General features: G+C 64.8%; 55 protein-coding genes (1 of these 55 only partly in view). 34 read left to right on the top strand and 21 right to left on the bottom strand.

The window, feature by feature from the left end:
* The 3 genes from CA2_RS07545 to CA2_RS07535 all read left to right on the top strand — a co-directional run.
* Positions 1–373 carry the 3' portion of an OsmC family protein gene (locus CA2_RS07545; protein WP_042414768.1) on the top strand. It extends 77 nt beyond the left edge of the window, so the window shows 373 of its 450 coding nt (coding positions 78–450); its start codon lies beyond the left edge, outside the window; it ends in the stop codon at positions 371–373.
* A gap of 499 nt (positions 374–872) precedes the next feature.
* Positions 873–1,934, top strand: coding sequence for a porin (locus CA2_RS07540; RefSeq protein ID WP_042414766.1), 1,062 nt, complete (start codon positions 873–875; stop codon positions 1,932–1,934).
* Between the two features lie 193 nt (positions 1,935–2,127).
* Complete coding sequence (locus tag CA2_RS07535; protein ID WP_042414763.1) at positions 2,128–3,447, top strand: porin; 1,320 nt, start codon at positions 2,128–2,130, stop codon at positions 3,445–3,447.
* 208 nt (positions 3,448–3,655) lie between these two features.
* On the opposite strand, the gene CA2_RS07530 is transcribed toward CA2_RS07535, so the two are convergent.
* Positions 3,656–4,504: a MurR/RpiR family transcriptional regulator gene (locus tag CA2_RS07530; protein WP_042414752.1), complete on the bottom strand. Its 849-nt coding sequence runs from the start codon at positions 4,502–4,504 to the stop codon at positions 3,656–3,658.
* A 178-nt stretch (positions 4,505–4,682) separates the two neighbouring features.
* On the opposite strand from CA2_RS07530, the gene tal reads away from it, so the two are divergent.
* The 3 genes from tal (at position 4,683) to pgi (ending at position 8,550) form a co-directional block, all read left to right on the top strand.
* Entirely contained in the window at positions 4,683–5,630 is a 948-nt protein-coding gene (gene tal / locus CA2_RS07525) for a transaldolase (protein WP_042414749.1), read from the top strand.
* A 178-nt stretch (positions 5,631–5,808) separates the two neighbouring features.
* Positions 5,809–6,927: a beta-ketoacyl-ACP synthase III gene (locus CA2_RS07520; RefSeq protein ID WP_042414747.1), complete on the top strand. Its 1,119-nt coding sequence runs from the start codon at positions 5,809–5,811 to the stop codon at positions 6,925–6,927.
* 6 nt (positions 6,928–6,933) lie between these two features.
* On the top strand, positions 6,934–8,550 hold the full coding sequence (pgi, locus tag CA2_RS07515; RefSeq protein ID WP_042414744.1) for a glucose-6-phosphate isomerase: 1,617 nt from the start codon (positions 6,934–6,936) through the stop codon (positions 8,548–8,550).
* Between the two features lie 268 nt (positions 8,551–8,818).
* Here pgi and groL read toward each other — a convergent pair whose 3' ends face one another.
* From groL to CA2_RS07495, 4 genes are all read right to left on the bottom strand, one after another.
* Entirely contained in the window at positions 8,819–10,462 is a 1,644-nt protein-coding gene (groL, locus tag CA2_RS07510; protein ID WP_042414742.1) for a chaperonin GroEL, read from the bottom strand.
* Between the two features lie 102 nt (positions 10,463–10,564).
* Positions 10,565–10,855, bottom strand: coding sequence for a co-chaperone GroES (groES, locus tag CA2_RS07505; protein WP_042414740.1), 291 nt, complete (start codon positions 10,853–10,855; stop codon positions 10,565–10,567).
* Positions 10,856–11,163: 308 nt separating this feature from the next.
* On the bottom strand, positions 11,164–11,613 hold the full coding sequence (locus tag CA2_RS07500) for an RrF2 family transcriptional regulator (protein ID WP_042414737.1): 450 nt from the start codon (positions 11,611–11,613) through the stop codon (positions 11,164–11,166).
* A gap of 1 nt (position 11,614) precedes the next feature.
* The gene (locus CA2_RS07495; RefSeq protein WP_042414734.1) at positions 11,615–12,850 is read right to left on the bottom strand and encodes an NnrS family protein; all 1,236 of its coding nucleotides are present in this window, start codon (positions 12,848–12,850) and stop codon (positions 11,615–11,617) included.
* A 350-nt stretch (positions 12,851–13,200) separates the two neighbouring features.
* On the opposite strand from CA2_RS07495, the gene napE reads away from it, so the two are divergent.
* The 14 genes from napE to ccmI are packed head-to-tail and all read left to right on the top strand — an operon-like array spanning position 13,201 to position 23,873.
* Positions 13,201–13,359 (top strand): periplasmic nitrate reductase, NapE protein, encoded by a 159-nt coding sequence (gene napE / locus CA2_RS07490; RefSeq protein WP_042414731.1) that lies wholly within the window; start codon positions 13,201–13,203, stop codon positions 13,357–13,359.
* A 13-nt stretch (positions 13,360–13,372) separates the two neighbouring features.
* Positions 13,373–13,648, top strand: coding sequence for a chaperone NapD (locus CA2_RS07485; protein ID WP_042414728.1), 276 nt, complete (start codon positions 13,373–13,375; stop codon positions 13,646–13,648).
* Positions 13,641–16,136 (top strand): periplasmic nitrate reductase subunit alpha, encoded by a 2,496-nt coding sequence (napA, locus tag CA2_RS07480; protein WP_042414725.1) that lies wholly within the window; start codon positions 13,641–13,643, stop codon positions 16,134–16,136. Before CA2_RS07485 ends, napA begins: the two co-directional genes overlap by 8 nt.
* A 21-nt stretch (positions 16,137–16,157) precedes the next feature.
* Positions 16,158–16,652 carry a nitrate reductase cytochrome c-type subunit gene (locus tag CA2_RS07475; protein ID WP_042414722.1) on the top strand — a complete coding sequence of 165 codons (495 nt, stop codon included), beginning with the start codon at positions 16,158–16,160 and terminating at the stop codon, positions 16,650–16,652.
* 14 nt (positions 16,653–16,666) lie between these two features.
* Entirely contained in the window at positions 16,667–17,305 is a 639-nt protein-coding gene (locus tag CA2_RS07470) for a cytochrome c3 family protein (protein ID WP_042414938.1), read from the top strand.
* A 4-nt stretch (positions 17,306–17,309) separates the two neighbouring features.
* Complete coding sequence (gene ccmA / locus CA2_RS07465) at positions 17,310–17,990, top strand: heme ABC exporter ATP-binding protein CcmA (protein WP_042414719.1); 681 nt, start codon at positions 17,310–17,312, stop codon at positions 17,988–17,990.
* Positions 17,984–18,640 carry a heme exporter protein CcmB gene (gene ccmB / locus CA2_RS07460; RefSeq protein WP_042414716.1) on the top strand — a complete coding sequence of 219 codons (657 nt, stop codon included), beginning with the start codon at positions 17,984–17,986 and terminating at the stop codon, positions 18,638–18,640. Before ccmA ends, ccmB begins: the two co-directional genes overlap by 7 nt.
* Position 18,641: 1 nt before the next feature.
* Complete coding sequence (gene ccmC, locus CA2_RS07455) at positions 18,642–19,406, top strand: heme ABC transporter permease CcmC (RefSeq protein ID WP_169741456.1); 765 nt, start codon at positions 18,642–18,644, stop codon at positions 19,404–19,406.
* Positions 19,406–19,549 (top strand): heme exporter protein CcmD, encoded by a 144-nt coding sequence (ccmD, locus tag CA2_RS17510; RefSeq protein ID WP_070356664.1) that lies wholly within the window; start codon positions 19,406–19,408, stop codon positions 19,547–19,549. Before ccmC ends, ccmD begins: the two co-directional genes overlap by 1 nt.
* Complete coding sequence (gene ccmE / locus CA2_RS07450; protein ID WP_042414714.1) at positions 19,546–19,989, top strand: cytochrome c maturation protein CcmE; 444 nt, start codon at positions 19,546–19,548, stop codon at positions 19,987–19,989. The genes ccmD and ccmE overlap by 4 nt, the downstream gene beginning before the upstream one ends.
* On the top strand, positions 19,986–21,980 hold the full coding sequence (locus CA2_RS07445; protein ID WP_042414711.1) for a heme lyase CcmF/NrfE family subunit: 1,995 nt from the start codon (positions 19,986–19,988) through the stop codon (positions 21,978–21,980). Before ccmE ends, CA2_RS07445 begins: the two co-directional genes overlap by 4 nt.
* Positions 21,980–22,501 (top strand): DsbE family thiol:disulfide interchange protein, encoded by a 522-nt coding sequence (locus tag CA2_RS07440; protein ID WP_042414933.1) that lies wholly within the window; start codon positions 21,980–21,982, stop codon positions 22,499–22,501. Before CA2_RS07445 ends, CA2_RS07440 begins: the two co-directional genes overlap by 1 nt.
* Positions 22,498–22,965 (top strand): cytochrome c-type biogenesis protein, encoded by a 468-nt coding sequence (locus CA2_RS07435; RefSeq protein WP_042414709.1) that lies wholly within the window; start codon positions 22,498–22,500, stop codon positions 22,963–22,965. Before CA2_RS07440 ends, CA2_RS07435 begins: the two co-directional genes overlap by 4 nt.
* Positions 22,962–23,873 carry a c-type cytochrome biogenesis protein CcmI gene (ccmI, locus tag CA2_RS18735; protein WP_042414931.1) on the top strand — a complete coding sequence of 304 codons (912 nt, stop codon included), beginning with the start codon at positions 22,962–22,964 and terminating at the stop codon, positions 23,871–23,873. The genes CA2_RS07435 and ccmI overlap by 4 nt, the downstream gene beginning before the upstream one ends.
* Before the next feature lie 50 nt (positions 23,874–23,923).
* On the opposite strand, the gene CA2_RS07425 is transcribed toward ccmI, so the two are convergent.
* The 5 genes from CA2_RS07425 to metK form a co-directional block, all read right to left on the bottom strand.
* The gene (locus CA2_RS07425) at positions 23,924–24,418 is read right to left on the bottom strand and encodes a GNAT family N-acetyltransferase (protein WP_042414928.1); all 495 of its coding nucleotides are present in this window, start codon (positions 24,416–24,418) and stop codon (positions 23,924–23,926) included.
* A 20-nt stretch (positions 24,419–24,438) separates the two neighbouring features.
* A complete protein-coding gene (locus CA2_RS07420) occupies positions 24,439–25,512 on the bottom strand; it encodes an NUDIX domain-containing protein (RefSeq protein ID WP_245620905.1) in 1,074 nt (357 codons plus the stop codon).
* A 95-nt stretch (positions 25,513–25,607) separates the two neighbouring features.
* Complete coding sequence (pncB, locus tag CA2_RS07415) at positions 25,608–26,813, bottom strand: nicotinate phosphoribosyltransferase (RefSeq protein ID WP_042414703.1); 1,206 nt, start codon at positions 26,811–26,813, stop codon at positions 25,608–25,610.
* Between the two features lie 21 nt (positions 26,814–26,834).
* Positions 26,835–27,674, bottom strand: a complete 840-nt coding sequence (locus CA2_RS07410) for a cysteine hydrolase family protein (RefSeq protein WP_042414923.1) — start codon at positions 27,672–27,674, stop codon at positions 26,835–26,837.
* 292 nt (positions 27,675–27,966) lie between these two features.
* Positions 27,967–29,151, bottom strand: coding sequence for a methionine adenosyltransferase (metK, locus tag CA2_RS07405; RefSeq protein WP_042414700.1), 1,185 nt, complete (start codon positions 29,149–29,151; stop codon positions 27,967–27,969).
* 127 nt (positions 29,152–29,278) lie between these two features.
* Between metK and CA2_RS07400 the strand changes: the two genes are divergently transcribed.
* Positions 29,279–30,145, top strand: coding sequence for a lysophospholipid acyltransferase family protein (locus CA2_RS07400; RefSeq protein WP_042414697.1), 867 nt, complete (start codon positions 29,279–29,281; stop codon positions 30,143–30,145).
* Entirely contained in the window at positions 30,142–31,017 is an 876-nt protein-coding gene (locus CA2_RS07395; protein WP_042414695.1) for a lysophospholipid acyltransferase family protein, read from the top strand. Before CA2_RS07400 ends, CA2_RS07395 begins: the two co-directional genes overlap by 4 nt.
* On the opposite strand, the gene CA2_RS07390 is transcribed toward CA2_RS07395, so the two are convergent.
* Positions 31,011–31,964 carry an alpha/beta fold hydrolase gene (locus CA2_RS07390; protein WP_042414692.1) on the bottom strand — a complete coding sequence of 318 codons (954 nt, stop codon included), beginning with the start codon at positions 31,962–31,964 and terminating at the stop codon, positions 31,011–31,013. The genes CA2_RS07395 and CA2_RS07390 overlap by 7 nt on opposite strands.
* Positions 31,965–32,023: 59 nt before the next feature.
* Positions 32,024–32,782, bottom strand: a complete 759-nt coding sequence (gene yihA / locus CA2_RS07385) for a ribosome biogenesis GTP-binding protein YihA/YsxC (RefSeq protein ID WP_042414689.1) — start codon at positions 32,780–32,782, stop codon at positions 32,024–32,026.
* Positions 32,783–32,852: 70 nt separating this feature from the next.
* Here yihA and CA2_RS07380 point away from each other — a divergent pair, with 70 nt between their 5' ends.
* The 3 genes from CA2_RS07380 (at position 32,853) to ccsB (ending at position 37,094) form a co-directional block, all read left to right on the top strand.
* A complete protein-coding gene (locus tag CA2_RS07380) occupies positions 32,853–33,476 on the top strand; it encodes a c-type cytochrome (RefSeq protein ID WP_042414687.1) in 624 nt (207 codons plus the stop codon).
* Positions 33,477–33,594: 118 nt separating this feature from the next.
* Positions 33,595–35,760: a cytochrome c biogenesis protein ResB gene (locus CA2_RS07375; RefSeq protein ID WP_042414685.1), complete on the top strand. Its 2,166-nt coding sequence runs from the start codon at positions 33,595–33,597 to the stop codon at positions 35,758–35,760.
* Positions 35,757–37,094 carry a c-type cytochrome biogenesis protein CcsB gene (ccsB, locus tag CA2_RS07370; protein ID WP_042414683.1) on the top strand — a complete coding sequence of 446 codons (1,338 nt, stop codon included), beginning with the start codon at positions 35,757–35,759 and terminating at the stop codon, positions 37,092–37,094. Before CA2_RS07375 ends, ccsB begins: the two co-directional genes overlap by 4 nt.
* Positions 37,095–37,151: 57 nt before the next feature.
* Here the strand turns inward: ccsB and CA2_RS07365 are convergent, their stop codons facing one another.
* Positions 37,152–37,349 carry a YqaE/Pmp3 family membrane protein gene (locus CA2_RS07365; protein WP_042414682.1) on the bottom strand — a complete coding sequence of 66 codons (198 nt, stop codon included), beginning with the start codon at positions 37,347–37,349 and terminating at the stop codon, positions 37,152–37,154.
* Positions 37,350–37,404: 55 nt separating this feature from the next.
* Positions 37,405–38,460: an alpha/beta hydrolase gene (locus tag CA2_RS17165; protein ID WP_052369864.1), complete on the bottom strand. Its 1,056-nt coding sequence runs from the start codon at positions 38,458–38,460 to the stop codon at positions 37,405–37,407.
* Positions 38,461–38,605: 145 nt separating this feature from the next.
* On the opposite strand from CA2_RS17165, the gene CA2_RS07355 reads away from it, so the two are divergent.
* Positions 38,606–39,106 (top strand): YbhB/YbcL family Raf kinase inhibitor-like protein, encoded by a 501-nt coding sequence (locus tag CA2_RS07355; RefSeq protein ID WP_042414680.1) that lies wholly within the window; start codon positions 38,606–38,608, stop codon positions 39,104–39,106.
* Positions 39,107–39,271: 165 nt separating this feature from the next.
* Here the strand turns inward: CA2_RS07355 and CA2_RS07350 are convergent, their stop codons facing one another.
* From CA2_RS07350 to CA2_RS07335, 4 genes are all read right to left on the bottom strand, one after another.
* A complete protein-coding gene (locus CA2_RS07350; RefSeq protein ID WP_042414678.1) occupies positions 39,272–40,033 on the bottom strand; it encodes an amino acid ABC transporter ATP-binding protein in 762 nt (253 codons plus the stop codon).
* A gap of 141 nt (positions 40,034–40,174) precedes the next feature.
* Positions 40,175–40,825: an amino acid ABC transporter permease gene (locus CA2_RS07345; protein ID WP_042414675.1), complete on the bottom strand. Its 651-nt coding sequence runs from the start codon at positions 40,823–40,825 to the stop codon at positions 40,175–40,177.
* Positions 40,826–40,840: 15 nt separating this feature from the next.
* Positions 40,841–41,506 (bottom strand): amino acid ABC transporter permease, encoded by a 666-nt coding sequence (locus CA2_RS07340; RefSeq protein WP_042414672.1) that lies wholly within the window; start codon positions 41,504–41,506, stop codon positions 40,841–40,843.
* 204 nt (positions 41,507–41,710) lie between these two features.
* The gene (locus CA2_RS07335) at positions 41,711–42,511 is read right to left on the bottom strand and encodes a transporter substrate-binding domain-containing protein (protein ID WP_042414669.1); all 801 of its coding nucleotides are present in this window, start codon (positions 42,509–42,511) and stop codon (positions 41,711–41,713) included.
* Positions 42,512–42,816: 305 nt separating this feature from the next.
* On the opposite strand from CA2_RS07335, the gene CA2_RS07330 reads away from it, so the two are divergent.
* The 4 genes from CA2_RS07330 (at position 42,817) to CA2_RS07315 (ending at position 47,439) form a co-directional block, all read left to right on the top strand.
* Positions 42,817–43,689, top strand: coding sequence for a MurR/RpiR family transcriptional regulator (locus CA2_RS07330; protein ID WP_042414666.1), 873 nt, complete (start codon positions 42,817–42,819; stop codon positions 43,687–43,689).
* A gap of 53 nt (positions 43,690–43,742) precedes the next feature.
* The gene (locus tag CA2_RS07325; protein WP_052369863.1) at positions 43,743–45,011 is read left to right on the top strand and encodes a diaminopropionate ammonia-lyase; all 1,269 of its coding nucleotides are present in this window, start codon (positions 43,743–43,745) and stop codon (positions 45,009–45,011) included.
* The gene (locus CA2_RS07320) at positions 45,008–46,246 is read left to right on the top strand and encodes a Zn-dependent hydrolase (protein ID WP_042414662.1); all 1,239 of its coding nucleotides are present in this window, start codon (positions 45,008–45,010) and stop codon (positions 46,244–46,246) included. The genes CA2_RS07325 and CA2_RS07320 overlap by 4 nt, the downstream gene beginning before the upstream one ends.
* 233 nt (positions 46,247–46,479) lie before the next feature.
* Complete coding sequence (locus CA2_RS07315; RefSeq protein ID WP_042414659.1) at positions 46,480–47,439, top strand: N-carbamoyl-D-amino-acid hydrolase; 960 nt, start codon at positions 46,480–46,482, stop codon at positions 47,437–47,439.
* 98 nt (positions 47,440–47,537) lie between these two features.
* Here CA2_RS07315 and CA2_RS07310 read toward each other — a convergent pair whose 3' ends face one another.
* Positions 47,538–48,179, bottom strand: coding sequence for a histidine phosphatase family protein (locus CA2_RS07310; protein WP_042414655.1), 642 nt, complete (start codon positions 48,177–48,179; stop codon positions 47,538–47,540).
* 322 nt (positions 48,180–48,501) lie between these two features.
* Here CA2_RS07310 and CA2_RS07305 point away from each other — a divergent pair, with 322 nt between their 5' ends.
* Genes CA2_RS07305 through CA2_RS07290 form a run of 4 tightly spaced genes read left to right on the top strand, consistent with a single transcriptional unit; the run spans position 48,502 to position 53,773 of the window.
* On the top strand, positions 48,502–50,103 hold the full coding sequence (locus CA2_RS07305) for an ABC transporter substrate-binding protein (protein WP_042414917.1): 1,602 nt from the start codon (positions 48,502–48,504) through the stop codon (positions 50,101–50,103).
* Positions 50,104–50,107: 4 nt separating this feature from the next.
* Positions 50,108–51,073, top strand: a complete 966-nt coding sequence (locus CA2_RS07300) for an ABC transporter permease (RefSeq protein WP_042414653.1) — start codon at positions 50,108–50,110, stop codon at positions 51,071–51,073.
* Between the two features lie 10 nt (positions 51,074–51,083).
* Positions 51,084–52,022: an ABC transporter permease gene (locus CA2_RS07295; RefSeq protein ID WP_042414652.1), complete on the top strand. Its 939-nt coding sequence runs from the start codon at positions 51,084–51,086 to the stop codon at positions 52,020–52,022.
* Positions 52,023–52,024: 2 nt separating this feature from the next.
* On the top strand, positions 52,025–53,773 hold the full coding sequence (locus tag CA2_RS07290; protein WP_042414650.1) for an ABC transporter ATP-binding protein: 1,749 nt from the start codon (positions 52,025–52,027) through the stop codon (positions 53,771–53,773).
* Positions 53,774–53,801: 28 nt separating this feature from the next.
* On the opposite strand, the gene CA2_RS17955 is transcribed toward CA2_RS07290, so the two are convergent.
* Both CA2_RS17955 and CA2_RS07285 read right to left on the bottom strand, forming a co-directional pair.
* On the bottom strand, positions 53,802–54,206 hold the full coding sequence (locus CA2_RS17955) for a hypothetical protein (RefSeq protein ID WP_156105982.1): 405 nt from the start codon (positions 54,204–54,206) through the stop codon (positions 53,802–53,804).
* Positions 54,203–55,089: IS30 family transposase (locus CA2_RS07285; protein ID WP_042414641.1), on the bottom strand; the 887-nt coding region annotated here is incomplete at its 5' end. The genes CA2_RS17955 and CA2_RS07285, both read right to left, overlap by 4 nt.

Genomic DNA, 55,089 nt, shown 5'->3' with positions numbered 1-55,089 from the left:
CCACGTGCTGGCCATGGATGGTGCGCCCGATGAGCGCACTCCGGCCAATGGCGGGCAGAACCTGGCGCCGCGCCCGATGGAGGCCTTGCTGGCCGGTACCGGCGGTTGCACGGCCTACGACGTGGTGCTGATCCTCAAGCGCGGCCGGCACGACGTGCGCGGCTGTTCCGTCAAGCTGCAGGCCGAGCGGGCCGAGGTGGAGCCCAAGGTGTTCACCAAAATCAATATGCACTTCACCGTGACCGGCAAGGCCTTGCCCGCTGCCGCCGTGGAGCGCGCGATCGCCATGAGCCACGAGAAATACTGCTCGGCCAGCATCATGCTGGGCAAAACCGCGGAGATCACCACCAGCTTTGAGGTGCTGGAAGCCTGAAGGCGTTGCACGCGCTGAATGACGATAAAAAGCGCCAAGTTGGCGCTTTTTTTGTTGCATCGTCGGTGTATTCGGTTGGTGTCAGTGACGGATTGATTCCGGTGGGGTGGTGCAGTTCGGGCGAGACGGGTCCCCGCGCTGCATCGAAAAAGTGCATGTGGTCATGCTTCGATGCGGCATCGATGTGAGCGCAAGCTTTCTGGTGGTGATTGGCTGTCTTGCGTACTCAGAGAAGTGTCGCGAGCGTTTGAGCCAAGTGACATTGCGAGGTCGCCCGCACCCTCGCTCATTTTGTTGCTGATGAGCAACAAAACCACGCAAAAATGGCACCCAAGAGGGGATTTGCTTTGCGCAAGGGGTTCCAGTCTGGTGCAATAAGCCCAACTTCCCCACCAGGAGGTTGGCGCGCCCCGCAGTGTCTGATGCGTATCAAAAGACGCAACAAAGAACAGACACCAAGCTGCGAACGTGCCCTCTACAAACCTTGGAGTAAATCGATATGAAGAAATCTCTGATCGCCCTGGCCGCAGTTGCTGCTTCCGGCGCCGCTTTCGCTCAATCTTCCGTGACCGTGTTCGGTATTGTTGACGCTGCTGTGACCGTTTATGACGGTAAGGACACTGTGTCCGGTCTGGGTAACAGCGGTAACTCTTCCTCGCGTCTGGGTTTCCGCGGCGTGGAAGATCTGGGCAACGGTCTGAAGGCTCAGTTCTGGCTGGAAGGCGCGATCGCTAACGACGACGGCACTGGTGCTGGCGGCGGCGCTACAGGCCCCGGCTTCGAATTCAAGCGTCGTTCGACCATCAGCCTGTTGAGCAACTACGGCGAACTGCGTCTGGGTCGTTCGACCACTGCAGCTTACGATGCAGTGAGCCGCTATGACAACTTCGGTACCGTGGGTGTTGGTGCTAGTCGCGTCTGGAGCACTGGTGGCTACGATGTGCGTCGTAGCAACATGCTGGGTTACTACTCTAATGACTTCAGCGGCTTCAAGTTTGCCCTGAACTATGCCTTCGGTGAGCAAACTGCAGGTGCACGTGATGGCTCCTACCTGGGTGGTTCGGCAACATATGACAACGGTCCTTTGAGCGTTGGTTTCGGTGCAGAAAAGTTCCGTCGCAGCAGCGTTGCTGGCGTTACTCCAGTCGCTGACGACATCACTGCCTACGGCCTGGGCGCTTCGTACAACTTTGGTGTGGTCAAGCTGGCTGGTGCTTACCTGAATCAAGAAAACAAGGTGCTTGGTGGTGCCAAGGTGGATCGTGACCACTTCCTGTTGGCATTGTCGGCACCTGTGGGCGCTGCTGGTGAAGCCAAGCTGTCTTACAACCGCTACAACCAAGATGTGGCCGGTGGGACCGATCTGAAGGCTGACCAGTTCGCTCTGGGCTATGTGCACAACCTGTCCAAGCGCACTGCTGTGTACGGCACTTACGCTTTCCTGAAGAACAAAAACAACGGCAGCGGCTTCACTCTGGGTGGCGCTGGCCTGACACTGCCTGCTGTGGACGCTGGCGGCAAGATCCAAGCCTTCCAAGTTGGCGTGCGCCACGCTTTCTAATATGAAGCTGAGCTAGCCTCAGTTTTGTTTAGATAAAAAAGCCAGCCTTCGGGCTGGCTTTTTGTATTTGTGTGCGCCAAATCACGGGGAAAACGAGCGTGGTTTTCGTGCGAAAAGAAGAAATCGAACGATTGTGCTTTTCTAGAATGGACTTGCATCCTGAATCGAATATTCACTTCAAGGAGACAAGCAGATGCAAAAGAAAATCGTCGCGGTGGCTGCTACTGTGTTGTGTGCAAGTGCCATGCCTGTCATGGCCCAGGCAACGGGTGCCAGCAAAGTGGAACTGTGGGGGATTGTGGATGCTGCCGTGCGCCACACCACCAACGAGGGGGCGGATAAAGGAAGTCTGACCAAGATGGTGGGCGGCGGTATGTCACAAAGCCGCTGGGGATTGAATGTTGAGGAAGACCTTGGTGGGGGAAGTAAGGCACTGGCCCACCTGGAGCATCGCTTTAACGCAGACACTGGTGCCAAAGATGTCACGGCGCCATTTTTTCAGTTGGCCTATGTGGGTTTGCAAGGTCCTTATGGTCGCTTGACGATGGGGCGACAGTGGAACGTGCTATTTGATGTGGTGACTTCCACTTATGCGTCCTTTCCTTACTCTCCCTATATGGATGCCTACAAGCCTGAGTTGGGGATGGCTGCAGGTGCTCGTACCAGCAATGCACTGAAGTACACCCTCGCAACTCCCTCGCGCAATTGGGTCGGGACCGTGCAGTATTCATTTGCGGAAGGCAATGACAACACGGATGCTGTGCGAAATGTGGGGCTTGGAATGCTGGGCTTGCCTGCAGCAACTCCGCTGACTGGAGGGAATAAAGCAGTTATTGATAATGCTGTCGCTGCAGCCTCCGGCAGCACCACGCCGAATGCTTTGACGACGGCGGCAGGCGGAATCGCTGCAGGAGCGCTGAAGACCATGGGTGGCTTTCTGCGTTATTCCGAAAATGGAATTTCCGTGGGCGGCGGCTTCTTGCGGACGGAGTTGCCTGGTGGCTCGGACCTGGACGCCTTGACTTTTGGCGGTTCTTACCGCTCAGGACCCCTGTATGTCAATTTGGGTTATGGCCAGAACAAGGTGAAGTGGAAGTCTGCTGGTACGCCGACTACGGTCGGGGCCTATGTCGGAGCTTTAGCGAATCGTCTGGTGGACCAGGCCATCATCAACAGCATGTGGCAAGGCCAGACCAATGGCGGCTTCCAGGTTGGGGATGCTGACAAGCGGCAGATGATCAAGGTCGGGTTTGGCTATCAAGTCACACCGCAGATCAATGCAGGCATGCACTATTTCCATGCCAAGCAGTCGGGCTCGACCTCGGGGGGGTATGACGGCAAAGCGCATTTCATGGTGGCAGCGGTGGATTACGCTTTTAGCAAGCGTACCGATGCGTATGTAGCGATTGACCATACCAAGCTTTCGAATGGAGAAAGCAAACTCTTTATCGATGCTGACAGCAAGGCCCGCAGCCGCACAGGCTTTACCGTGGGTCTGCGCCATCGCTTCTGATGGTCTGAGGCTTGCGCCCGAAACCGGCAGCCATGCCGGTTTTTTTGTGCCTGCCAAGGTCTGAGGGTAGCGTCGACGGATTGGTCATCGGCTATGAAAAACAAAGCTGCAGGCGATGGTGCAGCCTTGAATTCAAAGCGCTTTGTTTTTGAAAGTAAGGAATTGCAGGTGCAGCATGCTCATCTTTTTGGGGTAAGCCGCGACCACTTCAGATGTCATAGCGCTTTTGTTGCAACTGGTTTTGCAAGTTTTGCAGGTTGTGCGCCAGGCCGTCGCCCATTTTCAAGGCCACGGCCGTGGCCAGAATGTCGATGATCAGCAGGTGCAGCAGGCGCGAGGCCATGGGGCTGTAGAGATCGGAGCCCTCCAAGTTGTCGGCCGCCAGCAGGATGTGGCTGGAGTCCGACAGCGGGGTGTGGCTGGAAGTGATGGCGATGACCGTGGCGCCCTGGTGGCGGGCAATGTGGGCCACGTCCACCAGCTCCCGCGTGCGTCCGGAGTTGGAGATGACGATCAGGCAGTCGCCGGAGCGCAGCATGGTGGCGCCCATGGTCTGGATGTGGGTGTCGCTGGTGGCTTGGCTGCTGATGCCGAGGCGAAAGAACTTGTGCTGTGCATCCTGGGCCACCACGCCGGAGTTGCCCACGCCGTAAATCTCCAGGCGCTGCTTGCGCTGCCAGGTGCTGGTGATGGCGTTCACCGCCTGCTCGATGGCGGCGGGATTGGCGGCGTTGCGGTACTGCAGGAAGGCGGCGACGGAGTTGTCGATCACCTTGACCAGGACATCGGAGGTCTTGTCATCCACATTCACGCTGCGGTGCACAAAGGGCACGCCTTCGGCGACATTGCCGGCCAGCTTGAGCTTGAAATCCGCCAGTCCGTCATAGCCCATGCTGCGGCAAAAGCGCACCACCGTGGGTTTGCTGACATGGGCCCGCTCCGCCAGTTCGCGCACCGGCAGACGTGCAAAGCGGTGGGGGTCTTCCAGCACCAATTTCCCGACCCGCTGCTCCGCAGGTGCGAGCGAAGGCAAAGAGGCAGAAATCCGGTCCAGCATGCAAACAGTCCTTGTGTGGTGGCGCGCAGTGCACCAAAAGCTGCGATTTTCCGCCACTTGCAACAAACCATCGTGCCTTGGGTCATTGTGACAGGCGGATGTCTGTGAGGCCGGCACTACACTTGGGGTTTGGCGATGCGTTCCCCCGTACGAACACCAGGAAAACAGCAGAGACAAGATGAACCAGCTCGAACAACTGAAGCAGTACACCACCGTGGTGGCGGATACCGGCAACTTTCAACAATTGGCGCAGTTCCGCCCCCGGGACGCCACCACCAATCCGTCGCTGATATTGAAGGCGGTCCAGCAGCCCACGTACCAGCCGCTGCTGGCTGAGACCGTGCAGCGCTTTTCCCAGGCCGACCTGGCGGAGGTGATTGACCGCCTGCTGGTGCGTTTTGGCTGTGAAATCCTGTCGGTGGTGCCCGGCCGTGTCTCCACCGAGGTGGACGCGCGCTTGTCCTTCGACACGGCGGACACGGTGGTGCGTGCGGAACGGCTGATCGAGCTGTACCAGGCGGCCGGGGTGCACATTGACCGGGTGCTGATCAAGATCGCCGCCACCTGGGAAGGGATCGAGGCGGCGCGCCAGCTGGAGCTGCGCGGCATCCACACCAACCTGACCTTGCTGTTTTCCAAGGTCCAGGCCATTGCCTGCGGGCAGGCCAAGGTGCAATTGATTTCGCCCTTTGTGGGGCGCATCTATGATTGGTACAAGAAGCAGGCCGGTGCGCAGTGGGATGAGGCGGCGATGGCCGGCGCGAACGATCCCGGGGTGCGCTCCGTGCGGGCCATCTATGACTATTACAAGCACTTTGGGATTGCCACCGAAGTCATGGGCGCCAGCTTTCGCAATACCGGGCAGATTGTGGCGCTGGCCGGCTGTGACCTGCTGACGATTGCCCCCGAGCTGCTGGAGCAACTGAGCCAGAGCACGGCGCCGGTCGCGCGCGCACTGGATGCCCAGCAGGCAGGGCATGCCGAGCTGCAACCCGTGCACTACGACGAAGCCGGTTTTCGCTACGCACTCAACGAAGACGCCATGGCCACGGAAAAGCTGGCCGAAGGCATTCGTGCCTTTGCCGTCGACACCTCCAAACTGGAACAACTGATCCGCGCGCACTGAGCGCGTCGAACACGACCCCGCCCAGTGGAGATGGGCGGTGGAGATGGGGCGCAAAGCCGTAGGCAGTACTTCCGTACGACCAGGCGCCGCGACGACGTCTCCAGGGTGGTGTTGGCAGCTCAACGTATCACATTCACACACCGGGCCTCGCCAGGTCCGGTCACCGGAAACCTCATTCATGCATTCAGCCGTTATCAGTGGCACGGGTTTGTTTCAGCCCCCCTACACCATCACCAATGCGGAGCTGGTCGAGGCCTTCAATCGCTACGTGGACCTGGACAATACCCGCCACGCCGCAGACATCGAGTCCGGCGCACGTGCACCGCTGCAGCACTCCAGCGTCGAGTTCATCGAGAAGGCCTCCGGCATTCAACGCCGCTACGTGATGGAGAAATCCGGTGTGCTCGACCCCCAGCGCATGCACCCGCGCTTTGCGGAGCGTGCCGACGATCAACTCTCGCTGATGGCCGAGATCGCGGTGGATGCGGCCCGCCAGGCCTTGCAGCAGGCCGGAAAAACCGGTGCCGATGTCGACATGGTGCTGTGCGCGGCGTCGAACATGCAGCGCGCCTATCCTGCGATGGCGATCGAGATCCAGCATGCCCTGGGCGCGGGGGGCTATGGCTTCGACATGAACGTGGCCTGCTCGTCCGCCACCTTTGCCCTGGAGCAGGCGGTCAATGCCGTGCGCAGCGGCAGCGCGCGCTGCGTGCTGGTGGTCAATCCCGAGATCACCTCGGCCCACCTGGAGTGGAAGGACCGCGACTGCCACTTCATCTTTGGCGACGTGTGCACGGCCATCGTCATCGAGCGTGCCGACACGGCCACCGCGGCTGATGTCTGGGAGGTGCAGGGCACGCGCCTGGCGACCCAGTTCTCCAACAACATCCGCAACAATTTCGGTTTCATGAACCGCAGCGAAGACAGCGATCCGCAGGCACGCGACAAGACGTTCCGCCAGGAAGGGCGCAAAGTCTTCAAGGAAGTGGTGCCGACTGCGGCAGCGCACATCGAGGCCCATTTGGCGCAACTGGGCCATGACCCTGCGGGCGTGCGCCGTTTCTGGCTGCACCAGGCCAATCTGGGCATGAACCAGCTGGTGCTGAAAAAGCTGGTGGGCGAAGCCAGTGAAGACCGCGCGCCCCTGATCCTGAACGAATTTGCCAACACGGCGTCGGCCGGCTCCATCATCGCCTTCCACCAGCACCGCCAGGACCTGGTGGCGGGCGACCTGGGGGTGATCTGTTCATTTGGTGCCGGCTATTCGGTGGGCAGCGTGGTGGTGCGCAAGCGTTGATGAGCTATGTCGGTGATGTGTAATCAGACGCCACAGTGGGCGCAACTTCAACAGCATGCATACCGTGAGGGCCGCAACCTGGACCTGCGCCAGGCCTTTGCGCACCACCCGGAGCGCTTGAGCCAGCTGAGCCTGCAGGCGCCGTATGTGTTTGCCGACTTGTCCAAGAATCTGTGGCAGCCCCAGACGGAGCAATTGTTGGCCGATCTGGCGCACAGCTGTGGCGTGACCGAGCAGCGCGATGCCATGCTGTCGGGGGCATCCATCAATGCGAGCGAGCAGCGCGCGGTCATGCACTGGCTGCTGCGCACGCCGCAGGATAGGGGGCTGCTGCAAGATCACCCTGTGGTGCAGCAGTGGGGCGGTGGCATGGTGCAGGCCCTGGCGCAGGTGCACCAGACCCTGGAGGCCATGCTGGACCTGGCCGAGCAGGTGCGGGCCGATGCGCGCATCACCGACGTTGTCAACATCGGGATCGGTGGCTCGCACCTGGGCCCGGAAGTGGTGGTGCAAGCGCTGGAGGACTGGGTCGATGCGGGCACCCAGTTCCACTTTGTCTCGAACGTCGACGGCCATGAACTGGGCCATGTGCTGCGCCGTGTCCGGCCCGAGAGCACGCTGTTCCTGATTGCGTCCAAATCCTTCACCACGGCCGAGACCATGCTGAACGCGCATTCCGCGCGGGCATGGTTTCTGGCGCATGGCGGCAGCGCCGATGCGGATGCCGCCTGCAGCATCGACCGCCACTTTGTGGCGCTGACGATGAATGTCCAGGCCGCGGCCGAGTTCGGCATCAGCCGCACGCTGGGCTTCTGGGACTGGGTGGGCGGGCGCTTTTCGCTGTGGTCGGCGATTGGGCTGCCGATTGCGATGGCCATCGGCGCCGCGCAGTTCCGCCAGCTACTGCAGGGCGCACACGCCATGGATGCCCATTTCTTCAGCACGGCCCCGGCGGTCAATCTGCCGATGCGCCTGGGCTTGCTGGATGTGTGGAACCGTGATTTCCTGGGCTTCGGCAGCCGCTGCATCGCCCCCTACAGCCATGGCTTGCGCCGCTTGACGGCCTACCTGCAGCAGCTGGAGATGGAAAGCAACGGCAAGCGCATCACGCGCGATGGCCAGGTGCTGGAGGTGCCCACGGCCCCCGTGGTCTGGGGCGAGCCCGGCACCAACGGCCAGCACGCCTTCTTCCAGATGCTGCACCAGGGCCAGGACACGATCCCGGTCGAATTCATCGCCTTGCGCGATGGTGGCAAGTACCTGGGGGCCCACCACCAAAGCCTGGTGATCAACGCAATTGCCCAGGCCCAGGCCCTGATGTTGGGGCGCCAGGGCGAAGGGGCGGAGCGTGATTGCCCGGGCAACCGCCCCAGCACCTTCTTGCTGCTGCAGGCGCTGGACCCCGCGTCGCTGGGGGCCTTGATTGCGCTGTACGAGCACCGCGTGTTTGTGGCGGGTGCGGTCTGGGGCATCAACAGCTTTGACCAGTGGGGGGTGGAGCTGGGCAAAAAGCTGGCGCAGGAGCTGCGCGCCCGCCAGCAAAGCCACGACTGGGCCGGGGTGGATCCCTCCACCTTGGCGCTGATGCAGCGGCTGGCTGAATCGCCCACGCATGGCAATTAATGAAGCGCAGCACACACCGGCCTCGGTGCGACGTTGTTGCGCCTGGGCGGCCCTGGTGGACGGCCTGCGGTGCCACGCCTTGTGTTGCCAGCCTTGCTGTGGGTGATCTGGCTGTGCTGGCGTGCTAAAAGCAGAGCACCCAGCGCTTGCTGAATAATCGCTAGAAGGTCATTTGGCTCAAAATTTCAAGGCATAAAAAAAGGCCGCGCAAGCGGCCTTTTTTGGATGCAACCCCAGCGGTATGAGGCTGGGGTCGGCTGCCGGGCAATTACATGCCCATGCCGCCCATGCCACCCATGCCGCCCATGTCGGGCATGGCGGGTGCGCCTTCAGCCTTGGGGGCTTCGGCAATCATGCACTCGGTGGTCAGCAGCAGGGAAGCCACGGACGCTGCGTTCTGCAGGGCAGTGCGGGTCACCTTGGTGGGGTCCAGGATGCCCATTTCCAGCATGTCGCCGTAGGTGTCGTTGGCAGCGTTGAAGCCGAAGTTGCCTTGGCCCTTCAACACTTCGTTCACCACCACCGAAGGCTCGCCACCGGCGTTGGCCACGATTTCGCGCAGAGGCGCTTCCACAGCAGCCAGCACCAGCTTGATACCGGCGTCTTGCTCCACGTTACCGGTCGCCAGGGCGCCCACGGCTTGCTTGGCGCGCAGCAGGGCCACGCCACCACCGGCCACGATGCCTTCTTCCACGGCAGCGCGGGTGGCGTGCAGGGCGTCTTCCACGCGGGCCTTCTTTTCCTTCATTTCGACTTCGGTGGCAGCGCCCACCTTGATCACGGCCACACCGCCGGCCAGCTTGGCCACGCGTTCTTGCAGCTTTTCGCGGTCGTAGTCGGACGTGGCTTCTTCGATCTGGATGCGGATTTGCTTCACGCGGGCTTCGATTTCGTCAGCTTGGCCAGCACCGTCGATGATGGTGGTGTTTTCCTTGCCGATTTCCACGCGGGCAGCTTGGCCCAGGTCTTCCAGGGTCACCTTGTCCAGGGTCAGGCCCACTTCTTCAGCGATGACCTTACCGCCGGTCAGGATGGCGATGTCTTCCAGCATGGCCTTGCGGCGGTCGCCGAAGCCAGGGGCCTTCACAGCCACAACCTTCAGCACGCCACGGATGGTGTTCACCACCAGGGTCGCCAGGGCTTCGCCTTCGACGTCTTCGGCAATGATCAGCAGGGGACGGCCGGCCTTGGCGACTTGCTCCAGCGTGGGCAGCAGGTCACGGATGTTGCTGATCTTCTTGTCGAACAGCAGCACGAAGGGGTTGTCCAGAATCGCGGCTTGCTTTTCGGGGTTGTTGATGAAGTAGGGCGACAGGTAGCCGCGGTCGAACTGCATGCCTTCCACGACATCCAGTTCGTTGGCCAGGCTCTTGCCTTCTTCCACGGTGATCACGCCTTCCTTGCCGACCTTGTCCATGGCCTGGGCAATGATCTCGCCCACGTCGGAGTCAGAGTTGGCGGAAATGGTGCCGACTTGGGCGATTTCCTTGGAGGTGGTGGTGGCCTTGGATTGCTTCTTCAGCTCTTCCACCAGGGCGGCGACAGCCTTGTCGATACCGCGCTTCAGGTCCATGGGGTTCAGACCAGCGGCCACGTACTTGGAGCCTTCACGCACGATGGCCTGGGCCAGCACGGTGGCGGTGGTGGTGCCGTCACCGGCGATGTCGTTGGTCTTGGAAGCCACTTCCTTCACGAGCTGGGCGCCCATGTTCTGCAGCTTGTCCTTCAGTTCCACTTCCTTGGCCACGGACACACCGTCCTTGGTCACGGTGGGGGCGCCGAAGGAGCGCTCCAGCACCACGTTGCGGCCCTTGGGGCCCAGTGTCACCTTGACCGCGTTGGCCAGGATGTTCACGCCTTCCACCATGCGAGCACGTGCTTCGCCACCAAATACTACGTCTTTAGCTGCCATTTTTGGCTCCTACAAATCTGGTTCAAATTGGCTGTTAGCCCTTGTGTATCAAGCGCTAGCAGCTATGAAATTTCAAAGTTCTGAAGAGGATCGCGCTGCGATTTACTTTTCAACGACCGCAAACAGGTCGTCTTCCTTCATCACCAGCAGTTCGTTGCCGTCGATCTTGACGGCCTGGCCGGAGTACTTGCCGAACAGCACGCGATCGCCCACCTTCACGTTCAGAGCGATTTGCTCGCCCTTGTCGTTGCGCTTGCCGGGGCCGACGGCCAGCACTTCGCCTTGGTCAGGCTTTTCGGCGGCGTTGTCAGGGATAAAGATGCCCGAAGCGGTCTTGGTTTCGTTTTCCAGGCGCTTGACGATCACGCGGTCGTGCAGAGGACGCAGGTTCATAACATCTCCTAGGTATCAATCAACAAGGTTGAAGAGGTCCGCCACGCTGTCGCAACTGGGCAGAGTGGCTTGATAAAGCTGTGGAACGGTGCTGTTAGCACTCAACCCCATCGAGTGCTAATAATAAGGGAAAAATTTTGGCTTTCAAGGGGTGGGTGTTCCTCGCTGACGCCACGCAATCTCTGTGTAGTGGGACGTTGGACCCGATGGTGAGATTGGTTGCCCAAAAAATTCTTTGCAAAACAAAGGCTTGAGAATTTTTTGCGGTGCACCCCTAGCCGTGGGCCGGGTTTTCGGAGCGCGGTGCGTCAACGGCTGATGGCGATGGGCTGGGTCCACTGCGCCAGGACCGGCAAGCCGGGGCGGGCGATCACATCGGCCAGCGTATAGCAATCCAGGTGCTGCCAAAACGCCTTCAGTGCCCCATTCAGGATGCAGGTCAGCGCACAGCCGCCGGTCAGCCGGCAGTGGTTGTTAGGGCCCAGGCATTCGACGAGGTTGAAGTCGGGTTCAATGCTGCGCACCACCGCCCCCAGCGGGATTTCCTGGGGGGATTTGCTCAGGTGCAACCCGCCGTTTTTCCCGCGCACGGTGGTGATCCACCCTTGCTGCGCCAGCAATTGGGACACTTTCATCAAGTGGGCCTGCGAGATATCGAAGGCTTTGGCAATTTCGCTGATGGTGCACAGGCGCTCGCTGTGGGCGCCGGTGTAGATCAGGACCCGCAGCGCATAGTCGGTGAGTGTGGTCAGGCGCATCTTAGTGAGGCCGGCGTTGGAGGGGGACGGGTTTTCCGGGGCGCTGGTCGGCGCGTGGGCGCACCAGCATGGGAAGGAAGCGCCATAAGTAAACAGCAAAGGCCAAGACCCAGCAGGTGGCGCTGGCATGCAGCCAGGGCACGGGGTGGGTGCTGGCGCCCAGGGCCACCAGGCGCAAGACAACGGCGCAGAACACCAGTCCATAGCTGCACACCATGCTGCGGTCGGCGACCAATGCTCGCCCGGTGTGGCCCAGGGCCGTGCGCGTGATCATGCCGACGATGAGGGCGCCAAATCCGGCCATGCCGAGCAGGTGGACCGGCCAGGACATGCGTGCCGTCCAGCCCAGGGCGTAGGCGGCTGCGGCCCACAGGCCCAGTCCCAGCCCGGCATAGCCCAGGTAGAGGATCCAGAGCAATGGCGTGCGCAGCACGGCCCAGGGCTTCCAGGCCATCACGTGCCAAAGGGTGAGCAGCCCGGCCGCGGCGAAAAGCGGGGCGGCCCATGGCCCCGGACCGAATTGCCACACCAGGATGCCGCAAGCGGCCAATCCCGCCTGCCATTGACCGCTGCGCGTGTGCCGCGACACGTTGAGTTGCGGGAGTGCCCGCGTGGCAAAAAATGGAATCACTCGCCTGGCAATCAGCAAGGCAATGGCGGCCATGCACAGCATGCCCGTGAAGAAATAGTGCATCACCACGCTGTAGTCGAGCTGGTGCCAGCAGGCGTAGAGGTACGCTGCGTTGGCGCTGCCCATGCCGAGCAGCATCAGAACCAGGAGGTAGTTGTGCCGGCTTTGGCGTGCGAGCAGGCAACGGCCTATCGCCAGTGCTGCCATGGCGATGAACAGCAGGTCGGCGGTGCTTGCCACCGCAAAGGCGACGGCACCGGGCCAAAGAAAGCCCAGGCGTGCGGTGGCCCAGAGCAACACCAGTGCGCCCAGTGCAGGGCCTTGCAAGGGATTCATGCCGGTCCAGTTGCTGGTGGCGGTCAGCAGAAAACCCACCGTGATGGCAGCAATGAATCCCCAAAACATTTCATGGGCGTGCCAGAAGACCCCGGCCACCATGCCTTGCAGCAGCGAGGGGGCAAACACCCAGAGCGATACCGCCACCATGGCCCAGAGGGCGCCACACAGGTACAGCGGCCGAAACCCCAGTTCCAGAAAGGCCACCAGGGACGGGCGCTGCGGCGGTTCCGGCGTGGACGGTTCCTGGATTTTCAGAAGGCTAGTCATTGCAGTTTTTTCAATAAATACAAAACCTGCATCAAGGGTAGATGTTTCTGAATATTTCTGTTTGAAATGATTGTTTTTATTTGATTTAAATCAATCTTTTAATTGTTTGATTGATGTATGAATTGCTGTGGATATTGTGGTTATTGATAGAGATTTTCGAATGGAGGGGATGGTTGCCGTGTTTTTAAATGGTTGAAGGTCAGGTTTGAATATCGATTTGATGCGCATCAATTGAATGTTTGATCAATGTCTTTAAAATCGGTGCAAGTGTTCATGGCTGTGCGGGTTGGGGCGGATTGAAGGTCTTGCCAAGCCTGGGTAGCCTGCACAGTCATCCAGAAAGGTGGCACATGCTTGAGAAAAAGAATCCCACGACGCGCAAAGAAGAATTGCGCAGTTTCGCTTTCCTGACAGTGGTGATGGCGCCGGTGTTGGCCGGTTTGATCATTGCTGGCTACGGCTTCCTGGTCTGGATCTTCCAGATGTTTGCGGGTCCTCCGCATGCCTGAAGCCCCGCATTCGATGGCCGATGAGCTGCACATCGCCAGCCTGGTGGTCCATGTTCTGCCGCAGGCGCTGGATCCCGTCGGGCAGGCGCTGACCACGATGGGGCCTGTCCAAGTGCATGGCACCCATCCAGACGGCAAGCTGGTGGTCACCCTGGAGGGGCCCAGCGCCGACTTCATCCTGGATCAGGTGGCGCACATTCGGTTGATCGATGGCGTACTGAACGTCTCTCTGGTGTACCAGCACGCAGAACCCCGGCAATTACTTAACGAGGGAGTCTCCCATGACTAGCACCCGTCGCGATTTCGTTCGTCAAACTGCCGCCGCCGCCGCGGGCGCTGTGGCAGGCATTCCCATCCACGCCATCTCCCAGGAGGGCGTGCAAGCGGGTGGTAGCGCGCCCATGAAATGGTCCAAGGCGCCTTGCCGCTTCTGTGGCACCGGCTGCGGCGTGATGGTGGCCGTCAAGGACAACCGGGTGGTGGCGACCCAGGGCGATCCCCAGGCTGAAGTGAATCGGGGCCTCAATTGCGTCAAGGGCTATTTCCTGTCAAAGATCATGTATGGCGAGGACCGTCTGACACGGCCGTTGCTGCGCATGAAGAATGGCAAATACGCCAAGGATGGGGAATTCCAGCACGTGTCATGGGACACCGCGTTCGACGTGATGGCCCAGCAATTTAAGAAGGCGCTCAAGGAAAAGGGGCCGTCCGGCGTGGGCATGTTCGGCTCGGGCCAGTGGACGGTCTGGGAGGGCTATGCCGCATCCAAGCTGTTCAAGGCTGGTTTCCGCTCCAACAACATCGATCCGAATGCGCGCCACTGCATGGCCTCGGCGGTGGCGGGCTTCATGCGCACCTTTGGCATGGACGAGCCCATGGGCTGCTACGACGACATCGAAGCCACGGACACCTTTGTGCTCTGGGGTTCGAACATGGCGGAAATGCACCCTGTGCTCTGGACGCGTGTGACGGATCGCCGGTTGAGTGCACCGAATGTCAAGGTGGCCGTGTTGTCCACCTTTGAGCACCGCTCGTACGAACTGGCAGACATTGAGCTGACCTTCAAGCCGCAGACCGACCTGGCGATCCTGAACTACATTGCCAACCACATCATCACCACGGGGCGTGTGAACCAGGAGTTCGTGGCTAAACACTGCAACTTCAAGTTGGGCAACCCTGACATCGGTTACGGCTTGCGCCCCGAGCATCCCTTGCAGAAAGCCGCCAAGAATGCGGCAGATCCCGGTGGCGCCAAGCCCATGACGTATGAGGAGTACGCCAAGTTCGTCTCCACTTACACCCTGGAATACACCACCAAGCTGACGGGCGTTCCGGCCAACCGGCTCAAGGAACTGGCCGAGCTGTACGCGGACCCCAAGCGCAAGGTGGTGTCGTTCTGGACCATGGGCTTCAATCAGCATACGCGCGGCGTCTGGGCCAACAACCTTGTCTACAACATCCACCTGCTCACCGGCAAGATCGCGACCCCGGGCAACAGCCCCTTCTCGCTGACGGGCCAGCCTTCGGCCTGTGGCACGGCACGCGAAGTGGGGACGTTCTCGCACCGCCTGCCCGCGGACATGGTGGTTACCAATCCTGAGCACCGCAAGACCGCGGAAAAGATCTGGAAGCTGCCCGAGGGCACCATCCCCGAAAAACCCGGCTATCACGCCGTGCTGCAGCACCGCATGCTCAAGGACGGCAAGCTCAATGCTTACTGGGTCATGGTGACCAACAACATGCAGGCCGCCGCCAACCTGGTGCAGGAAGGCTATCCGGGTTATCGCAATCCGGACAACTTCATCGTGGTGTCGGATGCCTACCCCACCGTCACCGCGACCTCGGCGGACCTGATTCTGCCGACCGCCATGTGGGTGGAAAAGGAAGGTGCCTACGGCAACGCCGAGCGCCGCACGCACTTCTGGCACCAGCTGGTCAAGGCGCCGGGTGAAGCACGTTCGGACTTGTGGCAGCTGATGGAGTTTGCCAAGCGCTTCAAGATCGAGGAGGTGTGGCCCGAGGAACTCCTGGCGAAGGCCCCGCAGTACCGCGGCAAGACCATGTTCGATGTGCTGTACCGCAATGGCCAGGTGGACAAGTTCCCCGTGACCGATATCGAGGCGGGGTACAACAACCACGAAGCCGAGCTGTTTGGCTTCTACCCCCAAAAGGGGCTGTTCGAGGAGTACGCCGCGTTCGGACGGGGCCATGGCCACGATCTGGCGCCGTTCGATGTCTACCACCAGGTGCGGGGCCTGCGCTGGCCGGTGGTCAACGGGCAGGAGACCAAGTGGCGCTACCGCGAAGGGACCGATCCTTATGTGAAGCCGGGCACCGGTTTCGAGTTCTATGGCCACAAGGATGGCAAGGCGGTCATTTTCGGTCTGCCCTATGAGCCACCCGCCGAGGCCCCCGATCAGGAATACCCGTTCTGGCTGTCCACCGGCCGTGTGCTGGAGCACTGGCACTCCGGGTCCATGACCCGCCGCGTGCCCGAGCTGCACCGTGCCGTGCCGAACGCGCTGTGCTACATGCACCCTGACGATGCCAAGGCGCTGGGCTTGCGCCGGGGCAGCGAGGTTGAAGTCGCATCGCGCCGCGGGGCCATCCGCTCACGCGTGGAGACCCGCGGCCGCAACAAGCCGCCGCGTGGCCTGGTCTATGTGCCATGGTTTGACGCCAGCCAGCTGATCAACAAGGTGACGCTGGACGCGACCGACCCGATCTCGTTGCAAACCGACTTCAAGAAGTGTGCCGTGAGGCTGACCAAGGTCTGAGGACAAGCAGAGGAGCACCCCATGAAACGCATACAGAAACTGGGAATGGCACTGATGCTGTGTATCGGTGTGGTCACCGCGACCGGCATGGCCTCCGCCGAGCCCTTGTACGACAAGGCCCGCGGCACGGCACCCTTGCTGGAAACCACCAAGCCACCGGTGTTGGGCAACCCCATCAACGATGATGTGCGCCGCACGCGCAACTACGCGCAGCAGCCGCCCGTGATTCCGCACCGCATCGATGGCTACCAGGTCGACAAGAACTTCAATAAGTGCATGGATTGCCACTCCCGCACCAAGGCGGAAGTCTCTCAGGCGATCCCGGTCTCCATCACCCACTACCAGGACCGCGATGGCAATACCCTGGCGCAGATCTCGACCCGGCGCTACTTTTGCGTGCAGTGCCATGTGGGGCAGGACAATGCGACGCCTTTCGTAAGAAATACATTCCAGGATGTGGATAGCCTGCTCCTGAAAGCATTGCAAAATCCTGCGAACGCATCCAAGAAACCATGAACTGGGGCACAAGCATGCTGCAATTACTCAAGCGCTACTGGGCCGTCATACGGCGCCCCAGCGTCCACTTCAGCCTTGGGTTTCTGACGATTGGCGGGTTCATTGCGGGCATCCTGTTCTGGGGGGCTTTCAATACCGCGATGGAAGTCACGAACACCGAGAAGTTCTGTACGGGTTGCCATGAAATGCGCGACAACGTCTTCGCCGAACTGAAGAGCACCATCCACTACACCAACCGTTCCGGGGTGCGCGCGATCTGCTCGGACTGCCACGTGCCGCACAACTGGACCGACAAGATGGCGCGCAAGATGCAGGCGTCCAAGGAGGTGTGGGGCAAGATCTTTGGCACGGTGGATACGCCGGAGAAATTTGATGCCAAGCGCCTGGAGCTGGCGCAGCACGAATGGGCACGCCTGAAAGCCAACGATTCCCTGGAATGCAGAAACTGCCACAACTACGACTCCATGGACTTCACACGCCAGAGTCAGCGGGCGCAGAACATGCATTCCACCTACCTGGCGAACAAGGAAAAAACCTGCATCGATTGCCACAAGGGGATTGCCCACCAGCTGCCACACATTCCTCCGGGCGTGGGCCCCAGTGACAGCCCGGGTCAGGTGGTACCAGCCCCTGTCGCCATGGCCAAGCCCTGATCGCATGGTGTCTGCGGAGCATGCGCCACGGAGCCTGGACGTTGCTGGCTTTGGCTGCCTCCGCAATGGCCGTGTGCTGTTGCGTCAGATCGATTTCAGCCTGCAGGCCGGCCAGGTGCTGCAGCTCAAGGGCAGCAATGGCGCTGGCAAGAGCACCTTGCTGCGCAGTCTGGCCGGGCTGATGCCCTGGCGTGTCGGGGCGCTGGCATGGTGCGGTCAGCGTGTCATCGCATCCAGCCCCGCGTTCCAGCGGCAGCTGTCGTACCTGGGGCACCAGTGCGGCATGAGCGATGCTCTCAGTGGGATCGAGAACCTGCGTTTCGCACTCCAGATGCAGGCCGTGCCCTGGTCCGGTGAACGTGCGGCCCAGGTGCTGCGCGCACTGGATGTCCTGGATGTGGCTGCGCGCCCTTTTGGCCGCTTGTCCCAGGGGCAGCGACGTAGGGTGGCGATTGCCCGGGTCCTGCTCAGTGAACGCCCGCTGTGGTTGCTCGATGAGCCAGACAATGCGCTGGACGCACAGGGCAGCGCATTGCTGGTGCAACTGCTGTCGGCACACGCCCAGGCGGGTGGGCTGGCGATGGTGGTCAGCCATCGCGGTCTGCTGGTGCCTGGCGTGCCGGCCCTGGTATTGGACTTGAGTGCCCCCTCAGCGGCTCCGGCGCAGCAGGAGGCGCCATGCTGAGAGCGGTGGTGGTGCGCGAGCTGCGTCTGGCCGTCCGCCGGCCGGCCGATGCCCTGAGTGGTCTGGCGTTTTTCCTGATGGTGGGCAGCCTGTTTCCGCTGGCTTTGGGGCCGGACAGCGTCTTGCTCCGGCAGATCGCGCCTGGCGTTGTTTGGGTGGCGGCCTTGCTGGCGGTCTTGTTGGGCCAGCACCGGCTGTTCGAGGGGGACCATGCAGATGGTTCGCTGGAGCAGTGGTTGTTGGCCCCTGCACCTTTGCCGCTCCTGGTGGGGGTGAAGGTGGGGGCGCAATGGCTGGTGGGCACGCTGCCGCTGCTGCTGGCCACGCCGCTGCTGGGCTGGCAATATGGCCTGGGCGAAGAGGTGATGGGGGTGCTGCTGCTGTCGCTGGCCTTGGGCACGCCCAGCCTGTGCGTGCTGGCGGCCCTGGGGGCTGCGCTGACCCTGGGCTTGCGCGGTGCTTTGCTGCTGGTGCTGGTCGTGCTGCCGCTGAGCGTGCCGATCCTGATCTTTGGCAGTCATGCCGTGACCCAGTCCTTGCTGGGGCTGCCTGCGGCCCCCGCGTTGAATTTGCTCGGTGCCTGTTTGTGCCTGGCGCTGCTGGCCGGCCCCTGGACGATTGCGGCGGCGTTGAGGCTGGCGCTGGAATGATATGAACCCTTCCCCTGTTGCTTCTTCTCCTCGATCGCCGCGTGCTGCGGCCGCAGGCTTTCGCTGGCGCCAACTGGCCTCCCCGCCGGTGTTTGACCACTGGGCACAACGCTTGTGGCCGTGGCTGGCCGTGCTGGCGCTGGCGTTGACCGTGGCCGGGCTGTGGGTGGGTTTTTTCGTAGCCCCCACCGACCACCAGCAGGGCGAGGTCTATCGCATCATCTTTTTGCATGTGCCTGCGGCCTGGATGTCGATGTTCATTTATGTGGTGGCGGCGGTGCACGCAGGGCTGGGCCTGGTCTACCGCACCCGCCTGTCACCACTGCTGGCGCGCGCCTTGGCACCCACCGGGGCCCTGTTCACCGTGATCGCGCTGTGGACCGGTGCGGCCTGGGGCAAGCCCACCTGGGGCGCATGGTGGGTGTGGGACGCGCGGCTGACCTCGGAGCTGATCCTGCTGTTTCTGTACCTGGGCTACCTGGGGGTGGCCTCGGCCATCGAAGACCCCGAGCGCGCCGACGCGGCCGGTGCCATCGTGCTGCTCGCGGGCGTGGTGAACGTGCCCATCATCTATTTCTCGGTGCAGTGGTGGAGCACCCTGCACCAGGGGGCCACGATCCGCATGGATGCGGCCCCCAGCATGACCCACACCATGCTGGCGGGCATGCTGCTGATGACCCTGGCGTGCTGGGCCTATACGCTGGCCGTGTGCTTGCTGCGCACGCGCTGCCTGATTCGAGAACGTGCCGCAGAGGAGCAACTGTGATGGCGACCCATGGTTTTTACATCGCGCTGGCCTATGGTGTCAGCGCAGCGCTCCTGCTGCTTGAAATCCTGGCGTTGCTGTGGCGCTGGCGTCGGCTGCGGCAGGGCCCCGCACTGCGCGACCCTGAGGGAGATGCTGCATGAAACCCCGTCGAAAGCGCCTGCTGTGGGTGCTGGCCGGTGTGGCCCTGGTGGGGCTGGCCGTCACCCTGGTGCTGCGCGCACTGGATGCGAATGTCATGTTTTTCTACAGCCCCAGCCAGATCCACGCGGGCGAAGCGCCGCAGGGGGCGGCCTTTCGCATCGGTGGTCTGGTGGAGGTTGGCTCGCTGCAGCGCTCCGCCGATGGCCTGCAGGTGCAGTTCATGGTGACCGACGAGGTGCAGCGCGTGCCGGTGCGCTACCAGGGCCTGTTACCCGACCTGTTTCGCGAAGGCAAGGGGGTGGTCGCATCCGGCAAGCTGCAGGCGAACGGTGTGTTCGAGGCCTCCGAGGTACTGGCCAAGCACGATGAGAACTACATGCCCCCGGAAGCGGCCAAGGCACTGGAAGATGCCGCACGGACATCAAGGGGGCAGCCATGATGGCGGAGCTGGGGGTGTTTGCGCTGGTGCTGGCGCTGATCGTGGCGCTGGTGCAGGCCGCGCTGCCGTTGCTGGGTGCCCAGTGGGGGATCGCCGCCTGGGTGCGCCTGGCGCGGCCCGCCGCCGCCCTGCAGTGCCTGCTGTCGCTGCTGGCGGCGGGTGTGCTGTTCTGGTGCTTTGGCACGCAGGACTATTCCGTGCTGTACGTCGCGGCCAACTCGCACAGCGATTTGCCCATGATCTACAAGCTGACGGCCTTCTGGGGCGGGCATGAGGGCTCCATGCTGCTGTGGCAGGTGCTGCTGGCCTGCTGGAGCGTGGCGGTCGCCTGGCGCAGCCGCGCATTGCCGGCCGATTTCGTGGCGCGCGTGCTGGCGGTGCTGGGCTGGGTCAGCGTCGGGTTTCTGCTGTTCGTGCTGTTTTTGTCCAATCCGTTCTTGCGTTTGGTGCCGGCCGCGCTGGAAGGTAAGGATCTGAATCCCTTGCTGCAGGATCCGGGCATGGTCTTTCACCCACCGCTGCTGTACATGGGCTATGTGGGTTTTGTGGTGCCGTTCGCGTTTGCGCTGGCGGCCCTGATTTCGGGCGAGCTGGGCGCCGCCTGGGCGCGGTGGTCGCGGTCCTGGACGCTGGCTGCCTGGGGCTTTCTGACACTGGGCATCCTGCTGGGCAGCGCCTGGGCGTATTACGTGCTGGGCTGGGGGGGCTGGTGGTTCTGGGACCCGGTGGAAAACGCCTCCTTCATGCCGTGGCTGGTGGGTACGGCCTTTCTGCACTCGCTGATCGTCACGGACCAGCGCGGCGCATTCCGCAGTTGGTCAGCATTGCTGGCGATCTGCGCGTTTTCGCTGTGCCTGCTGGGTACGTTCCTGGTGCGCTCCGGGGTGCTGACCTCGGTCCACGCGTTTGCGGTCGATCCGGGGCGCGGCCTGTTCATCCTGTGCTTCATCGTGGCGGTGGTGGGCGTATCGCTGTGGCTGTACGCCTGGCGGGCGCCGGAGCTGGGCACCGGGGGCGGGCAGTTCGCCTTGCTGTCGCGCGAAACCCTGCTGCTGGTGAACAACGTGCTGTTCTGCGCTGCGGCCCTGGCCGTGCTGATCGGCACGCTGTACCCCCTGGCACTGGATGTGCTGCGCAACGAAAAGATCTCGGTCGGCCCTCCGTATTTTGAAGCGGTCTTTCTGCCGCTGGTCCTGCCGGCGCTGGCCTTGATGGGTTGTGGCACGGTGGCCCGCTGGAAGCAGGGCGCGGGCCGCGAGCTGTGGCAGCGGCTGCGCGCGGCCCTGGTGCTGACCGGGGTGGGCGTGGCCGTGCTGGGCCTGGCCCAGGTCGGGTCCATCACACCCGTGACCTTGCTGGGGGTGGCCTTGGGCCTGTGGTGCTTGCTGAGCACGCTGGCGCATGCCGTCCAGCGCCTGCTGCCTGCGGTGCGGCAGGGTGGAGGCTGGCAGCGCGTGGCCCGTCAGCCATGGGGCTGGTGGGGCACGGTGATGGCGCATGCCGGTGTGGGTGTGTTCGTGATGGCCGTGAGCCTGGCCAACGGGCTGGAGACCAAGCGCGAAACCCATGTGGCTCAGGGCCAGAGCGTGGAGGCCGGCCATTACCGCTTTACCCTGGTGGGGCTGTCCTCGGTGGAGGGGCCCAACTACGATGCCCAGCGCGCCCACTTTCGCGTCAGCGATGGGTACCAGAGCTGGGACATGTACCCCGAAAAACGTGCCTACCGGGTGCAGACCATGGGGCTGAGCCAGGCGGCCATCGACAGCCGCTGGACGCGCGATGTGTTCATTGCACTGGGCGAGCCGCTGGATGAGACCGGGCAGGCCTGGACCGTGCGTCTGCAGGTCAAACCCTGGATGGAGTGGATCTGGATGGGGACTTTCATGATGGCACTGGGGGCGGGCTTGAGCCTGCTGGACAAGCGTTTTCGCACCGGGTGCCAGCGCGTGCCCCGTGCCGCGCGCAGCGCTGCGGCGCACAAGGTGGCGTGATGCGTTTTGTCATTCCTTTGGCGGTTTTCCTGGGGCTGGCAGTCATGCTGGGCCTGGGCTTGCAACGTGATCCGCGGGCGCTGGAATCGGCCCTCTTGCAGCAGCCGGTGCCGGTGTTCGACCTGCCTGTGCTGCAGGGGCCGGAAGGCACCCGGCTGACGCCCCAGGCGCTGCAGGGCCAGGTCTGGCTGCTGAACGTCTGGGCCTCCTGGTGCGCACCCTGCCGCCAGGAGCTGCCGATCCTGGTGGAGATGTCGCGCAAGGACGGGGTGGCCATCTATGGCCTGAATTACAAGGACCAGCCCGCCAAGGCCCAGGCCCTGCTGCGCGTGGCCGGCAACCCGTATGTGGCTTCTGCGGTGGATGCCGATGGCCGGGTCGGCATGGACTTCGGCATCCATGCCGTGCCGGAGACCTTTGTGATCGATGCCCAGGGCCGGGTTCGCTACCGCCACCTGGGGCCGGTGACTCCCGAAGTGTGGAACGACAAACTGATGCCTGTGGTGAGGGCCGTGCAATGAAACCCTGGTCCCTGGCGCTGTGCGCCGCCCTGTTGAGCCCCGGTGTCTTCGCCGCGCAAGACCTGGAACTGGAGGCGCGCGAGGCGGCCCTGGCCGCCCGGCTGCGCTGCGTGGTCTGCCAGAACCAGACCGTGGCCGAATCCCAGGCGCCGATTGCCAAGGACATGCGCAAAGAAATTGCGGTGCAGCTGGCGCAGGGCCGCAGCGATGCCGAGGTGGTGGCCTTCTTCGAGCAGCGGTATGGCAGTTTTGTGCGCTATGCACCGCCGTGGAAGCCTTCGACCTGGGTGCTGTGGTGCGCCCCGTTTGTCGTGCTGCTGGGCGGCTTGCTGCTGCTGTGGCGCACACTGCGCCGGCGCCACCAGAGCGTGGCCCGCCCGGGATTGAGCCCGCAGGAGCGGGCGCGGGCCCAGGCGTGGCTGGAGAACCGCCAGGACACACCGACACCGGAGGACCGTCCATGAGCGATATGGTGGGATTGTGGCTGGGGGCGCTGGCCCTGGTGCTGCTGTGCCTGGCGGTGCTGCTGCCCAACCTGCTGCGGGATGCGGCCCAGCCGGTGACCGGCAGCGATGACGCCCTGCGGGCGCTGTACCAGGCCCAGCTGCAGGAGCTGGCGCGGGAGCACCGCGCCGGCAACCTCGATGCGGCCGATCTGGCCCAGGCCGAGGACGAGTTGCAGCGCCGCCTGCTGCAGGAGCTGGCGCAGCGCGCGCAGCCCCGGACCTGGCGGCAACGGCCGCGGCTGCCACGCGCCAGCGCCCTGGTGCTGGCCGTGCTGCTGCCCGTGGCGGCATGGGGGCTGTATGTGCAGGTGGGCGATCCGCAGGCCGCGGCCCGCCTGGCCCAGGCGGATGCCATGGGCCACAGCGCGGGCCAGGCGCAGGTCGAGGCCATGGTGGCCGGGCTGGCGCAGCGTTTGCAGGCGCAGCCCGACAACCTGCCGGGGTGGGTGATGCTGGCGCGCTCCTACGAAACCCTGGAGCGCTATGCCGATGCCGCCCAGGCCTACCAGGGCGCGTTGCAGACGGCGCAAGCCCAGGGCCTGGAGGCCACGGAGCAGGCGCGGCTGTGGGCGGACCTGGCGGACGCCCAGGCCTCCGCACAGCAGGGGCGCCTGGACGGTGCGGCGGGCGCCGCGATCACCCAGGCGCTGCGCCTGGACGCGCAGCAGCCCAAGGCGCTGGCGCTGGCCGGTGCGGCGGCCTTGCAGGCGGGCAATCCGCGCGCTGCGCGCGACCACTGGCAGGCGCTGCTGGCCTTGCTGGAGCCTGGCTCCGACGTGGCACTGCAGGTGCAGGATGATCTGGTGAAGCTGGAGCTGCTGCTGCGCGAGCCAGCAGCTGCACTAGCGCAGTCCCCCGCGCGCTAGGCGCCGGGCAACCGCGCGACCGGGCCGTGCAGGTGGCCCGGTGCTGGGCTTCAGGCCGCGGCGGAGGCGGCCAGCGCGTGCAGGGCCGGTCCGGTCAGGCGGTAGCGAATCCACTCCGACTGGGGCTTGGCGTCCAGGCTGTCGTAGAAGGCGATGGACGGGGCGTTCCAGTCCAGCACGCTCCATTCAAAGCGGCCGCAGTCCTGCTCCACGGCGATGCGGGCCAGGTGCTGCAGCAAGGCCTTGCCGGCGCCCTTGCCGCGCTGCTCGGGTGAGACGTACAAGTCTTCCAGGTACAGGCCGTGCTGGCCTTGCCAGGTGGAGTAGTTGAAGAAATACACGGCAAAGCCCACGGGTGTGTCGCCGTCCAGGCAGATCAGGCCGAACACCTTGGGGTTGGCGCCAAACAGCGTGCGGTGCACATGGGCGGGCGTGGCCAGCACTTCGTGCTCGGCCTTTTCGTAGATGGCCAGCTCGCGCACAAAGTGCAGGATCAGGTCGGTGTCGTCGATGGTGGCGGGGCGGATGGTCAGCGGGGCGGTCATGGGGATCGGTTCCAGGGGCATCAGGGCAGGGCGGGCACGGGGCCGGCGCCAAAGCGTTCAAAACAGCGGCGCAGCACGTGGAAGTGGTCTTCGAACATCTGCGCCTCCAGGCCGGCCAGGGCCTGCAGGGGCACCCAGCGCGCGGCGGCTGCGTCATCGCCGGCTTGCACGGCGGGCAGGGTGGTGCCCGGCAGGTGGCAGACAAACACGTGGGTGATGGTGCGCCCGCGCAGGCTGCGGTCCGGGTGGTCGAACACTTCCACGCCCTGCAGGGCGGATTGCAGCGCGGCCGCGGTCAGCGGCAGGGCGGTTTCTTCGGCCAGCTCGCGCAGGCAGGACTGCCACAGGGTGTCGCGTGGCTCGACAAAGCCCCCGGGCAGGGCCCACAGGCCCTGCCCGGGGGCGTGGCCGCGCTGGATCAGCAGCACATGGCCGTGGCACAGCAGCAGCCCGTCGACGGTGACAAACACCGGCGGATACGGGGCTGCCGCCCAGGCGGCGCGGTAGCCGCTGAGCATGCGCCATTCGGCGCGCAGGGCGGCGTAGTCGGGGCTGGCCTGCCAGGCCTGCAGCCAGTCGGCCACGGCAGCGGGCAGCAGGGTGCCCAACTGGTGCGCCACGGCGGCCTGCGGCTGCTCGTCCAGGTTCCAGTAGCAGGCGCGGATGGGGGTGGCGTCAAAGTCGCCCTGGCGCGGCAGGCTGAGCAGCTCCCAGCCCGGGAAGCGCGCCAGGTAATGGCTGCTGTCGTCCTTGAAGTGGCCCACTAGGGCCACGCGCGCGTCGGGCGGCACCTGGGTGTGCACGGCGGCCATCACGGCCTGCACCCAACGCGGCTCGTCGTAGTAGTCGCGCACGGGCACGCAGCGCACGCGGGCGGCATCGGCGGGCGGCAGGCTGTCGCGGATCAGGGCTTCGCGCTCTGGCCAGGTGAAGGGGTTCTTGGGGCTGCGCGCCTGCCAGGCGCTGCCCAGCACGACGACCACCTGCTGCGCCGCCGCCAGGGCCTGCTGCAGCAGGGCCAGGTGGCCGAGGTGCAGGGGCTGGAAGCGGCCGATGAGGACGGCGGTGTGGGGCGGGGGAGCAGCGTGGGGCATGGTGAAAAGCATAGCTGCTGGCGTTCGTCCTTGAAGCTTTTCAGGTGTTTTTGTGTCTGAAGTGGCCTGATGGCAAGCGCTGGAAGCTATGGTTTTTAGGTGGTTGCGGTCTCGGGGTCGGCAATGTCGAACACCTGGCGCAGGTAGGCCAGGTAGGTCTCATCGTCGCACAGGGTCTTGCCGGGGGTGTCGGAAATCTTGGCCACGGGCTGGCCGTTGGCGCGCACCAGCTTCATGACGATGTTCAGCGGCTGCAGGCCCAGGTCGTTGGTCAGGTTGGTGCCGATGCCGAAGCCCAGCTGGATGTGCGGCGCAAAGTGGCGCCACAGGGCCAGGGCCTTGTCCAGGTTCAGCCCGTCCGAGAACACCAGCCGCTTGGTGTGCGGGTTGATGCGCAGCTCGCGGTAGTGGGCGATCGCCTGCTCGCCCCAGGCGAACGGGTCGCCCGAGTCGTGGCGCAGGCCGTCGAACAGCTTGGCGAAGTACAGGTCGAAGTCGGCCAGGAAGGCGCGCATGCCGACGGTGTCGGTCAGTGCAATGCCCAGGTCGCCCCGGTACTCCTGCACCCAGTCTTCCAGCGCGGACTTCTGGAAGTCGCGCAGGCGCACGCCCAGGGACTGGTAGCTCTGCATGTATTCGTGGGCCATGGTGCCCAGCGGCGCGATGCCCAGTTGCTTGGCCAGCAGCACGCTGGAGGTGCCTTTGAACCACTGCGCGGCCTGCGCCGTCAGCGTGGCCACCACCTCGTGCTGCCAGGCGGCGGAAAAGCGCCGGCGCAGGCCGAAGTCCGACAGCTCGAAGGGGTGGGCCAGCACCGGGCCGCTGGCCAGGGTCTGCAGCTGGGCGATCTTGGCCTGCAGGCGCCGGCGGCCTTCGGCCAGGGTGTCCGGCTGGGCCAGGCGGCGGAAGTACAGCTCGTTGACGATGGCCAGCACATGGATCTCGAAGCCCATGACATGCACCTGGGGGCCGTGGGCCTCGATGGACAGGCCGCCCTCGGGCGTGGCCTGCACGCGGATGAAGTCGCGCTGGAACTGGAACAGCCGCAGAAAGTCGACGAAGTCGCTCTTGATGTAGCGCAACTGGCCCAGGTATTCCAGCTCGTCCTTGGCAAAGCGCAGGCTGCACAGGTGGTCCAGCTCGGCGTTCACGTCGTTGATCAGCTCGGCCAGCGGGTAGGCCGTGTCATTGCGGCAGGCAAAGCGGTATTCGGCCTGGGTTTGCGGGTGGCGGTGCAGCATCGCCTGCCACATGGTGAATTTGTAGAGGTCTGTGTCCAGCAGGCTGGGGACGATGGGCATGGCAGGCGTGGGCAAAAGAGGTTACAGGCGCAGGGTGGCGGTGGTGTGCAGCTGCACGCCGGCGGCCTGCATGCGCTGCAGGAAGTCAGCGTGCTGCGCGGCAAAGCCGTGCACGGGGCTCATGCAGTCGGTCAGCAGCACGACGCGTGGGGCAAAGCCGGGGGGCGCGGCCTCCAGCAGGTGCTCGACCGTGGCGCGCACGCAATGGCTGCTGGCCTCGCCCGCCACCACCAGGCGCTGGGCTTGCAGCAGCGTGCCCAGCAGGGCGTGGTTCATGCAGGTGTCCGGGACCTGCGGATCGGGCACCTCGGCCGCCAGGGCGCTGTAGTGCTCGGTCCAGGGATGGCTACCTTTGAACACGTGCGTCACCGCGCGCTGGCGGGTCACTTGCCAGTCACGGCAGGCGGCCTGCACCTCGGCATGCACGCCGTGGCCCCAGGTGCCGATCTCACAATGCACGGGCCAGACCATCAGGGTGTAGCGCCCGCGTGCTTCCAGGGCATCCAGGTAGGCCAGGGCGCGCGCCAGGTGCTCTGGCGTGCGCGGCGCGTAGGCCCCGGCGCGCACCTGCGCCGCCGTGATGGCGGTGAAGGGGGCCACGGCGGACCCGTCGGCGTGCTGCCAGAAGGCCGGGTGCGCGATGTCGAACACCTGGTGCGCATCCAGGGTCACGGTGATGTGGTCCACGGCCTGCATCTGCGCGCACAGCCAGCCGGCCAGGCGTTGCATGTCGGCATGGGCGCCAGGCACGGGCAGGCTGGGCTGCAGGGTCGTGCCGTCCAGCGTGGGGCACAGCGCCGCGGGCAGATCGCAGAAGTCGTTTTGCGGATCGATGAGCAGCAGTTGGGTGGCAAGGGTCATGGCGGCGGGAGGGCGCAGGTGCGCCGTGCGCAAAGGGTGAAGTGTAGAAGTTCCTGCCAGGCACGGCAGGGAACGCCGGCTGGGGGGGCAGGCGCGGGAGGCGATCACGTCCACGTGCACGTGGACGTGGGTGCCACCAGGGCGTAAAAAAGCCCGCACAGGGGCGGGCTTCTGGCCGGCCGCAGCGTGCAGCAGGGCGGCCTTGTCGGTGCGTGGGTCTTGGTTCACATCGCGGGCGCGATATGCACTTCGCCCACGAACCGCTTCCGCCTTGTCCGTGCGGCGGTTTGAATTACTTCAAACCCGCTGCAGCGCGAAGCAGGGCAGCCTTGTCGGTGCGCTCCCAGGTGAACTCGGGTTCTTCGCGACCGAAGTGGCCGTAGGCGGCGGTCTTGCTGTAGATGGGGCGCAGCAAATCCAGCATCTGGATGATGCCCTTGGGGCGCAGGTCGAAGTGTTCGGCCACCAGCTTGGAGATCTGGTCATCAGGAATCACGCCCGTGCCTTCGGTGTACACGGTGATGTTCATGGGGCGGGCCACACCGATGGCGTAGGCCACCTGCACCTGGCACTGGCGCGCCAGACCGGCGGCCACCACGTTCTTGGCCACGTAGCGCGCGGCGTAGGCGGCCGAGCGGTCCACCTTGGAGGGGTCCTTGCCGGAGAAGGCGCCGCCGCCGTGGGGGCAGGCACCACCGTAGGTGTCGACGATGATCTTGCGACCGGTCAGGCCGCAGTCACCCTGGGGGCCGCCGATAACAAAGCGGCCGGTGGGGTTGATCAGGTACTTGGTGTCCTGCAGCCATTCCTTGGGCAGCACGGGCTTGATGATTTCCTCGATGATGGCTTCGGTGAACGAGGCCTTCATCTTGGTGGCGGTCTCCGACTGGTCGGGGCTGTGCTGGGTGGACAGCACCACGGTGTCAATGCTGTGGGGCTTGCCGTCCACGTAACGCATCGTCACCTGGCTCTTGGCGTCGGGGCGCAGGAAGGGCAGGCGGCCATCCTTGCGCAGCTGGGCCTGGCGTTCCATCAGGCGGTGCGCGTAGTAGATGGGCGCGGGCATCAGCTCGGGCGTTTCGTCGCAGGCATAGCCGAACATCAGGCCCTGGTCGCCGGCACCGATGTTCAGTTCGTCGTCGCTGGCCTTGTCCACGCCTTGGGCGATGTCCTGGCTTTGCTTGTCGTAGGCGACGAGCACGGCGCAGCCCTTGTAGTCGATGCCGTAGTCGGTGTTGTCGTAGCCGATGCGCTTGATGGTGTCGCGCGCCACCTGGATGTAGTCCACGTTGGCGCCGGTGGTGATTTCACCGGCCAATACCACCAGACCGGTGTTGGTCAGCGTCTCGGCAGCCACGCGGCTGTGAGGGTCTTGGGTGAAAATTGCGTCCAGGATCGCATCGGAAATCTGGTCCGCCACCTTGTCGGGGTGGCCTTCGGAGACCGATTCCGAGGTGAAGAGAAAGTCGTTCGCCATTGAATAAACTCCTGTCTTGGCAATTGCGTTGCCTCGGCTGACAGAAGTCGGGCGAACGCTTTAGCAGTCTTTTTTTACGTCGCCCTGCAAGTTGCTCTGTTAACTCGGCGACAGCCGCACATTGTACATGTCAACGCTTTTTCGTTTCCTCTCTGTGGTGCCTTTGCCCCTGGTGCACGCACTGGGTGCGTGCCTGGGCTGGCTGGCCTGGGCTTGCTCGCCCACCTACCGGCGCCGTTTTGCCGCCAATAGCCGGCAGGCTGGCTACCGCTTCGCCCAGGTGCGGGCCGCGGTTGGCCATGCCGGGCGCATGGTGACGGAGCTGCCCCGGCTTTGGCTGCGCGACACCGCGGTCAACGCCGTGCATGGTGCCGAGGTGGTGGAGCAGGCCTGGTCGCGCGGCAAGGGCATCCTGTTCCTGACCCCGCACCTGGGCTGCTTCGAGCTGTCGGTGCAGGGCGCGGCGCGGCAGTGGTCGGCGCAGCATGGGCCGATCACCATCCTCTACCGCCCCGCCAAGCAGGCCTGGCTGGCCGAGATGATGCTGACCGCCCGCAACCGCAGCGGCGTGCAGGCCGTGCCCACCACGCTGGCGGGCGTGCGCCAGATGATCAAGGCGCTGCGCAAGGGCGCGGCCGTGGGCCTGCTGCCCGACCAGGTGCCTCCCAGCGGACAGGGGCAGTGGGCGCCATTCTTTGGTCAAGATGCCTACACCATGACGCTGGCGGCCCGGCTGGCGCTGCAGACCGGCGCCACCGTGGTGCTGGCGCGCTGTGAACGCCTGCCAGCCGGCCGTGGCTACGAGCTGTTTTTCGAAGCCCTGCCCATGCCGCTGTCCGATCAACTGGAAGAAGCCGTGGTGCAGATCAACCAGGCCATGGAACACACCATCCGCCAGTGCCCCACGCAGTACCTGTGGGGGTATGGCCGCTACAAGCAGCCTCGGCAGGAAGCGTCGGCGGCGGAATCTGCCTCCGAAGGCGGTGCCGCATGAGCTGGAGTCGACTGGGTGTGGGCCTGATGCACGGGCTGGCCAAGCTGCCATTGCCGGTGTTGCGCGGAATCGGTTGGGTGCTGGGGCGTTTGTTGTTCATCCTGGCCGCGCCGCGCCGCAAGGTGGCATTGCGCAACCTGGCGCTGTGTTTTCCCGAAGCGACGCCAGCCCAGCGCAAGGACTGGGCGCGCGAGAGTTTTGTGGTGTTCTGCCAGACCTTTCTGGACCGCAGCTGGCTTTGGTTCGGCTCTGAAGCCCTGGTGCGCCGGCGCGTCAAGCTGGTGGGCGCCACGCACGAGCTGGAGGGAGATACGCCCACCATCGTGTTTGCCCCGCATTTCTACAGCATGGATGCCGGCGGGCTGGCCCTGCCGCTGAACACCGAGCGCGAATTCACCTCGATTTTTGCGACCAATCCCGATCCGGTGCTGGATGCCTGGTTCATGGCCGGGCGCCAGCGCTTCGGCAATGTGCGCATGCTGAACCGTGCCGACGGGGTCAAGCCCATCATCTCCACGCTGCGCAAGGGCGGCCTGCTGTACCTGCTGCCGGACATGGACTATGGCCGCAATGACTCGGTGTTCGTGCCCTTCTTCCAGGTGCCCGAAACCGCCACCATCCCTTCGCTGTCGCGCTTTGCCCGCCTGGGCAAAGCCAAGGTCGTGGCCTTGTACAACCGCATGACGCCCGAGGGCTATGTGGCCGAGCTGTCGCCCGCTTGGGAGCACTTTCCCACCGACGACCATGTGGCCGATACCGCGCGCATGAACCGCGAACTGGAGGCTGCCATCCGTACCATGGTGCCCCAGTACTACTGGGTGCACAAACGTTTCAAGACGCGGCCCGAGGGTCAGGCGTCCCTGTATCAGTAATCCAGAGGGAAATCTGCCGCTGACGCAGGTGTAGCAAGCGCAGGTAGCTCTCTTTTTAGAAGGGCTTCGTGCAGCAGTTGGTGCAGGCTGCGGATCACCCGCTCGGGGTGCTCATGCACCAGCCAGTGGCTGGCGCCGGGCACGCGCTCCACGGACAGCTGGGGCACCCACGCCTCCAGACCGTCCAGCAGCTCCGGCAGCAGCGCAGCATCGTCCAGGCCCCACAGGATGTGGGTGGCCACCGGCGTGTGCAGCAGCGCATCCGGCAGCGGCTGCAGGTCGGCGCTGGCGCCGCGCGGTGGCACCAGCGGGCTGGCTGCGTAGTAGCGGCAGGCGGCCGCCAGGCACTGCGGCCAGTGGGCCAGGTAGCGCGCCTGCCATTCCGGCGTGAGCCAGGCGGGCAGGTCCCCGGCGGGCGTGCGGAAAAAGTCCCACAGGCGCCGTGCCCCGTCCGCCAGCAACAGCGGTGCCGCATCGGGACGGCGCAGAAAATGCATGTACTGGCTGGCGGCCTGCTGGGCCGGGTTGTGCTGCAACTCGCGCACAAAGGCCCCAGGGTGGGGGGCGTTGATGATCAGCAGCTGTTGCAGCAACTGGGGTTGCTGGATGGCCAGGTTCCATGCCAGCGCGCCCCCCCAGTCGTGCGCCACCACACAGGCCGCCGGCTGCCCCGGACTTTCCAGGGCGATCAGCGCTGCCAGGTCCTGGACCAGCGCCTTGGGTTTGTAGGCCTCCACGGCCTCGGGCTGGCTGGAGCCACCATAGCCGCGCAGGTTGGGCGCCAGGCAGCGCCAACGGTCAGCAAACGGCGCCATCACCCCTTCCCAGATGAAGGCACCTTCCGGGAATCCGTGCAAAAACAGCAACAGGGGTTTGCCGGGGGTTCCACAGGCCAGACAGTCCAGCGTGATGCCGTGTGGCAGCTGGTGGCGGATGGGCTCAAGCATGGTGCCTCCTTGGTGATGAAGCCGCCATGCTGGACCAAGGACGCAGGTGCGTCCATGCGTTATTGCACGGGGGTGTCCGGCGTGGCGGGGGTGTCCACGGGGGCGGCCGCTTCCGGTGTGGCAGGGGCTGGTGTCGCGGGCTTCAGACCGTCGGGATGGCACCAGTGCCACAGCAGCTGGGCCACGTCGTCCACGCCCTGCTTTTTCAGGGCCGAGAACATGCGCACCTCGCCGCCGCCGGCGTTGAGTTTGGTGATGGACAGGATTTTGGCCTGCTCGGAACGGGTCAGCTTGTCGGCCTTGGTCAGCAGCACCAGGAACTTCAGGCCCTGTTCCACGCGGGGACGGATGGCGTCGAGCAAGGCTTCGTCCAGCTCCGTCAGGCCCAGTCGGGGATCACACAGCAGCACCACGGCGCTTAGGCTTTCGCGCTGCATCAGGTAGTTCAGCATCACCCGCTGCCAGCGCTCCTTGTCCGAGCGCGATACTGCGGCATAGCCATAGCCGGGCAGGTCGGCCAGCACGGCGTCGGTGACGCCTTGTTTGCCCAGCGCAAACAAATTGATGTGCTGTGTGCGCCCGGGTTTCTTTGAGGCAAACGCCAGCTGTTTCTGCTGCGTCAGGGTATTGATGGACGTGGATTTGCCGGCGTTGGAGCGGCCGACAAACGCAATTTCGGGCACGTCCACCGGGGGCAGATGGTGCAGCTGGGCTGCCGTGGTCAGAAAACGCGCCGTGTGCATCCAGCCCATGGCGAGCTTGGGGTCAATCGGAGCAGAAGTTTGACACGAAGCAAATTCGGAAGAGTTGGTCGTCATGGGGGTGTATCAAGCGTAAGGGCGTCATTGTAGAATCAGGCAGTTTTGCGCACATAACCAGACCCACAATATGAAGTTGCTCGCCTCTTTGCTGACGGCTGCCGCACTGGCAGCACCCGCTCTCCCGGCCTTCGCGGCGGGCGAAACACCGGCCAAGGCCGACCTGGTGAAAGGTCAAGCCAGCTATGAAGCTGTCTGCGCAGCTTGCCACGGTGCGGATGGCAATTCCACCATTGTCGTCAATCCCAAATTGGCACAACAGCATCCGGAGTATTTGCGCAAGCAGTTGCACGACTTCAAGAGCGACAAGCGCGCCGACCCCGTGATGAAGGGCTTCGCCAGCATGCTGTCCGACGAAGAGATGAACAACATCACCGCCTGGCTGGCAAAGCAGCCCGCCAAGACCGGCTTCGCCACGGACAAGGAGCTGGTGGTGCTGGGCGAGCGCATCTACCGCGGTGGTGTGCCAGACCGCAAGATCGCCGCCTGCGTCAGCTGCCACAGTCCCAACGGCGCCGGTATTCCCGGCCAGTACCCCCGTCTGTCGGGCCAGCATGCCGACTATACGATCAAGCAGCTGAACACCTTCCGTGACGGCTCGCGCGCCAACAACCTGCAGATGAAGGATGTCGCTGCCAAGCTGAACGATCGCGAGATCAAGGCGGTGGCGGACTATATTGCAGGCTTGCGCTAAATCAAGCTTTCCGCAATAACACGCGGGAACTTACCGCCCATAACAAACCCCAACCAAGGCGGGTCCATCCACAGTGTGATGGTCCCGCCTTTTGCTTTCGGGCCCAGTGTCTTTTCCCATGTCTGATCCTTCTTCCGGCCAGTCCTTTGAGCCCGAATCACCGCAGCGCCTGCGTGCCTTGCTGGAGCTTCTGGCGTCCATGCGGTTCGCCATCGCCCTGTTGACCATCATCTGCATCGCCTCGGTGATCGGCACAGTGCTCAAGCAGCACGAGCCCGGCGTCAACTATGTCAACCAGTTCGGCCCCTTCTGGGCCGAGCTGTTTCTGGCGCTCAAGCTGAATGCGGTCTACAGCGCCTGGTGGTTCCTGCTGATTCTGGCCTTCCTGGTGATCAGCACCAGCCTGTGTCTGCTGCGCCATACGCCCAAGTACTTGGCGGATTTGCGCAACTACAAGGAAAACATCCGCGAGCAAAGCCTCAAGGCCTTCCACCACAAGGCCGAGGCCGCCTTGGGCGAGGCCCCGCAGGCCGCGGCGCAGCGCATCGGCGGCATCCTGGCGCGCAGCGGCTGGAAAGTGAAGCTGCAGGAGCGCGAGACACCCGCCGGCAAGGGCTACATGCTGGCGGCCAAGGCGGGTGCGGCCAACAAGCTGGGCTACATCGCTGCCCATGCGGCGATCGTGCTGATCTGTATCGGCGGGTTGCTGGACGGCGACCTGATCGTGCGGGCCCAGATGTGGCTGGGCGGCAAGACGCCGTACACCGGTGGCGGTCGCATTTCCGATGTGCCGCCCGAGCACCGCCTGTCGCTGCGCAACCCGACTTTCCGCGGCAACCTGATGGTGGCCGAGGGCACGCAGGCGGGCACGGCCATCCTGAACCAGTCGGATGGCGTGCTGCTGCAGGAGCTGCCCTTCTCCGTGGAGCTGAAGAAATTCATCGTCGAGTATTACGACACCGGCATGCCCAAGCTGTTTGCCAGCGAGGTGGTGATCCACGACCGCGAAACCGGCGAGCAGCTGCCGCAGCGCATCGAGGTGAACCACCCGGCGAGCTACAAGGGCATCGAGATCTACCAGTCCAGCTTTGACGACGGGGGATCGCGCGTCAAGCTGCGCGCCGTGCCGTTCGCGCCCGGCAGCGAGGCGTTCGAGGTCGAGGGCCACATCGGCACCAGCACCCAGCTGATGCGCGCCGGCTCCCACCGCCCCGAGGATGTGCTGACCCTGGAGTTCACCGAGCTGCGCACCATCAACGTCGAGAACTTCACCGACAAGAAGGCCTCCAGTGCCGCCGTGGACGTGCGCAAGGTGGACCTGCGCAGCTCCATCGAAGCGCGGCTGGGCGGTGGCCACAAGACGGTGACCGACAAGGAGCTGCGCAACATCGGCCCCAGCATCGGCTACAAGTTGCGCGATGCCTCGGGCCAGGCCCGCGAATACCAGAACTACATGAGCCCGGTGGACTTTGGTGACGGCGTGCCCATGTTCCTGCTGGGCGTGCGCGAGAACCCGTCCGAGAGCTTCCGCTACCTGCGCGTGCCGGCCGACGAGCAGGGCAGCATGCAGGGCTTCCTGCGCATGCGTGCGGCCCTGAACGATCCTGTGCTGCGCGAGGAGGCCGTGCGCCGCTACGCCGCCCAGGCCGTGCCCAAGGACCGCCCCGACCTGCGCGACGCGCTGGCCCAGTCGGCCCTGCAGGCCGTGAACCTGTTCGCCGGCAGCGGCACGCGCCTGGACAAGCCCGATGGCGGTCTGCAGGCGATTGCCCAGTTCATGGAAGCCAACGTGCCCGAGGCCGAGCGCGAGCGCGCCAGCGAGGTGCTGATCCGCATCCTGAATGGCGTGCTGTTCGATCTGGCCCAGCTCAGCCGCGAAAAGGCCGGCCTGCCGGTGATGCAGCCCAGCGACCAGACCCTGGCCTTCATGACGCAATCGGTGTTCTCGCTCAGCGATGCGCAATTCTTCCCGGCGCCCATGGCCTTCATGCTGGAAGACTTCACCCAGGTGCAGGCCAGCGTGTTCCAGGTCGCCCGTGCGCCCGGCAAGAACATCGTCTACCTGGGCTGCCTGTTCCTGATCATCGGGGTGTTTGCCATGCTGTATGTGCGCGACCGGCGCTTGTGGGTCTGGATCAGCCCGCAGGGCGAGGCGGCGCGTGCCACCATGGCCTTGTCATCGAATCGCAAGATCATGGACACTGACCGCGAATTCGAGAATTTGACCGAGAAGCTGCTGACAGCCCCGGCTGCAGCGCCATCCTCCACGGAGCGTTCTGTATGAGTAGTACTGCTACAGCCACCATCACCTTGAACGAAGGGTTTTTCGTTCGCCGCAACTGGTTCGACTGGTTGTTCGCCGTCCTGCTGGTCGCTGGTGGCCTGTTCGCCTTCCAGCATTACCACCTCGCGATGGATGTGTATGAAAAGGGCATCCTGATCGGCGCCGTCCCCGGCCTGATCTGGCTGGGTTGGTTCTGGCGGCCGCTGGCCAAGCTGATGCTGTCCGTGGCGGCCCTGTCGCTGCTGGCCATCTGGCTGTACCAGGGCCCCGATGGGGAGGCCCTGCTGGCGCGTTCGGACCAGGTGTTCGGCCTCAAGTACTTCCTGTCCAGCCAGTCCGCCATCCTGTGGATGAGCATGCTGTGCTTCATGGCCACAGTGTTCTACTGGATCAGCCTGTTTGCCAAGGGCGAGCGCGATGCGTTTGGCGCCATCGGTAGCCTCATCACCTGGGTGGCGGTCACGCTGGCCCTGGTCGGCACCATGGTGCGCTGGTTCGAAAGCCACCTGATCGGCCCCGGCATCGGCCACATCCCGGTCAGCAACCTGTACGAAGTGTTCGTCATGTTCATCTGGATGACGGCGCTGTTCTACCTGTACTACGAAACCCAGTACCAGACCCGAGCCCTGGGCAGCTTTGTGATGCTCGTGGTCAGCGCGGCCGTGGGCTTTTTGCTCTGGTACACCGTGGTGCGCGAGGCGCACGAGATCCAGCCCCTGGTGCCGGCGCTGCAAAGCTGGTGGATGAAGGTCCACGTGCCGGCCAACTTCATCGGCTACGGCACCTTCGCGATTGCCGCCATGGTGGCCTTTGCCTACCTGATCAAGCAGCAGGCCCAGGAAACCAAGTGGTACAAGCTGGCCCCGCTGTGGCTGCTGGGCGTGGCGCTGTGCTTCGAACCGCTGGCCTTCCGCCAGAGCCAGGCCACGGGCAGCAGTTACTGGCTGGTGTACTTCGGCATCTCGGCCCTGATCGTGGCCGGCATCCTGATGGCGCGCAAGACGATTGCCACCCGCCTGCCCAGCTTCGAAATCCTGGACGATGTGATGTACAAGTCCATCGCCGTGGGCTTTGCCTTCTTCACCATCGCCACGGTGCTGGGCGCGCTGTGGGCGGCCGAGGCCTGGGGCGGCTACTGGAGTTGGGACCCCAAGGAGACCTGGGCGCTGATCGTCTGGCTGAACTACGCCGCCTGGCTGCACATGCGCATGATGAAGGGCCTGCGCGGCACGGTGTCGGCCTGGTGGGCGCTGGTGGGTCTGGCCATCACCACCTTTGCCTTCCTCGGGGTGAACATGTTCCTGTCGGGCCTGCACAGCTACGGCGAGCTGTGAGCTTGAACGTACTCAAAAAAAGGAGCGCCTGGGCGCTCCTTTTTTTATAAGTCCACGTCAGGGCCGGCGCTGCCCCAGGGCCTCTTTGATCTTCTGGTCGGTCTTGTACTGGCTCAGCGCGTACACGGCCCAGATGGCGGCCGGCACCCAGCCGATCAGGGTGATCTGCAGGATCAGGCAGAGCACCCCGGCAAAAGGGCGGCCGATGGTGAAGAACACGGAAAAAGGCAGAAGCAGGGCAAGCAGCAGTCGCATGGGTGGGAAGCGCAAGGCGCGGACAACAAAGGGAGAGGCTGGGCGCGGCCCGGCTTCACCGGGCTGCGTCGTCCCAGTCTAACCCGACGCGTGCGGCCTGCATGCAGGCGTACAGCTGGGTGCCGCCGTGGTTGGCCCCGGGCCAGACCTGGTAGTGGCTGCGCACGCGCGGCAGCTGGTTCAGCGCCTGCGACAGATCGGCCGCAGTGGCCAGGCCGTGCTGCTGCGCTCGCGCCTGGGCCTGGCGTGCGGAGGCCTCACGTTCCGGGTTGGGCGCGCGGCCGGTGTCACGCCGGCCGGCCAGCTCTTCGCCGCCCTGGCTGAGGTAGACCTGCAGCTCGCTGGGCAGGGCGCTGGCCCCTGGCTGGTGGCGGCGCAGGAACTGCGCGGCTTCCTCCAGCACGGTGCCGTTGCCCCACCACAGCGACGGGCTGGCGGCCACATAGCGCTGGAACAGGGCGGTGCGCGTGAACAGCGCATGCAGGGTGAACAGCCCGCCGTAGGAATGGCCCACCAGCGTCTGACGCTGGGGGTGCAGCGGCCATGCGGCCTGCAGGCGCGGCTGCAGCTGCTGCGCCATCCAGTCCAGAAACTGGTCGGCCCCGCCCTGCGCACGCCCCTGGCTGTCGGGGGCCACACCGTCGTAGGGCAGGGTGTAGTCATAGGTGCGGGCCGCGCGGTCGTGCACCTCGGCGCTGCCGGGGGGCAGCGCATGGCCCAGGCCCACCACGATGGCGCCCGGGCCCCGCAGCTCGGGGCCGCGCGCACTGCGGTTGTGCACCAGCTGGGCCAGCAGCGGGAACATCAGATTGCCGTCCAGCACATAGACCACCGGCCAGCCTGCCGCCGGCGCGGGGCCCTGGGGCACGTAGACCATCACCCGGTGCTGGCGCGGCATGGGGCTGCCGGGCAGGGCCGGTGCGGGCAAGTCCATGTACCGCACCCCGGGCATGTGCCAGGGCTGGCCCCAGGCCGCTGCATCACCCGCGGTGGGTACGGGGACGGCCGGTGTGGTGCAGCCCACCAGGCCCAGGCCGGGCACGGCCAGGGCGCTGGCCAGCCATTGGCGGCGGGCGGTGTCGGGCGATGAAGGGGGGGAGCAGGCAGGCATGGCAACGCAATCGGGCAAGTGGACACAACGACCGAGTGTAAATGAGATTTATTCTCAAAATGTGCGGTGTGGGAGTCATGACCCGTACCGGCCCGCTGGCGCCTGCAGGCATACTGGCAGGCTTGTGATGAAGGAGATTTCACCGATGACCACGTTCACCCTGAGCAGCCCCGACATTCCCACCGGCGGCACGATTGCGCCCGTGTTCGAGTCCGACATGTTCGGCTGCGGCGGCAGCAACCAGTCCCCCGTGCTGCAGTGGAGCGGCGCCCCCGCCGGCACGCAGAGCTTTGCCGTGACGGTGTACGACCCCGATGCGCCCACGGGCTCGGGCTGGTGGCACTGGATGGTGGTGGACCTGCCCGCCAGCGTCACCGCGCTGCCCGCCAATGCCGGCGAGAAAGGCGGTGCCAACCTGCCCGCTGGTGCGCGCCAGATGCGCAACGACTACGGCCTCTGGGCCTGGGGCGGCATGTGCCCACCGCCCGGTGACAAGCCGCACCGCTACATCTTCACGGTGCACGCGCTGTCCGTGGCTAAGCTGGACATGCCGGACGACGCCACCACGGCCATCGGCGGCTTCATGATCCACGCCCACACGCTGGCCACGGCCTCGTTCACCGCGACCTACGGCCGCCCGGCCTGAGGGGGACTGCGCCCGCCCGTCTGCCTTGCAGGAGCGGGTGCGGGCGGCGGTAAAAAAACATAGCTGCTTGCGCAGATGATGCAAGGTGTTCAGGTGGTAAACCACCTGAAAATCAGCAATATCGAGCGCAAGCAGCTATTTCTTTTGTATGTGCCCGGGTGCCGCTCAGCTGGCGCTGAAGCCCAGGAACTGGCGCAGCTCGGGCGTTTGCGGGGCGCCGAACAAGGTCTCGGGCGCGCCCACTTCGTGCACCTTGCCCTGGTGCATGAAGACCACCTTGTCGCTGACCTTGCGCGCAAAGCTCATCTCGTGCGTCACCATGATCAGGGTCATGCCCTGCTCGGCCAGGCTTTCCACCACGCTCAGCACCTCGCCCACCAGCTCCGGGTCCAGGGCCGAGGTGACTTCGTCGCACAGCAGGATCTCGGGGTCCATGGCCAGGGCGCGGGCAATCGCCACGCGCTGCTGCTGGCCACCCGAGAGCTGGTCGGGCATGGCGTCGAACTTCTCGGCCAGGCCCACGCGCTCCAGCAGGCGCTGGGCGTTGGCGCGGACCACGTCCTGCGGCTGGCGCATGACCAGCGAGGGCGCCAGCATCACGTTGCGCCCCACGCTCAGGTGCGGGAACAGGTTGAAGCTCTGGAAGATCATGCCCACGTTCTTGCGCAGCTCGCGCAGGGCCTGGGGCTGGTCGGGCTGCAGGGGCTGGCCGTGCACGGTCAGCTGGCCTTCCTGAAAGCTCTCCAGACCGTTGATGCAGCGCAGCAGCGTGCTCTTGCCCGAGCCGCTCTTGCCGATGATGGAGACCACCTCGCCGCGGTCGATGTGCAGGTCCACGCCCTTGAGCACTTCGTTGCTGCCATAGCGCTTGCGCAGGCCGCGGATGTCGACCAGGGGGACGGTAGTGGGGGTGGTGGCGGAGGTCATAAGCAGTTTCGTATCAGTTGTTCATGGAGATCGCACCGCATGGAACTGGCGCGGCCAAGGTCAGAGACAGCCAGCAAGGGCCACCCCGCAGCGATGCTGTCGTCCCCCTTCCTGGGGGACGCGGCGCAGCCGCACAGGGGGTCATGCTTTCGGGCGCAGGCGGCGCTCCAGGCGCTGGCTCCACAGCGACAGCGGGAAGCACAGCGCAAAGTACAGGCCGGCCACGCAGCCATAGACCAGGAAGGGCTCGAAGGTGGCGTTGGCGATCAGCTGGCCGGCCTTGGTGATCTCGATGAAACCGATCACGCTGGTCAGCGCCGTGCCCTTGATGATCTGCACCATGAAGCCCGCCGTGGGCGCGATCCCCAGGCGCAGGGCCTGGGGCAGGATGACGTGGCGCAGTTGCTCGGTGAAGCCCAGCGCCAGGCTGGCCGAGGCTTCCCACTGGCCCTTGGGCACGGACTCGACGCAGCCGCGCCAGATGTCGCACAGGTAGGCGGCGGAGTACAGGCTCAGGCACACGCAGGCCGCCAGCATGGGCGAGGTGTCGATGCCCAGCAGCGCCAGACCGAAGTAGGTCAGGAAGATCTGCATCAGCAGCGGCGTGCCCTGGAAGATCTGCACATAGGCGGCGACCAGGCGCACGGCGCCGGGCCACTGGGACAGGCGCAGCACCAGCAGGCCCAGGCCCAGCAGGCCACCGCAGACAAAGGCAATGACGGACAGGGACACGGTCCAGCGCAGCGCCAGCAGCAGCTGGTAGGCAATGTCCCAGAAAGTGAATTCAACCATGGTGTTTCCTTGCGGTCAGGCGCGGCGCTGGCCAAAGACGAAGCGGGGACCCAGCCAGTTCAGCGCCTGGCGCAGCAGCACGGCCAGCAGCAGGTAGCTGAGGGTGACCACGATGTAGCTTTCAAAGCTGCGGAAGGTGCGGCTGGAGATCAGGTTGGCGGCGTAGGAGATTTCTTCGGTCGAGATCTGGCTGCACACGGCCGAGCCCAGCATCACGATGATCATCTGCCCCGTCAGCGCCGGCCAGACGCGGCCCAGCGAGGGCGGCAGCACCACGCGGGTGAAGATCTGCCAGCGGTTCAGCGCCAGGCACTGCGCGGCCTCGATCTGGCCGCGCGGCGTGGCCTCGATGCCGGCGCGGACCTGCTCGCAGGCATAGGCGCCCAGGTTCAGCGTCATCGCCAGGATGCTGGCCGTCTCGGGCGGCATGCGCAGGCCCAACGAGGGCAGACCGAAGAACAGGAAGAACAGCTGGATGATGAAGGGCGTGTTGCGAAACACTTCCACATAGCTGGCCACCACGGTGCGCAGCAGGGGGCCGCCATGCAGGCGCGCCCAGGCACAGGCCACGCCCAGCAGCATGCCCAGCGGCAGGGCGATGCCGGTGAGCACGACGGTCAGCACCAGCCCCTTCAGCAGCATGGGCCAGTTGGCCAGCACGGGCAAGAAATCCATTTCCATGGGGACAGTCCAAATTCAGGTGAAAGCAAAAAACCGCTGCCTGCCTGTGTCACCCGTGGCAGGGCCGTGAAACAGGCGAGGGCCAGACCAGGGCAGCCGAGCCAGGGCCGCCCCGCAGCGAGGGCTACGTCCCCCTGCCCGCAACGCGCAGCGGTGCGAGAGTGGGGGGAAGGCGCGCAGCGCCACAGGGGGGGTGTCGCAAGATCAATCCGGCAGGTTGCCCATGTCGCGGCCCAGCCACTTTTGCGAGTAGCTGTTCAGCGTGCCGTCCTTCTTGGCGGTGCGCAGGATCTCGTTGACCTTGTTCAGCAGGGCGGTCTCGCCCTTGCGCACGCCCACGTAGTTGGGCGAGTCCTTGATCAGCAGCTTGTACTCGGCCTGCACCTTGGGGTTCTTTTGCAGCGCGGCGGCGGCCACGGCGGCGCCCACGGCCACGAACTGGGTCTGCTGCGACATGAAGGCCGCCATGGTGGCGTTGTCGTCCTCGAAGCGCTGGATCTTCAGGCTCTTGGGCGCCAGTTGCACCAGGGCGTCGTCCTGGATGGTGCCGCGCGTCACGGCCAGGGTCTTGTCGGCCAGGTCGTCGAAGCTCTTGAGGGCAATGTTCTTGGGGCCGAAGACGGCCTGGAAGAAGGGCGCGTACGAGGTGGTGAAGTCGATGACCTTCTCGCGCTCGGCGTTCTTGCCCAGCGAGGACACGATCAGGTCCACCTTCTTGGACTGCAGGTAGGGGATGCGGTTGGGCGTGCTGACCGGCACCAGCTCGGCCTTCACGCCCAGCTTGTCGGCGATCAGCTGGGCCGTGGCCACGTCCACGCCCGTGGGCTTGAAGTCGGGGCCCATGAAGCCATACGGTGGGTAGTCGGTGGGAATGCCCAGGGCAATGGACTTCTTGTCCAGCACGCGCTGGAGCGAAGTGTCTTCCTGCGCCCAGGCGCCGCAGGACAGGCCCAGGGTGGTGGCCGCGAGGGCGGCAGCGGTGAAAGCACGGCGATGCAGAGACATGAGTCGGATCTCCCAGGATCAGAGTGAAAGGATGACCGAGGCTTTGCATATTGCGTGCCAGGCTGTGAAACAAATATTTCTGTATACAAATTGGCGCAGTGCCTGCGTTGCAGCGCCGCGGCGGCCCGGGGTCCGGCAGTGCAGGCCATTGCTCCTTGGAAGACAGGCACTTTTTTTGCGTAATGGAGGCCGTAGGGCTGAAACATGGGTGCCAAAGTTTCTTGGCTCTGGCACTTTTGTTTCGGTTTGGTGAGGCGCTGCACGCTTTTGGATGGCGCGCCCCAAGATGGAGATGGAGACCCCCGATGCCCGATGTTTTGACCGCGTCTGCACTGGAAGCGCGCATTCGCCACTGTTACGAACAGCTGACCGAGGCCGAGCGCAAGCTGGCCGATGTGGTGCTGCTGCGCCAGCGCGAACTGCTGGGCTATTCCGCCACCGAGCTGGCGAACCTGGCCGGCATTTCCAAGTCCACGGCGGCGCGTTTCTTCCGCAGCCTGGGCTATGAGGACTTCGGCGCGTTCCGCCAGGCCGTGCGCGAGCTGCAGGCCCAGCAGTCGCCGCTGGCGCGCATGGAGCCCTCACGGCGCAGGGACAGCCTGGCCGTGCAGTTCCAGGGCCATCTGCGCAACGACGCGCTGCGCCTGCAGCAGTGGGCCGAGGCCCTGCCCGACAACCACCTGGAAGCTGCACTGGCCTTGCTGCACAAGGCGCGCAAGGTCTGGGTCGTGGGCTACCGGCACAGCCATGTGACCGCCTTTTATGCCCAGGCCCTGCTGGCCCAGGTGCGCGGCGAGGTGTTCAGCCTCAACGATGTGGCCGGGCGCGAAGCCGATCTGCTGGCCTGCGCCAGCGACCGCGACGTGGTGCTGGCCGTGGACTTCCGCCGCCGCAGCACGCGCCTGCGGCACACCCTGGCGGCCGCGCGCAGCAGCGGCGCCCAGGTGCTGGTGCTGACCGATGCGCCGGTTTCGGCCCTGGCCATGCAATCCCAGGTGGTGCTGCGCTGCGGCGCGGAGCACCAGCAAGGCCTGTTCGACTCCTATGTCTGCGCCGTCAGCGTGGTGAATTTCCTGGCGGCCTCGCTGGCCCAGATGCAGCGCACCCCCACCCACGCCCGCTTGCAGCGCATCGAGCGGCTGCACGTGGCCCTCGATGACCTGGAGCCCCAGATGTGAGGGGCACGTCCCCGCCCCCCCCGTTTTTCCTGCCTGCCGAGAAAGAAGCACCCATGACCCACCCCTCGCCCCTGCCCGCACTGCCCGTGGCCTGTTTTGCCAACCCCGGGGCCAACCGCATGACGCCCTATGGCGCCCGCCGCAGCGACATCCTCGGGGCCGATGCCCTGGCCCAGGCGCAGCACGAGCTGTCGCAGTGGCCGGGCTATGCCGCCACGCCGCTGCACAGCCTGCCCGCGCTGGCCCAGGCCCTGGGCGTGGCCGCCGTGCACTACAAGGACGAAGGCAGCCGCTTTGGCTTGGGCAGCTTCAAGGCCCTGGGCGGGGCCTATGCCGTGGCCCGCCTGCTGTGCCGCGAGCTGGGCGCACGCCTGGGCCGCACGCTGTCCACCCAGGACCTGCGCACGCCCGAGCTGCGCGCCCTGTGCGCCGGCATCACCGTCACCTGTGCCACCGACGGCAACCACGGCCGCTCCGTGGCCTGGGGCGCGCAGCAGTTCGGCTGCGCCTGCGTGATCTACATCCACGCCACCGTCAGCGAAGGCCGCCGGCAGGCGATTGCCCAGTACGGCGCCGAGGTGGTGCGCACTGCCGGCAACTACGACGATGCCGTGCGCCAGGCCGACCACGATGCCCAGGCGCACGGCCGCTTTGTGATCTCCGACACCTCCTACCCCGGCTACATGGATGTGCCGCGCGACGTGATGCAGGGCTACCAGCTGATGGTGGAAGAGGCCGTCCAGCAGCTGCCGCAGCGCCCCACGCACGTGTTCGTGCAGGCCGGCGTGGGCGGCCTGGCCGCCGCCGTGTGCGGCTACTTCTGGGAGCGGGACGCGGGCGACCGGCCCTGCTTCGTGGTGGTCGAGCCCGACAAGGCCGACTGCCTGGCGCAAAGCGCCCAGGCGCGCCAGCTCACGGCCGTGACCGGCGATATCGACACGCTGATGGCCGGGCTGGCCTGTGGCGAGGTCTCGCACCTGGCCTGGGAGATCCTGGACAAGGGCACGGACGCGTTCTGCGTCATCCCTGACGCCGCCGCCGTGGCCGCCATGCGCCTGCTGGCCCACCCCTTGGGGCAGGATCCCATCCTCGTGGCCGGTGAATCGGCCGTGGCCGGTGTGGCCGCGGCCATCGCCACCAGCCAGGATGCGGCGGCGCGCACCACCCTGGGGCTGAATGCGGACAGCCGCATCCTGTTCTTCGGCTCCGAATCCGCCACCGACCCCGTGCTGTACGCGCAGCTGGTGGGCGAGAGCGCCGCCAGCGTGGCGGCCCGCGCCGCCGACCAGGCCACCACGGCCACCACCCGGGGCATGGCATGAATCCACAGACCTTGAAGATCGATGGCGCGCGCCTGCTGCAACGCTTGCGCGATCTGGGCCGCTTTGGCGCACTGGAGGGCGGCGGCACCAACCGCCTGGCCCTGAGCGATGCCGACCGGGCCGCGCGCGACTGGACCGTGGCACAGATGCAGGCCCTGGACATGGCGGTGTCGGTCGACGCGATCGGCAACGTGGTCGCCACCTATGCCGGGACCGAGGCGCTGCCGCCGGTGATGACCGGCAGCCACATCGACACCGTGCGCACCGGCGGCCTGTACGACGGCAACTACGGCGTGATGGCCGGCCTGGAGGTGGTGGCCACGCTGCGCGATGCCGGCCTGCGCCCGCGGCGGCCCATCCAGGTGGCCTTCTTCACCAACGAGGAAGGCGCCCGCTTCCAGCCCGACATGCTGGGCAGCCTGGTCCTGGTCGGCGGCCTGCCGCTGCAGCAGGCCCTGGCCGTGCCCGCCGTGGATAACGGCGCCCGACTGGGCGATGAGCTGCAGCGCATCGGCTATGCCGGCAGCGCCCCCGTGGGCCGGCCCGTGGTGGACAGCTTTGTGGAGCTGCACATCGAGCAGGGCCCGGTGCTGGAGCAGCAGGCCACTGCCATCGGGGTGGTTGAGGGCGTGCAGGGCATTTGCTGGATGGAATTCACCTTCGACGGCACCAGCAACCATGCGGGCACCACGCCCATGGCGCTGCGCCACGACGCCGGCGAGTGCGCCATGCGCACGGCGGTGTTTGTGGCCGAACTGGTGGCGCGCTACGGCGGCCGACAGCTGGGCACGGTGGGGGCCCTGCAGCTCAGGCCCAACCTGATCAACGTCATCCCCAACCAGGCGGTGATGACCGTGGACCTGCGCAACACCGACGGCCAGCGCCTGCGCGACGCCCAGGCCGAGGTGCTGGCCTTTGCCCGGGCCATGGCCCTGCGCAGCGGCGTGCAGTTCCAGCACCGCCAGCTGGCCGACTTTGCCCCTGTGGCCTTCGATGCAGACCTGGTGGCCAGCGTGGAGCGGCATGCGCGGGCCCAGGGCCTGTCCACGTTGCGCATGCCCAGCGGCGCCGGCCACGATGCCCAGATGCTGGCCCGGGTCTGCCCCACGGCCATGGTGTTCGTGCCCTCGGCCGGCGGGCTGTCGCACAACGTGCGCGAGCACACCGCACCCGAACAGCTGGTGCAGGGCGCGAATGTGCTGCTGCAGGTGCTGCTGGAGCGGGCGGGACGGTGAGGGCCCCCCCCTGTGGCGCTGCGCGCCTTGCCCCCGCGCTCGCACCGCAGCGCGTTGCGGGCAGGGGGAAGCGGCCCTCGCTGCGGGGCTGCCCTGGCTCGGCGGCGCTGGTGTGGGCTGCGCCAGGCGCACAGGGCGGTGGTAGCACCTGATCGATTGCAATATGAATGAAATTGGCCACCAGCCCTTGCTCTAAGAGCGCTGGCAGCTATGGTTTTGAAAGAGAGAATGCTATGACCCGTATCGTCAATGTCGCCCTGGGCCAACTGGGTCCGGTGCAGAAGGCCGACTCCCGCGCCAGCGTGGTGCGCCGCCTGTGCGCCATGATGCGCGAGGCCCACAGCCTGGGGGCGGATGTCATCGTCTACCCCGAGTTGGCGCTGACCACCTTCTTTCCGCGCTGGTACATCGAGGATGTGGCCGAGCTGCACCGCTACTACGAGCGCAGCATGCCGAATGCCGACACGCAGCCGCTGTTCGATCTGGCGCGCACCCTGGGCATCGGCTTTTACCTGGGCTACGCCGAGCTGGCCGAGGAGGGCGCGGCCCTGGTGCAGTACAACACCGCCATCCTGGTCGACCGCACGGGTGTCATCGTCGGCAAGTACCGCAAGATCCATGTGCCCGGCCATTTCGAGCACGAGCCCTGGCGCCAGTTCCAGCACCTGGAAAAGCGCTATTTCACACCCGGCAAGTCCTTCGATGTGTACCAGGCCTTTGGCGGTACCGTGGGCATGGCGCTGTGCAACGACCGCCGCTGGGCCGAGAGCTACCGCGTGATGGCGCTGCAGGGGGCGGAGATGATCTTCATCGGCTACAACACGCCGGTGCACAACGCCCCCGCGCCGCAGCACGATGACCTGTCGCTGTTCCACAACCAGCTGTCCGTGCAGGCCGGGGCCTACCAGAACGGTTGCTGGGTGGCCAGCGTGGCCAAGGGCGGGGTGGAAGAGGGCGTGGACAGCATTGCCGGCAGCCTGCTGGTGGCGCCCAGCGGCGAGGTGGTTGCACGCTGCGTGACCAAGGGCGACGAGGTGGTGCTGGGCCGCGCCGACCTGGATTTCTGCGCCGTCTACAAGCGCACCACCTTCAACTTCGACCTGCACCGCCACCCCGAGTGCTATGGCCTGATCACGCAGAAGAAGGGGGAAACCCTGGCGGCCGACGGCACGCCGTGGTCGGCCAGCCACTAAAAGCAGAGCGCCTGGCGCCCGTCCTGCGGTCGTTTTGGCCCCAAAAGGCCTGAAACATCGGCGCGGGGTGGGCGCGCTTGGTTTCTTTTTTGTTGTTTTTAGCTCACGAATTCATCGCGACTGGTGTGCTGCAGGTGGCTGACATCGCCCCAGCCGACCAGGGTCAGGCCCTCGGGCGTCCACAGCAGGCGGTTGATGGCGGCGTTGCCCAACTCCCAGGCGCGCGGGGCCTGCAGGTCCTGGCGCGTGGCCAGGCGGTAGAGGATATCCATCACGCCGCCGTGTGCCACCAGGGCGATCTGCCCGCCCAGGTGCTGGGCCGCCAGGCGGTCCACGGTGTGCTGGATGCGCCCGCGCAGCATGTGCAGCGACTCGCCGCCGCCATCGGGCACGAATTCGGGGTCGCGCTTGCGCCAGCGCCGCGCGTGCTCGGGCGCGCTGGCCTCGATGTCGTGGAAGGTGCGGCCCTCGAAGCTGCCAAAGCAGCGCTCACGCAGCCCGGTGTCGGGCTGCACCGGGCAGCCCGTGGCCTGGCCCAGCGCCTGGGCGGTCACCAGGGCGCGCTGCAGGTCGCTGCTGTAGATGGCGTCAAAGTGCTCGTCGGCCAGCGCAGCACCGGCACGCTGGGCCTGCCACAGGCCCACGTCGTTCAGGGGAATGTCCAGATGCCCCTGGATACGGGCATCGACATTCCAGGAAGTTTCGCCATGGCGGATGGCAACGATACGGGTAGCGTGCATGCGGCAAACGGGCGGGTTGGCGCCCAGAGTCAAAACAGAGCGTGCGACCACCGCGGAAGTGGGCGCCCCCCATTGTCCGGCATTCGCGCATACCGTGCCTGGGGCGGTCACACAAGGATTTTTGCGTGAAGGCACAGAAATGCATGAGCTTATTGCGTGGCGTTGGGTGTGCTTCGATATTAAGATGAGCGCATAACAACACAAGCGACAGACGGTACGCACCGCAACAGGAGCATTTCTTGCTTGCTAGGCCTAACCCTAGCGCCGCTCCCGGGCGGCCCGTGGCATACCGTCAACCTTTCACCTTCTTATGGAGACGAAGATGATTTTGAAGACTCTGGGCACCGCCATGCTGGCCGCCGGCCTGCTGACCTCCGTCGCACTGGCACAGGCCGAGACCGTGCGCTGGGCCCGATCGGCCGACGTGACCACCCTGGACCCTCATGTGTTCAACACGGGCACCAACTTCGTGTTGATGCACCAGATGTATGAAACCCTGCTGAACCGCACCAAGGACGGCAAGCTGCAGCCGCTGCTGGCCACCGAGTGGAAGATGCTGGCGAACGACCCCACGGTCTGGGAATTCAAGATCCGTCCCAATGTGAAGTTCCACGACGGCAAGCCGCTGACGGCCAAGGACGTGGTGTTCTCGCTGAACCGTGCCAAGGGGCCCAACGCCCAGGTCAAGTCGCTGCTGGCCTCGGTGGACAGCATCACCGCGGTGGACAACCTGACGGTGCACGTCAAGACCAAGGGCCCGAACCTGATTTTCCCGAACAACCTGACCAACATCTTCATCATGAATGAGGAGTGGGCCAAGGCCAATGGCGCGCTGGAGACGCAAGACGCCACCAGCAAGACCGAAAACGGCGCCACGCGCGCCGTCAACGGCACGGGCGCCTTCGTGCTGACCACGCGCGAAGTAGACAGCCGCACGGTGATGAAGCAAAACCCCAACTACTGGGGCAAGGGCCAGTTCCCGCTGCAGGTGACCGAGCTGGTGTACCTGCCCATCAAGTCGCCCGCCACCCGCGTGGCGGCCCTGCTGTCCGGCGAGGTGGACTTTGCCCAGGACATCCCCGCGCAGGACGTGGCACGCCTGAAGCAGGATGCCAAGCTGCGCATCAACGAAGGTCCGGAAAACCGCTCCATCTTCCTGGGGCTGAATGTCGGTTCGCCCGAGCTGAAGTCCAGCAACGTCAAGGGCAAAAACCCCCTGGCCGACCCCAAGGTGCGTGAAGCCATGGAACTGGCCATCGACCGTGACGCCATCAAGCGCTCGGTGATGCGCGGCCTGTCCAACCCCTCGGGCGTGATGGCGCCTCCGTTCGTCAACGGCTACGACAAGGCCATGGCGGCCTACCCCAAGGCCGACGTGAACAAGGCCAAGGCGCTGCTGAAGGAAGCGGGCTACCCCGACGGCTTCACCATCACCCTGCACACCCCCAACGACCGCTACGTGAACGACGAAGCCATCAGCACCGCGATTGCCGGCTTCCTGGGCCGCGTGGGTATCAAGACCGAAGTGTCCTCGCGCCCCATCGCGCAGCACAGCGTGTCCACCGTCAATGCCGACAGCGACTTCTACCTGTATGGCTGGGGCGTGCCGACCTATGACTCGGCCTACATCTTCGACTTCCTGGTCGCCACGCGCGGCAAGGAAGGCCGCGGCGCGCAGAACGCCACGCACTACAGCAATCCCGATCTGGACGCCAAGATCATCTCGCTGTCCTCGGAAAGCGATGTGGCCAAGCGCAACGCCACGATCAAGGACATCTGGAAGGTGGTGCAAAAGGACCGCTTCTACATCCCGCTGCATGACCAGGTCATCCATTTCGCCTCGGTCAAATCCATCGACGTTCCCGTGCACCCCGACAACGTGCTGCACTTCAAGGACGTGAAGATCAACAAGAACGCGAAGTAAAACCATGCTGGTCCATCTGCTGCGCAGACTGGGCCAGTCAGTTTTGGTACTGCTGGCCGTCTCGCTTATTTCCTTCATGGTGTTTCGCCACATTGGCGACCCCACCATCAGCTTGTTGGGCGAAGACGCCACGCTGGAAGAACGCACAGCCCTGGTCGAAGAGCTGGGCTTCAACAAATCCGTCCCCATGCAATACCTGTCCTATGTGGGCAAGGTGGTACAGGGGGATCTGGGGATCTCGTACCGCTTGAAGCGCCCCGTGGCCGACGTGATTGCCGAACGTCTGCCCGCCACGCTGGAGCTGGCCATGACCGCCGCCGTGCTGGCGCTGGTGATCGGCGTGGTGCTGGGTGTCTATACCGCGATCCGCAAGGATGGGTGGCTCAGCCGCTCCATCATGACGGTGTCGCTGGTGGGTGTGTCACTTCCGACCTTCCTGATTGGTATTGGTCTGATCTATCTGTTCGCCGTCGAATTGCGCTGGCTGCCGTCCTTTGGGCGGGGCGAGACCGTCAAGATCGGCGGCTGGGAGACCGGTTTCCTCACGGCCTCGGGCTGGGCGGCGCTCATCATGCCGGCCATCACGCTGGGCTTCTACAACATGACGCTGATCATGCGCCTGGTGCGTGCCGAGATGCTGGAGGTGCTGCGCTCCGACTACATCCGCTTCGGCCGTGCGCGCGGTCTGCATGAGAAAAGCCTGTACTTCGGCCATGCGCTGCGCAACACGCTGATCCCCGTGATCACCATTGCCGGCCTGCAGATCGGCTCGCTGATCGCCTTTGCCATCGTCACGGAAACCGTGTTCCAGTGGCCGGGCGTGGGCCTGTTGTTCATCTCCTCGGTGCAGGGTGTGGACGTGCCGCTGATTGCCGCCTACCTGATGTTCATCGCGCTGCTGTACGTGGTGATCAACCTGTTCGTGGACTTTTTGTATGTGCTGGTGGACCCCCGCCTGCGAAAGAAATAAGGGGGCTGCAATGACCGAATCTCTCAAACCCGCGCCGGCCCCGACCGGCTGGAAGGCCAGCGACTCGCCCGTCAAGCGCGCTTTTGCCCGTTCGCGCCTGGTCCAAGTGGCCACCGGCGTGCTGGCCCTGCTGGTGCTGGCCACCATTTGCGCGCCGCTGCTGGCGCTGCACAACCCCTTCGATCCGGGCAGCCTGGACCTGATGGACGCCTTCACCCCACCCTGGAGCCAGGGCATGGGTGAGATGTTCTACCCCCTGGGGGCGGACGACCAGGGCCGTGACGTGTACTCGGCCATCCTGTATGGCCTGCGCATGTCCGTGTTCGTGGGCGTGTCGGCCGTGGCGCTGTCGCTGATCATCGGTGTGCCGCTGGGCCTGATCGCCGGCTATGCCGGTGGCTGGTTCGACACCCTGCTGATGCGCATCGCCGACGTGCAGCTGACCTTCCCGGTCATCCTGGTGGCGCTGCTGATCTTCGGCATCGCGCGCGGCCTGCTGCCCGAGGGCTACCGCGACGACATGGCCGTGTTCGTGATCATCATCGCCATCGGCCTGTCCGACTGGGTGCAGTACGCGCGCACCGTGCGCGGCGCCGTGATGGTGGAAAAGCAGAAGGACTATGTGCTGGCTGCCCAGCTCATCGGCCGCAGCAAGACGGCCATCCTCACCAAGCACATCCTGCCCAACATGCTGGCGCCCATCCTGGTGATCGCCACCATCAGCTTTGCGCACGCCATCGTGGCCGAGTCCACGCTGTCCTACCTCGGTGTCGGCCTGCCGCCCACCGCGCCCTCGCTGGGCACGCTGATCCGCATCGGCCAGAGCTTCTTGTTCTCCGGCGAATGGTGGATCCTGCTGTTCCCTTCGCTGGTACTGCTGGCCCTGGCCCTGTCCGTGAACCTGGTCGGCGACTGGCTGCGCGACGCCCTGAACCCCAAGCTGCAATAAACATGACCCCAGACACACACCAACCCGTGCCTGCCGGTGATGTCACCGGCACCCCCGTGCTGCGCGTGCGCAACCTCAGCGTCACCTTCGACACCTACAAGGGCCCTGTGCACGTGCTGCACGACGTCTCCTTCGACATCTTCCCCTGCGAAATCCTGGGCGTGGTCGGTGAATCCGGCGCCGGCAAGTCCATGACCGGCTCGGCCGTCACCGGCCTGATCGAGGCCCCGGGCCGCATCTCCGGCGGCACGGTGGAGCTGCAGGGCCTGCGCATCGACCACCTGCAGGGCGAAGACCTGCGCCGCATCCGCGGCAAGCGCATCGGCACCATCTTCCAGGACCCGCTGACCAGCCTGAACCCGGTCTACACCGTGGGCGGCCACCTGGTGGAAACCATCCGCACCCACCTGCCGGTGAGCGAGAAGGAAGCCGAAGCCCGCGCCCTGGCGCTGCTGGAAGAGGTGGAAATCCCCCATGCCAAGGAACGCATGGCGCAGTACCCGCACCAGTTCTCGGGCGGCATGCGCCAGCGCGTGGCGATTGCCCTGGCGCTGTGCGCCGAACCCGAGCTGATCATTGCCGACGAGCCCACCACGGCGCTCGACGTGTCGGTGCAGGCGCAGATCATTGCCCTGCTGCGCCGCGTCTGCAAGGAGCGCGGTGCCGCCGCCATGCTGATCACGCACGACATGGGCGTGATCGCCGAGACGGCCGATCGCGTCATGGTCATGTACCACGGCCGGGTGCTGGAAACCGGGCCCGTGCGCCAGGTGCTGGACGCCCCGCGCGACCCCTACACCCAGGTGCTGATGGCCGCCATCCCCAGCGTGCACCAGCGCGTGGAACGCCTGCCCGTGCCCGAAGTGGGCGGTGGCCCGGTCGCCAAGGCCGTGCCCTGGGTGCCAAAAACCATAGCTGCTGACGCAGATGGGGCGAGCGAAAAGCCGCTGTTGGAGGTCAAAGACCTGTGCAAGGACTATGACCTGTCAGCCGGCTGGCTGGCCCGCCTGCTGGCGCGCGAGGAGAAGAAAATCCTCAAGGCGGCCGACCACGTCAGCTTCCGCATCCGCAAGGGCACGACCTTCGGCCTGGTGGGCGAATCCGGCTCCGGCAAATCCACCGTGGCACGCATGGTGGCCGGGCTGACCCCGCCCACCAGCGGCCAGATCCTGTTCGACGGTGTGGACAAATGGAGCCCCGCCGCCAACACCGTGGCCATGCGCCGGCGCTTCCAGATGATCTTCCAGGACCCGTACGCCAGCCTGAACCCACGCTGGACGGTGGAGCAGCTGATTGCCGAACCCCTGGTGGTGCTGGGCCTGACCAGCGGCCCCGCCGAGACCGCCGAGCGCGTGCAGGAAGCCCTGCGCCGCGTGCGCATGAAGCCCGACGACGCCAAGAAGTACCCGCACCAGTTCTCGGGCGGCCAACGCCAGCGCATCGCCGTGGCGCGCGCCCTGGCCAGCAAGCCGGAGTTCATCATCTGCGACGAACCCACCTCGGCCCTGGACGTGTCCGTGCAGGCCCAGGTGCTGAACCTGATGCGCGACCTGCAGGACGAGTTCGGCCTGACCTATCTGCTCATCAGCCACAACCTGGCTGTGATCCGCCACATGTGCGACGACATCGGCGTCATGCAGCGCGGCAAGCTGGTGGAAGTGGGCGATGCGCAGGTGGTGCTGGACGATCCGCAGCATGCCTATACCAAGGATTTGATGGCAGCGATTCCGGATATTGCGCACGTGCACTGAACGTGGGGCAGCTGGGGGACCGCTGCTTTCACAACTTGGTTTGGATGAGAAGGCCCACGGCTTCGGCTGTGGGTCTTTCTTGTTTTATAGATGTTTTTGGGCTATAGCGCTTATCTGGTAAGCACTGGTAGCTATGTTTTTTTTGTTGTGCTTCTTGGTTTGGCTTTTGCGGTGTGTTTGTTTGCAGAGGCCGCTTATCGCGCGGCGGCGACCCGATTTCTTTTGCTTCGTCAAAAGAAACCGGGGAAAGAAAAGACGACGCTTGCAGCGGGCTTGTCCGGCGGAACTCACTGCGCGCTTGCAGCGCTTCGCTCAGACAGCCGCCGGAAATATGAAGGACAGCCCAACGTGGGGCGCGACGCTTGCGCGCGCAGGGGGGCTTTGGCAAGCGGAGCCAAGAAGTTTGAGAGGCTGCTTTCGACTGTGGATTCAACCGGTCGATGCAACGCACTCGTTAAACATCTCAGCCGGGGTTCTGTACCCTAAGGTTTTCCTGGGCCGCTCATTTAGCTTTCGGGCAATCGCATCCAACTCATCTTGTGAGTAGCCCGAGATGTCGAGGCCCTTGGGCAGATACTGCCTGAGTAACCCATTGGTGTTCTCGTTCGTTCCGCGCTGCCATGGATTTTGCGGATCGCAGAAGTAGACCTGGATGTCGGTGGCCACCGTGAAGCGCTTGTGCCCCGCCATCTCCGATCCTCGATCCCAGGTCAAGGAGCGATAGAGCTCTTGTGGCAAGATCTGTGCATGCCTGGCCAGCGCCGCAGCGACGGTGTAGGAGTCTTTGTCCACCAGCTTGACCAGCATCACGTAGCGCGTGTGTCGCTCGACCAGCGTCGCAATCTGGCTGTAGGCATCGCCGAACAACAGGTCGCCTTCCCAGTGGCCTGGAACTGCCCGATCCTGAATGCAGGCTGGACGCTCGCTGATGGGCACTGCATCGACGATACGCCCATGGATGGGTGTTTTCTGCGTGTAGTGGCGTGAGCGACGCATCCCCCGGGTACGCCGCAGGTGCTCCAGAAGCTCTTTCTTTAAAGCCCCGCGTGTTTGAACAAAGAGCGTGCGGTAGATGGCTTCGTGAGACACCTGCAAATCCTTTGCGCCCGGGTAAGTTCGTTTGAGCCACCCTGCTATTTGCTCGGGCGACCACTGACTCTGCAATTTACCCGCCACTATTTGCGCCAGCTCAGGGTTGCAGGCCAACTTGCACGTCTTTGGGCGGCGTGCTCGCTCCCAGGCCGCCTCGTCTGCTTTTGTAGCTCGGTAGCAAGTCTTGCCGCCGTTACGCAGGAGTTCACGGCTGATGTGAATCG

The sequence above is a fragment of the Comamonas aquatica NBRC 14918 genome, assembly GCF_000739875.1.
Lineage (GTDB): Bacteria > Pseudomonadota > Gammaproteobacteria > Burkholderiales > Burkholderiaceae_C > Comamonas > Comamonas aquatica.
This window is presented reverse-complemented; position numbering and strand designations above follow the sequence as displayed.

What these genes read in the sequence shown, in the direction of transcription:
- CA2_RS07305 (WP_042414917.1), top strand. Translation starts at nt 48,502, where the DNA reads ATGATTTTGAAGACTCTGGGCACCGCCATGCTGGCCGCCGGCCTGCTG.
- CA2_RS07365 (WP_042414682.1), bottom strand. Translation starts at nt 37,349, where the DNA reads ATGCGACTGCTGCTTGCCCTGCTTCTGCCTTTTTCCGTGTTCTTCACC.
- CA2_RS07345 (WP_042414675.1), bottom strand. Translation starts at nt 40,825, where the DNA reads ATGGTTGAATTCACTTTCTGGGACATTGCCTACCAGCTGCTGCTGGCG.
- ccmE (WP_042414714.1), top strand. Translation starts at nt 19,546, where the DNA reads ATGAAACCCCGTCGAAAGCGCCTGCTGTGGGTGCTGGCCGGTGTGGCC.
- CA2_RS07300 (WP_042414653.1), top strand. Translation starts at nt 50,108, where the DNA reads ATGCTGGTCCATCTGCTGCGCAGACTGGGCCAGTCAGTTTTGGTACTG.
- CA2_RS07355 (WP_042414680.1), top strand. Translation starts at nt 38,606, where the DNA reads ATGACCACGTTCACCCTGAGCAGCCCCGACATTCCCACCGGCGGCACG.
- CA2_RS07350 (WP_042414678.1), bottom strand. Translation starts at nt 40,033, where the DNA reads ATGACCTCCGCCACCACCCCCACTACCGTCCCCCTGGTCGACATCCGC.
- ccmB (WP_042414716.1), top strand. Translation starts at nt 17,984, where the DNA reads ATGCTGAGAGCGGTGGTGGTGCGCGAGCTGCGTCTGGCCGTCCGCCGG.
- ccmC (WP_169741456.1), top strand. Translation starts at nt 18,642, where the DNA reads ATGAACCCTTCCCCTGTTGCTTCTTCTCCTCGATCGCCGCGTGCTGCG.
- CA2_RS17165 (WP_052369864.1), bottom strand. Translation starts at nt 38,460, where the DNA reads ATGCCTGCCTGCTCCCCCCCTTCATCGCCCGACACCGCCCGCCGCCAA.
- napA (WP_042414725.1), top strand. Translation starts at nt 13,641, where the DNA reads ATGACTAGCACCCGTCGCGATTTCGTTCGTCAAACTGCCGCCGCCGCC.
- groES (WP_042414740.1), bottom strand. Translation starts at nt 10,855, where the DNA reads ATGAACCTGCGTCCTCTGCACGACCGCGTGATCGTCAAGCGCCTGGAA.
- napE (WP_042414731.1), top strand. Translation starts at nt 13,201, where the DNA reads ATGCTTGAGAAAAAGAATCCCACGACGCGCAAAGAAGAATTGCGCAGT.
- ccmA (WP_042414719.1), top strand. Translation starts at nt 17,310, where the DNA reads ATGGTGTCTGCGGAGCATGCGCCACGGAGCCTGGACGTTGCTGGCTTT.
- CA2_RS07540 (WP_042414766.1), top strand. Translation starts at nt 873, where the DNA reads ATGAAGAAATCTCTGATCGCCCTGGCCGCAGTTGCTGCTTCCGGCGCC.
- CA2_RS07470 (WP_042414938.1), top strand. Translation starts at nt 16,667, where the DNA reads ATGCTGCAATTACTCAAGCGCTACTGGGCCGTCATACGGCGCCCCAGC.
- pncB (WP_042414703.1), bottom strand. Translation starts at nt 26,813, where the DNA reads ATGCCCATCGTCCCCAGCCTGCTGGACACAGACCTCTACAAATTCACC.
- CA2_RS07530 (WP_042414752.1), bottom strand. Translation starts at nt 4,504, where the DNA reads ATGCTGGACCGGATTTCTGCCTCTTTGCCTTCGCTCGCACCTGCGGAG.
- CA2_RS07495 (WP_042414734.1), bottom strand. Translation starts at nt 12,850, where the DNA reads ATGACTAGCCTTCTGAAAATCCAGGAACCGTCCACGCCGGAACCGCCG.
- metK (WP_042414700.1), bottom strand. Translation starts at nt 29,151, where the DNA reads ATGGCGAACGACTTTCTCTTCACCTCGGAATCGGTCTCCGAAGGCCAC.
- CA2_RS07445 (WP_042414711.1), top strand. Translation starts at nt 19,986, where the DNA reads ATGATGGCGGAGCTGGGGGTGTTTGCGCTGGTGCTGGCGCTGATCGTG.
- CA2_RS07310 (WP_042414655.1), bottom strand. Translation starts at nt 48,179, where the DNA reads ATGCACGCTACCCGTATCGTTGCCATCCGCCATGGCGAAACTTCCTGG.
- CA2_RS07290 (WP_042414650.1), top strand. Translation starts at nt 52,025, where the DNA reads ATGACCCCAGACACACACCAACCCGTGCCTGCCGGTGATGTCACCGGC.
- CA2_RS07520 (WP_042414747.1), top strand. Translation starts at nt 5,809, where the DNA reads ATGCATTCAGCCGTTATCAGTGGCACGGGTTTGTTTCAGCCCCCCTAC.
- CA2_RS07440 (WP_042414933.1), top strand. Translation starts at nt 21,980, where the DNA reads ATGCGTTTTGTCATTCCTTTGGCGGTTTTCCTGGGGCTGGCAGTCATG.
- CA2_RS07340 (WP_042414672.1), bottom strand. Translation starts at nt 41,506, where the DNA reads ATGGAAATGGATTTCTTGCCCGTGCTGGCCAACTGGCCCATGCTGCTG.
- CA2_RS07380 (WP_042414687.1), top strand. Translation starts at nt 32,853, where the DNA reads ATGAAGTTGCTCGCCTCTTTGCTGACGGCTGCCGCACTGGCAGCACCC.
- CA2_RS07330 (WP_042414666.1), top strand. Translation starts at nt 42,817, where the DNA reads ATGCCCGATGTTTTGACCGCGTCTGCACTGGAAGCGCGCATTCGCCAC.
- CA2_RS07425 (WP_042414928.1), bottom strand. Translation starts at nt 24,418, where the DNA reads ATGACCGCCCCGCTGACCATCCGCCCCGCCACCATCGACGACACCGAC.
- CA2_RS07535 (WP_042414763.1), top strand. Translation starts at nt 2,128, where the DNA reads ATGCAAAAGAAAATCGTCGCGGTGGCTGCTACTGTGTTGTGTGCAAGT.
- CA2_RS07320 (WP_042414662.1), top strand. Translation starts at nt 45,008, where the DNA reads ATGAATCCACAGACCTTGAAGATCGATGGCGCGCGCCTGCTGCAACGC.
- CA2_RS07295 (WP_042414652.1), top strand. Translation starts at nt 51,084, where the DNA reads ATGACCGAATCTCTCAAACCCGCGCCGGCCCCGACCGGCTGGAAGGCC.
- ccmD (WP_070356664.1), top strand. Translation starts at nt 19,406, where the DNA reads ATGGCGACCCATGGTTTTTACATCGCGCTGGCCTATGGTGTCAGCGCA.
- CA2_RS07475 (WP_042414722.1), top strand. Translation starts at nt 16,158, where the DNA reads ATGAAACGCATACAGAAACTGGGAATGGCACTGATGCTGTGTATCGGT.
- CA2_RS07335 (WP_042414669.1), bottom strand. Translation starts at nt 42,511, where the DNA reads ATGTCTCTGCATCGCCGTGCTTTCACCGCTGCCGCCCTCGCGGCCACC.
- yihA (WP_042414689.1), bottom strand. Translation starts at nt 32,782, where the DNA reads ATGACGACCAACTCTTCCGAATTTGCTTCGTGTCAAACTTCTGCTCCG.
- CA2_RS07410 (WP_042414923.1), bottom strand. Translation starts at nt 27,674, where the DNA reads ATGACCCTTGCCACCCAACTGCTGCTCATCGATCCGCAAAACGACTTC.
- ccmI (WP_042414931.1), top strand. Translation starts at nt 22,962, where the DNA reads ATGAGCGATATGGTGGGATTGTGGCTGGGGGCGCTGGCCCTGGTGCTG.
- tal (WP_042414749.1), top strand. Translation starts at nt 4,683, where the DNA reads ATGAACCAGCTCGAACAACTGAAGCAGTACACCACCGTGGTGGCGGAT.
- pgi (WP_042414744.1), top strand. Translation starts at nt 6,934, where the DNA reads ATGTCGGTGATGTGTAATCAGACGCCACAGTGGGCGCAACTTCAACAG.
- CA2_RS07375 (WP_042414685.1), top strand. Translation starts at nt 33,595, where the DNA reads ATGTCTGATCCTTCTTCCGGCCAGTCCTTTGAGCCCGAATCACCGCAG.
- CA2_RS07400 (WP_042414697.1), top strand. Translation starts at nt 29,279, where the DNA reads ATGTCAACGCTTTTTCGTTTCCTCTCTGTGGTGCCTTTGCCCCTGGTG.
- CA2_RS07435 (WP_042414709.1), top strand. Translation starts at nt 22,498, where the DNA reads ATGAAACCCTGGTCCCTGGCGCTGTGCGCCGCCCTGTTGAGCCCCGGT.
- CA2_RS07420 (WP_245620905.1), bottom strand. Translation starts at nt 25,512, where the DNA reads ATGCCCCACGCTGCTCCCCCGCCCCACACCGCCGTCCTCATCGGCCGC.
- ccsB (WP_042414683.1), top strand. Translation starts at nt 35,757, where the DNA reads ATGAGTAGTACTGCTACAGCCACCATCACCTTGAACGAAGGGTTTTTC.
- CA2_RS07390 (WP_042414692.1), bottom strand. Translation starts at nt 31,964, where the DNA reads ATGCTTGAGCCCATCCGCCACCAGCTGCCACACGGCATCACGCTGGAC.
- CA2_RS07485 (WP_042414728.1), top strand. Translation starts at nt 13,373, where the DNA reads ATGGCCGATGAGCTGCACATCGCCAGCCTGGTGGTCCATGTTCTGCCG.
- groL (WP_042414742.1), bottom strand. Translation starts at nt 10,462, where the DNA reads ATGGCAGCTAAAGACGTAGTATTTGGTGGCGAAGCACGTGCTCGCATG.
- CA2_RS07395 (WP_042414695.1), top strand. Translation starts at nt 30,142, where the DNA reads ATGAGCTGGAGTCGACTGGGTGTGGGCCTGATGCACGGGCTGGCCAAG.
- CA2_RS07325 (WP_052369863.1), top strand. Translation starts at nt 43,743, where the DNA reads ATGACCCACCCCTCGCCCCTGCCCGCACTGCCCGTGGCCTGTTTTGCC.
- CA2_RS07500 (WP_042414737.1), bottom strand. Translation starts at nt 11,613, where the DNA reads ATGCGCCTGACCACACTCACCGACTATGCGCTGCGGGTCCTGATCTAC.
- CA2_RS07315 (WP_042414659.1), top strand. Translation starts at nt 46,480, where the DNA reads ATGACCCGTATCGTCAATGTCGCCCTGGGCCAACTGGGTCCGGTGCAG.